Origin of the sequence: Emcibacter nanhaiensis (genome assembly GCF_006385175.1) — a bacterium.
Taxonomy (GTDB): Bacteria; Pseudomonadota; Alphaproteobacteria; order Sphingomonadales; family Emcibacteraceae; genus Emcibacter; species Emcibacter nanhaiensis.
Map to the genome: position 1 here is coordinate 741,232 of NZ_VFIY01000018.1, position 41,010 is coordinate 782,241.

The window sequence follows — 41,010 nt, forward strand, 5'->3', positions numbered from 1 at the left end:
TTTATCTTGTCAAGCTATCGTTCGCTCACAGACAAAAAGAATTTCGCTCTCAGTCGGGACAGGCTTTCCCGGAATGAGATATGCTGATACACTAACAATTCCGGCATCCATCTAACCGGCATTCAGAAGACCGGCAGATAATCCGCGAACCATAATTGGGAGACTTCACAATGACTGTGCCTTTGCCTGCTGGCGTAAGCCTGGAAGACATGACTGCCGCGCTGGAAAAATTCCGGCGGATAGCCGGCGATGAATGGGTCCTCACCGGCCCGGATGCCGGCCCCTATGACGACCCCTACCCCATTACAGACCCGGAAACAGACCACCGGCCCTATGCGGCCGTGGCGCCGGCGACCACTGCCCAGGTACAGGAGATCGTCAAGGTCGCCAACGAGCATGGCATTCCGCTCTGGCCCGTCTCCCGGGGCAAGAATTTCGCTTATGGCGGCGCGGCGCCGGTGCTGACCGGCACCGTTGTGCTCGACCTCAAACGTCTCAATCGCATCCTGGAGGTCAATGAAGAATTCGGTTATGCCCTGGTGGAGCCGGGCGTCAGCTATTTCGACCTTTATGACTATATCCAGGAAAAGGGCCTCAAGCTGTGGCTCGATGTGCCCGATCCCGGCTGGGGCAGTGTGGTCGGCAACGCCCTTGACCATGGCATCGGCTATACCCCTTACGGCGACCATTTCGCCATGCAGTGCGGCATGGAGGTGGTGCTGCCGACCGGCGACATCGTGCGCACCGGCATGGGGGCCATGCCCGGCAACAACAGCTGGCAGCTGTTCAAATATGGCTTTGGCCCCTATGTGGACGGCATGTTCTCCCAGTCCAATTTCGGCATCGTCACCAAGATGGGCATCTGGCTGATGCCGGAACCGCCCTACTATGAACCCTATATGATCAGCTTTGAGCGGGAAGAGGATATCGAACAGGTGATCGAAATCCTGCGCCCGCTTAAAGTCGGCAGCATCATCCAGAATGCGGCAACGGTGCGCAGTCTGATCCTGGACGCCTCGATCACCTCCACCAAAGCCCAGTATTATGACGGCGCCGGGCCACTGCCGCCGAGCGCCGCCCGCAAGATCATGGACGACCAAAAGCTTGGCATGTGGAACTTCTGCGGCGCGCTCTATGGCCCGCCACCGGTCGCCGAAACCCTGTGGACAGTGATCCGCGATTCCTTCGCCGCCGTCCCGGGGGTCAAATTCTACAAGGTCGACGACCGGCCGCAGGGTTTTGACCTGCTGCGCCACCGGGCGGACACCATGCGCGGCATCCCGAAAATGACCGAATTCAATCTCTGCAACTGGACCGGCGGCGGCGGTCATACCGGTTTCTCCCCGGTCTCGCCGATCACCGGCCGGGATGCGGTCAAGCAATATGAAATGGTCAAAAAACGCATGCATGAATATGGCTATGACTATATGGGCCTGCTGGCCATCGGCTGGCGGGAAATGCATCATGTCTCGCTGATTGTTTATGACCAGAATGATGCCGATGAGCGCAAAAAGGTCGATGAGCTGTTTAACATCCTGATCGATGAGGCCGCCGCCGAAGGCTACGGCGAATATCGCACCCACATTAACTTTATGGACCGCATCGCCGGCACCTACAGCTGGAACAACAATGCCCTGTGGCGCATGCATGAAACCATCAAGGATGCGCTCGATCCCAACGGCATCCTGGCCCCGGGCAAGTCCGGCATTTGGCCACAGAACAGGAGGGGGTAAGACCATGAGACTCAGAAGACTTCATCTAACCCTTGCCCTTGTTGCCACTGCCGGCCTGGCCGGCTGTACGCCGGAGGAAGAGACCGAAGTAAAATCCGCCGAAATCTCGACCCCGACTTCCATCGCACTGGAAGGCGCCGCGCCGCGCCCCACACTCACCGGCACCGAGGTCTTCGCCCGCCAGTGCGCCAACTGCCATGCCGCCGGTGACGACCATACCGGCAGCTTCCAGCTCGCCCGCAGCCGGGGCGAAGAGTATGCGGTGCTGGAAGAGCGCACGGACCTCAGCGCCGACTATATCAGGCAGGTAGTCCGCACCGGCATCAACACCATGCCCGGGTTTTCGAAAGTAGACATTACCGAGCAGGAGATGTCTGCGCTGACAGACTATCTGGTCAAAACGGAGTAATATGCCTTCCGGCCCGCCTACCTGAGGGGACGCAACATGTTGATTCCGCCCCAGTTAAATATCTGGGTGACCCAAAGCTTGTCATCGGTGTCAACATAAATGCCGTGCACCGCGCTAAACTGTCCCGGGTTGCGACCTGCAGGCCCCTGGAAACTCTTGAGCAGGCGGCCGTTCAAATCGAACTTCCGCACTGTTTCGGCCCGGGCGTCAGTGACCCATAGTTTGTCTCCGGCAAGAGTCATCACATAGGGATATCCGACGTCTGTCCATTCATCCAGATACTTGCCCTCCAGGTCAAACCGCTGAATACGCCTGTTTTCCCGGTCCGCAACATACACCCTGTCCTCATCGTCAATAACGATGGAATGGGCGAATTTAAATTCACCGGCAGCAGAACCTTTCCCGCCCCACGCCTTGATCAGAAAACCGTTGGGATCCATCTTGACGATACGCTCATTGCCCTTGTCGACCACATAGATATTTTTATGACGGTCCAGAGCCACATCCATCGGCTGGTCGAACAGGACAAGATGATAGTCCCTGTCAAACCATCCGGTTCCGGCCAGATTGTTTTTACCCAGCACCATTGTGACCGCCCCTGAAGGAGAAAACCTGAGAACAATATGCGTCCCGCTGTCAGTGGTCCAGATATTCCCGTCATCGTCAATTCTCAGGCCGTGTGGATTCTTGAACAGCCCCGGGCCGATTTCCCGTATAAATTTTTGGTCCTGGTCAAATTCAAGAAGCTGGTGCCGGCCGCGATGAAATATGATGAAATTGCCGTTATCGCGCCTGGCGATCGCGGCAACCTCCCCCAATATCCACCCCTCCGGCAGGGAAACTTCGATGGCTTTATTCTCAAACCGGGCAGCGGCAGCAACCGCCGTCCCGCCGCTGACTGGTAAAAAAAGACAGGCCAAAAGCGCAATTGTCCCGAGTTTCATGTGTCGCACCTTTCGTTAGACATAAATTTAAGTTCGCCAGCCTTTTAATTTATTTCTATAAAACTATTAATAGTGTTTAATAGATAATATCTTTTTCTTTATTGGATATAATAATGAAGCGGGATACAGATAAATTTCACCTGATGAAGGTTTTTCATATGGTGGCCACCAAAGGGTCTTTCACCGACGGGGCAAAGGAACTCGGCATGACGGTTTCTTCGGTCAGCAAGGCCGTGCAGCAACTGGAAAGCAACCTGCGGACCAAACTGTTATATCGCACAACCCGAAGTCAGAGCCTGACGGACAGCGGGAAAATCTATCTGGCCCAGGCCCGACTTATTCTTGCCGACATCAAGGCGCTGGAAGAACAATTGCTGCAACAGGCGCAACACCCCTCCGGCACCCTCAGGGTCACGGCGCCCATAGCCATCGGGCAGTTCTTCCTGTCTCCCAAAATTCACGAATTCATGCGCCTTTACCCACAGATCCGCATTGAACTCTTCCTCAGCGACAGGGTCGTGGACGTCACTGAGGAAGGTTTTGATCTGGCCATCCGCTCCCGCAACGTCCCGGAAACATCCCCGCTCTTTTGCAAGAAGCTGGGCTCCCATAGCCGCAAACTGGTTGCCGCCCCCGATTATCTTGCCGGCGTGGAGTTGCCGAAGACACCGGCGCGCCTCCCGGACCTGAAGCTGCTGAATTATTCCGGATCGCAGGCTTTGGCGGCCTGGTCATTCTCGCACGCGGGACAGGAGATCGCTTTTGAACCGGAAGCCGCTTTGTCCTGTAATAATTATTATGCTCTGCTTCAGGCCGCCTGCAGCGGCTGCGGTGTGGCAAACCTCTATCAATATCTGGTGGATGAAAAGATTGAGGAAGGTACGCTGATTCATCTTCTTCCCGAGTGGAAGCAAAGCGGCCGGGAACTCTACGCCATCTATCATCAGCGGCGGGATATCTCTCCCAAACTTGATAAATTTATTTCCTTCCTGTCTCGCTCAATTACCTAGACCTGTCCACCAGGTTCTGCGCAAACCGGCGGTCACTGCAACACTCTGGACGGTGGTCTGCAATCCCTTCACCATCTGCAAAAAGGGGGTTGGCTTTTTTAACAGTTTGTAAAATACTGGAACGCCTGGAAAGCGAATAAGAATAATTCAGGAGAGGAAGCATGTCATACAGGGTTATTCAATGGGCCACCGGCTCGGTCGGCAGCGCCGCCATCGGCGCCATCACCCACCACCGGGATCTGGAGCTTGCGGGCCTGTGGGTCCATTCGGAAGACAAGGAAGGCCGGGACGCCGGCGAGCTGGGCGGCCTGCCGCCGCTCGGGATCAAAGCCACCCGCGACAAGGAAAAACTGCTCAACATGGACGCCGACGTTGTCTGCTATTCGGTCGGCCGGGCGTGGATGAAACAGGGCAAGGATGCCCTGATCGACGAGCTGTGCCACATCCTGCGCTCCGGCAAGAATGTGGTCAACACCACCTGGCCGTCGCTGGTCAATCCGAAAGCCGTCGGCGGCGATGTCTACGACAAACTGCAGGCGGCCTGCCTGGACGGCGGCACCTCCTTTTACACCAACGGCATCGACCCCGGCTTCGGCAGTTTCGGCATCGCGCTCTCCGCCTTGGCGCTGAGCAGCAATGCGCGCTGCGTACATATGTATGAGGTGTTGAATTACGGCCCCTGGGACGATCCGATCATGCACAGCTTCTTCGGCTTTGGCGAGAAAAGCAACGATCACTGCATGCTGAAACAGCCGGGCTTCCTGACCGATATTTTTGCCTCGACCCTGCAAATGGTGGCGGAACCGATGGGCCTCGAGCTTGACGAAATCCTGGAAGAGCATGAGTCCCTCTATGCCGAGGAAGCGCTCGACCTGCCGTCCGGCCGCATTGAGCCGGGCACCATCTCCGGCACCCGCTTCAAGGTCAAGGGCATGGTGCGCGGCGAAGCCCGGGTCATTGTCGATCATGTGACCAAACTCAGGGATGAGGATTTTCCCGAGGTGCCGTTCAACAGCGGCGGCGGCTACCGCGCCGAGGTCGAAGGTGAACCCAATGTCCGCCTTGACCTGGAACTGTCCTCGGGCGCACAGGAGAATGCCCATGCGGCGCTGGCGTCGGTGGCCATGGCCGTGGTCAATGCCATCCCGCAGGTGTGCGACGCGCTGCCGGGGGTGATGACCTACCTGGACCTGCTACCCCATCCGTGCCGGCCGAAAGACTGACATGTCCAGCCACCGCACCGGCCACATAAAACAAAAGGGCCCAAAAGGGCCCTTTAACTGAAGTGCTGCGGAGCGTTACTCAGAGATAGAGCTCTTCATTGATGGGAATATTATGCTCTTTGCAGTAGCTTTCATAGTGATCCATGTACCACCAGACATCGGCGGTCATCACAAATTTCCCATTCTCGTCGTAAAATTCATTGGCTCCCTGCATCCAGCCGAACAGCTTTACCCCGTCCGGATGTTCGGTGACCAGGGTATGGGCTTCACCGGGCACTTCGTAAATGAAAGAACCGGGGGTCGCGACCCAGGGATATTCGAGATACCGCACGCTGCCTTCGAGGCACATCATGACCACATAGCCGCGGTGTTTGTGGGTTCCGACTACACCGGGACCTTTCATCCACAGGATGTTGGAATAGATATTCTGGCGAACATCGAATGCCAGGTGTTTGATCGCTGCATTTTCGCCAAACGGCACCCAGGGGCTGTCTTTCTCTTCAGCGCCGACAAACCGGCCTTTGGTCCCTCGTTTATCGATCAGGTCCTGGAAAAGTTCTGGAACTTCAACAATTTTCTTTAACGTCGACGGCGGTGCAGTCATCTTGGTTTCTGACATCTCTGATACCCTTTAAAAATAGTTTGCAGAAGGTTAGTCAACCAACCCCCACAAGTTCAGCAATGATAGATTTTTATTTTTAATGATGAGAAGCGAGGGGAAAATTCCCCTCGCTTCTTTAGTTGGATCAGAAGTTCCGTTTGACAGTCAGCGCCCAGGTGCGCGGCAGACCCGGCGCACCGGAAATTGTCTGCGGGCTGGCGTACTGCTCATACAGGGACGTGAAGTAATATTTGTCGAACAGGTTTCTTACTTCGAGAGCAACCTGCCAGTCTTCTTCAGCATCCCTCCAGGTAAAGCGGAGATTACCGAGGAAATAACCGTCGATCTTGTTGCTGGCCACAAGATTATCCAGTCCAAGTTCCGGATTGTTTGCGGGCACGACAACATTATCAACGTTAATGGCCTCGGTGTAGACTTTGGACTGATATGTCCCGTCAAACCGGGCAGACAGGGACCCACCGAACACATCCTCGATATCGTACTGGACACCGAAGCTGAACGCAGTTTCAGGTGTGTAAGGTGTAATCATGTCCAGGGTCAGACCACCCAGGGCTTCTTCGGTCGCATTCAGCTCGGTGTACTGGAAATCCAGGTAGCTGAAGGAGCCGTCGATGCTCAGGGCTTCCGTCGGACGGATCGTCACTTCAAATTCCACACCCTTCACTTCGGCAGTACCGACGTTGTTGGGCTGCAGACACGGTGAAATCGGACAGGCCGCCAGGGTCAGGATGATGTCCTGATAGTCGTTATAGAAGGCGGCACCGTTCAGGCGAACTGTATTATCCAGCAGGTCTGCCTTGAACCCGATCTCGTAAGCGGTGATGTTTTCCGGATCAAACTGTTTGATCTGGTTGAACGGAGACGTGGATCCGAAGAACGGACGCGGGTTGAAGCCGCCGGCGCGATAGCCGGTCGCGACCTGACCATAAACCATGAAGTCGTCATTCAGGCGATAGTCGAGAGCGATACGCCAGTCCGTGCTGCTGCCATCAAACGGCGGCGGAGCGTCACCGTTCAGGCCGAGCAGCAGACAGTTCGGATCGTTACCGATACCGGTCGGGCCGGCAACAGGTGCACCCAGGAAGTAGGCACAGGGTGCGCTCGGCACTGTCAGATCCGGGTTGCGGCGATAGAAGACATATTCCTTGTGGTCTTCGGAATAACGGATACCGCCGGTAACGTTGAAATCATCTGTCACATGGTAGATGAAGTTACCGAATACCGCCTTGTTGGTGGCCGGGGTCGGATCGGGACCGTGAATGAAATCAATACCGGCGTAGTTCAGATCCACACGGGCGTTGAGCGAACCGTCACGATCGAAGTAGAAACCGCCAACCGTCAGTTCCAGGGCATCATCCATAAGGGCAGCGTTCAAACGCAATTCCTGGCTCCACTGGGTGTTGTCCAGGCGTTGACGCAGTTGCTGGTTGGCCAGCGGGCTGTTGTCCACATCCTGGGTCCAGTCGGACTGGAATTCGCGCCATGCGGTGATGGACGTCAGCTGCAGGTTGTCGGAAATATCATAGACGATATTGGCGACAATACCATAGTTGTCCAGATAACTGTGCGGGTCCAGCGCCAGAGGTTTATACGGCGACTGGCTGGTGGCCGGAGTCTGGTCCAGGAAGGTGCCGTAACTGACATAACGTCCGTCATAGCCGGTCAGTGTATCACAGGAATTTACCCCATTGGGCACCATGTTACATCCGAGCGGAATGACGCTGCCGTCAATGGTGCTCGGCAGCCACGGTTGACCGTCCGCATTGGTGCCGGGATGGTTGCCGTACAGCAACACGGATTCAATGCCTTCGGACCGTTCACGGGTATAATCGCCGGCGATATTGATCTCCAGCTTTTCAGACGGTGTCCAGCGCAGGGCGATACGGCCGCCGACATAGGATTTTCCACCCAGGGTGCCCAGCACAGGGTCTGCGCCCTGCCCCATGACCGGCACACCGGAGCCGGGGTGTGTCTGGCCATAGTCGAGGCGTTTCACATGACCGTCGGCACTTTTGGAGACGGCAGAGACGCGGGCAAACAGATCGTCACTGATCGCAAAATCGAACATGCCGCGCGTTTCAATCCGGTCAAAGGATCCGTAAGTCACCTGCAGGTAACCGCTGCCGTCGCCCTGGGGCTTGGCAGAGAACAGCTTGATGGCGCCGCCGATGGCGTTGCGACCGGACAGGGTGCCCTGCGGGCCGCGCAGGACTTCGACCCGGTCAAGGTCCATCAGGTCCATCAGGGAGCCGGTCAGGGACGGAATGTAGACATCGTCTACATAAATGGCCACCCCGGGCTCAAGAGCATAGTTAAAGTCGGTTTGTCCGACCCCGCGGATAAAGGCAATCATACCGGAACCGTTTTGCTGGCCCTGCGGGGTAAGTGTTACGTTCGGGGCCTGTGCGGCCACTTCATGGATGCTGGTCTGACTGCGTGCTTCCATCATATCCGAATTGACGGCAGTAATGGCCAGCGGCGTATCCTGAAGATTCTGTTCACGGAACTGGGCCGTAACCACAATCTCCTCCAGCATCATGGTGCCCTCTTCCTGGGCCTCCTGTGCTACGGCGGGGGGCGCTGCCAGCATAACGCCGACAATTCCTGCCCATCCGAGCATTGCTGACATGAATTTATTCATAGACATATGTCCTCCCTAGATTGTTCAGCAATTCAACAATTATGCGGGAAGGATCTCTTGAACAGGACGACACGGCCAAGAGCACAACGCCCCGGGCAACATGTCCGCAATCTCTCCCACATCAGTATGGTCTCCCATGCGTCCGGGTGTTGCCCGGACCTTCATCATTTTGATATTTCTTGCTGCAACATAAAATATCATATATATGAATATTTCAAGAATACGAATTTTGCAAGAAAAGATTAGGGTAGCATACAAACTTTATTTCATAAAGGGGGGCTGGTTTTAGTGGAAAATTTCATGCGCTCTATGGGGGTCGCAGCTAAATGGCCATTTTTGTCCTTCTGGTGTCAGGGCCCTCAATTGAATTTAAATTAACGTCGAGAACAATGGATTTTTTCTCAAAATCCTGTTAGATCGCTGGATTTGAACATGGGATCAAACCAACAGAGCGAGCGGATTCACGGTACGCAAAAGACCAGTACGACAGTAAAGTCGGCGATGCGTACGCTGGATATTATCGAATTCATTGTGGCCCGGAATAGCCCGTCGGTCGCACAGGAGATCGCCAGTGCATTGAATATTCCGGTCAGCAGTCTTTCCTATTTGCTCAGTACTCTGGTGGAACGCGGCTATCTGATCCGCGAGGGAAGAAGCTACAGTCCCGGTCCCGGCCTCGAGCGCCTGCAGGCCCCGAACAAGAATTTCACCCTGGTCGACCGGATTGCCCCGCTTGTACGCATGCTGCGCGTCGAACTAAATGAGACCACCTCTTTTTTCGTCAGGCGCGGCTGGCAGATCGAGTCTCTGATTACGGAATTAAGCGACCATGCCCTCAGATATGCCGTGCAGGCAGGCTCACTGCTTCCGATGCACAGCATCTCCTCGGGAAAGGCTCTTTTGGCCAGTCTGCCCGATGACGAACTGGACCTCTATTTCAGGGAAGTGCCGCGCGAAGCCATGACGGAAAATACCGCCGTCTCAGAAGCAAGACTGCGCGCAGAAATAGAGGAGATTCGACGCACCGGCATTGCCTATACAAAGGAAGAACATACCCCGGGGATCTTTGGCCTGGGCCGGGCTATTCACCTCAACGGCCAGGTGTGCGGGGCCATCAGCGTCGCCATTCCCCAGGTGCGCTATAACGCCACCATTGAACAAAAGGCCATAGAAATGCTCAATCGGACGGTGGAACTGCTTAATATCGGCTGAACAGTGCCGACGACGGTGCGCCGATAAGCTTTCCGCCGCCCCAGTCTCCCGGCTAAACAAAACGCCCCATCCGGGGACGGGGCGTTTATCTACAGGCGGACCTTTGCAGATCCTTTTTCCAGGACTATTCGTAGCGCAAAGCCTTGGCAGGGTTTGCCCTTGCCACCCGAATGGCATGGATCGACACAATAACCCAGGAGAAGATCACGGCGACCAGCCCGGCCATCAGGATGATCCCCACCGGCAGGTCAATGCGGTCGGCAAAGAAGTTCAGATAAAAACCCGACGCCCAGTAGGACAGGGGCAACGCCACCAGCAAGGCCCAGACCACCGGCCTGGAGAACTGCCAGACCAGGAGGGTGACGATCTGGCGGATACTTGCCCCCAGCACCTTACGGATACCGATTTCCTTGGTCCGCTGTGTAGCCATAAAGGCGGCCAGACCGAACAGGCCGAACATGGCAAGCATCAATGCGACGATGGCAAAGCCGGCCAGGGCGGCATTCAGCCCCTGATAGATGGAATAGACATCCCGGAAAATCTCGTCCACGAACTGGGTCTGGATCGGATAGTCAGGCAGGACGCGCTTCCAGGCGGCTTCGATATCGCGCAGCGTAGCCGGGATATTACCAGCTTTCATGCGGACAGAGCCAATTCTCAGCTCATCTTCCACATGGCGGAAGACAATCGGTTTGATCGCATTATGCAGACCGAGGAAATTCTGGTCCGGCACCACGCCGACAATCACACAGGCATAGGGTATTCCGTCGCTGTCCGGACCCCGATAGCGGTAAAAGCTTTTTCCGATGGCATCCTGAGCTGATGAAAATCCCAGTTTCTTCAGAGCCAACTCATTAACCACCACATTAAGCATTTCAGTGTCTTCAACATAGGTGTCATTGGCGACCTCGCGCGACAGGGCGCGGCCGGTGAGCAGGGGAATATCATAGACGTCAAAAAATTCCGGAGTGATCGAGATGATATTCATGCCCAGCTTTGTCGCCTCGTCTCCACGAACCGGTGTAAACTCGCTTCCGGAGTTATTCTGTTCAAAAGGCACCTGGTTGGAGAACGCGACCTCTTCCACCCCGGGAATTTTATTGAGTTCGGTGCGCAGCGTATCCAGCTGAGAGCGAATATCGTCCACCTGCAGGCGCTGCAGGGCCAAAACCTGATCCTTGGGATAGATGTGACTGCCCTCCTCCACCTTTTTGTTCTGGAAGAAGATCACAGCCACCAGCGCCAGCATGAAGATGGAAATGGCAAACTGTGTGCCGATCATCAAGCTGCGGAAAAAGGTTCCTTTGGCCCCCTTGCCCATGGTATTGCGCAGGGCATCGACCGGACTGGTCCGGGTGATCACATAGGCAGGATAGGCGCCCGCCAGAAGGCCGACCAGAACCGTGGTCAGCACCAACCAGGGCAGGATGGACAGATAATGAAGACCCATCACCTTGCCGAGGCTGTCGTTGAACAGGGGAATTACCATCTCCAGAAGAGCAAGGGCGACCAGCATGGCCAGCGAGGCAATGGTCAGGCTTTCCACCAGGAACTGCACCAATAGCTGTCGCAGGGTGGCCCCCATGGTTTTCCGGAGCCCCACTTCCCGGACGCGGCCCATGGACTGGGCGGTGGCCAGATTGGTATAGTTGACACAGGCAACAATCAAAACCATGAAGCCGAGCAGCTGGATGGCTTGGATCGCCGGCATGCCGACCATGTCCCAGATCACCGTATTCATTTTTGCAAGCGGCCGGACAGCCAGGCTAACGATGAATTTTTTTGTGTCCTCACTGGCATGGCGCTGATAGAGCTCCTGAACCTGGGCATCCAGCCAGTCACGGGACAGGTTTTGCGGCAGCAGTACAAAGGTATCGTCTCCGCCGGAAAGGTTATTCCAGTTCCCCTCGAGGTCATATCCGGAAAGCTTGTTGAGGGCTTTGATCGGCGCCATTACCTCGAACTTTGAATCGTCCATTAAAGAAGCATTGAAGTGACTGTTCGCGGGCAGGTCCCTGACCACGGCGGTCACATGCAGGTCAACATTATGATCGAAACTGATCACCCGGTTCAGTACATCTGTCGTACCGAAATATTTCATGGCCATGGACTCCGTGAGCAACAGGCCGTTCGGGTCCTCGAGCGCTGTTTCGTCTCCCGCGATATAATCAAGGGTGAAGATTTTCAAAAAATCAGGATCCGTGAAGCGGACCACCTGATAATAGCTGTCCTGGTCTATGGACATAAGATACTGCCGGCGCAACGTGCGGGCCACTGCTTTGACGTCCGTCAGTTCCGCCTTGATAAGGGGGCCGATGGCAGAATAGATCCCTGTGGTCTGGCTCACCCCGATGTCTGCAGTCGGCGAGACGACGCTGCCCAGAGCAAAAATCTTGTCGGAGTTGGCAAAAAACTTGTCGTGGCTGTTTTCGTAATCCGCCAGCACACTGCCAAACAGATAGATTGCCATGCCGAGTGCAAGGCCGCCGATGTTAATGGCGCTATAGAGTTTGTTGCGCATCAGGTTGCGCAGGGCGATGATGATATAATTCTTGAGCATGACAATTCCTCTCTATCAGGCGAGACCAGACCTTCAGGATGCTTCGCGGAACATTTCAGTGACAACCTGGCCGTCAAACAGGTTGACGGTGCGGCGGGCATAGTCGGCATGGGCCGGACTGTGGGTCACCATGATGATGGTCGAGCCTTCCTCGTTCAGCTGTTTCAGCATCTCCATCACTTCTTCGCCGTGGGCGCTGTCCAGGTTTCCAGTCGGCTCGTCAGCCAGGATCAGGGCCGGCTGGGTCACCAGCGCGCGGGCCACGGCGACCCTTTGCTGCTGACCGCCGGACAACTGGCTGGGGCGATGCTTGGCGCGGTGGGCGATGCCGACCCGATCCAACACTTCGGCAACCCGTTCCTTGCGTTCCTTGGACGGCACATTGTTGTAAAGCAGGGCCAGTTCCACATTTTCCGACACCGTCAGTTCATCAATCAGGTTGAAGGACTGGAAGATGAAGCCGATGTTTTTCTTGCGCACGGCAGCCAGCTGGTTCTCGGAGGCCCCAACCACGTCTTCGCCGAGAAAACGGTAGCTTCCGGAGCTTGCGCCATCGAGCATGCCGATGATGTTGAGCAGCGTTGACTTGCCGCAGCCCGACGGCCCCATGATGGCGACAAATTCGCCTGTCTCGATCTCAATATTGATATTATCCAGGGCAACGGTTTCCACGTCTTCGGTGCGATAAACTTTGGAGAGATTGTGTATTTTCAGCATCTTCTGTTTCCTTGTTTTATGTCTGCGTTCAGTTTTCTGTAGAGCCGTCCAGATCGAGGCGGTCCATTTCCAGAAAATTGGTGTAGGGAGAGGTGATGACTTTCTCGCCGGGTTCGAGCCCGTCCAGAACCTCAATCACCCGGGTGTTGCGCCGGCCCAGCCGCACGTCGCGGCGGACCGCGACATCACCGGCCGGGTTGACCACGAAAATCCAGGCGCCGCCGGTGTCGGAATAAAAGCTGCCGTTGGGAATAACGACAGCCTTGTCGGTGTCGCCCAGGTAAAGTTTGGTTTGGATGGTCTGGCCGCGACGGATATTCTGCGGCCGGTCACCGGCAAAGATCATATCGACCTCGAACTGGCCGTTGCGCACCCGGGGATAGACTTTCTGGATCGTCAGGCTGTATTCCCGGCCGCCGACCTCGATAAGGGCGCGCTGGCCGATATCCACCCGGCCCAGATAAAATTCATCAATCTGGGTATTCAGTTTGAAATGTTCAGGATCGTCAATCTGGCCGAGACGCTCGCCGCGGGCGACACTCTGGCCGATTTCCGCATTCAGAGCGGTAAGCTTGCCCGCAACCGGCGCCCGCACCAGCAGGTTCTCCAGATTCTTGCGGGCAATCACCAGGTTCTTTTCCAGCTGTTCGGTGGACGCGGTGAGCTGTTTCATCTGTTGCTTCTGCAACCGTTCATCGGAGGCCTGGCTTTCCAGCGTGACTTGCCGGCGCTTTTGATAATACTCCAGTTCGTCCTGGGTATTTTCATATTCGGCTTGGGACACATTGCCTTTTTTGACCAGTTCCTGCCGGCGGTCCAGTTGCCGGGTCAGCCGGGTAATCTGGTAATCAATTTCCACCAGGTTCCGTTTATGCTCGAGACGGTTTTGTTCCAGCGACAATTCAATGGTGCGGAGATTATTGAGCTGTTCGGTAACCTCCGCTTCGCGGGAAATCACATCCAGCTGCAGGGCGGTATTGGAGAGTTCCACCAGCGGCTGCTCCTGTTCCACCCGGGCGCCGTCTTCCACAAATATCTTTTCCACCCGGCCCCCTTCGATGGAGTCCAGGAAGACAGTCCGGGCCGGGATAACCCGGCTGCGGACGGGAATGAAGTCTTCAAAATTTCCCCGCACCACTTCGGCGACCGCGACCCGGCTGCCGTCAATCCGGTAGCTGCGTCCACTCGAAGAGTAAAGAAAGTAAAATGCCAGCGCACAAAGGAGGACGAAAGCGGCAATAGATAGGTTGCGACGGGTAAACGGCGTCTTTTTGCGCTCGATCCGTCGATCCATCCCGCTGCCCGACTTCTGTCCTCCTGTTCCCCCCTTGGTCCGGGTGGCAGACGGGCCCGCGTCCGACAGGTCGACGACTTTTTGTGTTTTCTTTTGGTCCGGTTGTTCCATCTTAAATATCCCACATTCAATTTCCCTGTTGTAATAAGCAACAAGCATGCCAAACTTTTTATTATTAAAAATCAACAGGTTATGAATTTCCCCTGGAGAGGAAGGGAAAATATCTGTACAAATCCGGACACCAGATGTACGGTTTCGGACAGTTGGCCAAACACTAATGTCGAGGGGAAATTCCGGAATGTCCGAAAAGGAAGGCCGGATACTGGTAGTAGATGACGATCAGGATGTCCTGACCGCGGCCCGACTTCTCCTGAAAAGATCTTTCGCGGTCATCGCGACCGCAAATCGTCCGGATGCCATACCTGACATGTTGAGCCAGAATAGCTTTGACGCGGTTCTGCTGGATATGAATTTTTCCCTGGGTGACAATCGTGGCGAGGAAGGACTGCGCTGGATTGATGAAATCCTGTCCCTGGATCCGCATCTTGTCGTCATTGTCATTACCGCCCATGGCGGCATCGAACTTGCCGTGGAAGCGATGAAGCGGGGTGCTACCGATTTCATCATGAAGCCCTGGCAGAATGAAAAGCTGGTCTCAACCCTGAAAACGGCCGTCAGCCTGTCACGGTCCCGAAGCGAAGCAGACGCCTACCGCGGCCGGGCAAAGGAGCTGGAAAAGAGCATTCATGCCGATGAGGTCATGATCGGCGAGTCTCCGGCCATGCAGCAGCTGCGGGACATGATCCACAGGGCCGCGCCGACCGACGCCAATATCATGATCCTGGGGGAAAACGGATCCGGCAAGGAACTTGTGGCTCGGGAGATCCATCGCCACTCCCTGCGTTCGGGCAATGTCTTCCTGTCCGTGGACCTGGGCGCCATCAGCGACAATCTGTTCGAGAGCGAGCTGTTCGGCCACAAAAAGGGCGCCTTCACCGATGCCCGCGAAGACCGCATCGGCCGGATGCAGGCGGCAAACGGCGGCACCCTGTTCCTCGATGAAATCGGCAACCTGTCCCTCGCCCTGCAAACCAAGCTGCTCACCGTGCTCGAACGCCGCCAGGTCACCCCGGTCGGCAGCAACCGGCCGGTGGATATTGATGTGCGGCTGATCAGCGCCACAAACATGCCGCCTTCCGAACTGGCGCAGGAAAGTAAATTCAGGCCGGATTTGCGCTATCGGCTGAATACGGTGGAGATCAACGTGCCGCCGCTCAGGAACAGGACCGAGGACATCCCCCTGCTGGTGGATCATTTTGTCCGGATCTATTCACAGAAATACGGCAAGGGAAAACGGCGGCTTGACCGGGCAACACTGGATGCGCTCTGCGCCTATGACTGGCCCGGCAACGTGCGCGAGCTGCGCCACGCCATCGAACGGGCCGTGATCCTGGCCCCCGAAGAGGAATTCAGGCCCGGGGATTTTGCCCTTTCCGCAACGGCTCCCGCCCCCAGGCAGTCGGTACAGGAGGAACTTCCCACTAACCTTAATCTCGAGGAAGTGGAAAAAGCCACCCTGGAGCGGGCCCTGAGACTGCACAAGGGGAATATTTCCCACGCGGCAAAGGAACTGGGCATTACCCGCGCGTCCCTGTACCGGAGGATGGAAAAGCATGGGCTTTAGCAACAGCTTGTCGGCACTGAACATCCTGCTGCGCCTGCTCGCCATCCTGGTCACCTGCCTGCTTGCTTTTTATGCCCTCCGGGACGGCGGCTATTACGTCCTCGCCTTGTTGCTGGCGGCTTTCGCCGTGGCGCAACTGGTCGCCCTGATGCGAAAACTGTCGGCAACAGACCGGGAGCTGACCAGATTCCTGGATGCGGTGAAATATTCCGACTTCTCGCAGAAGTTTTCGAAAAAAGGGCAAAACAGATCCCAGAGGGAACTGGCCAATGCGTTTGATGAGGTAATCGACAAATTCAAGGCGACACGATCGCAGAAGGAACAGCAGACAAGATACCTCAACGCCCTGGTGGATCACATTCCGGTTGCCCTGCTGTCGGTCGGCAAAGACGGCCAGGCCACCCTGGTCAACAATGCGGCCAAGCGGCTGTTCGGCCTTGGGCATATTTCGCACATTACTCAGTTAAAGGCATTCGGTCCGGGGCTGGCGAAAGAGCTCTCCTCGCTGCGGGCCGGAAAGAAACGGATTATCCGCATTATTGTTGACGACGTCGAAGTAAAACTGTTCCTGTCCACAACGGAGATCGTGACCGGCGGAAAAACGCAGTTCCTGGTCTCCCTGCAGAACATCCAGAGCGAATTGGACACCACCCAGCTGGAAGCCTGGCAGGACCTTGTCCACGTCCTGACGCACGAACTGATGAACAGCCTGACACCGGTCGCCTCGCTGGCCGGCACCATGAACAGCGTGATGGAGGAATTGTGCCGCAAGGCAGAAAGCGAGGAGCTCTCGGAAGACTTCCGCGAATTACTGGAGGACGCCTGTGACGGCATTGCCGCCATTTCCCGCCGCAGCGACCGGCTGAGCGGTTTTGTGTCCAGCTATCGCAAAATGACAAAACTGCCGCCGCCGCAGCCAGAGAAATTGCCGCTCAGGACTGTTCTGGAGAACATCCGGACACTTTTCGCCTCGACCGCGGAAAATGAAGGCCTTGGCGTCGAGGTGGAGGTCAGCCCGGACAGCCTGACCGTCTATGCGGATCCTCAACTGCTGGACCAGGCGCTCATCAACCTGGTGAAAAATGCCGCAGAGGCGACCAGGGGACAACAGGCCCGGCTGGTCCGTCTAAAAGGCGGCCTCGATAAATCCGGCTCCATCATCATTGAAGTTGCCGACAATGGTCCCGGCATCAATCCCCAGTCCGCCCAGCAGATTTTCGTGCCCTTCTATACAACCCGGCCGGAGGGCACCGGAATCGGGCTCAGTCTCGCCCGGCAGGTCATGGTTGCCCATCGCGGCAGCATAAATTTCTTTGCCAATGAAACCGGCGGCACCACTTTCCGCCTGTCCCTTCCGGTCTAGTCCCGCTTCGCCTGCCCGATCTGATCGAGGTAAGACTCCGGGAAACCCAGCCTGGTGGCGACCTCCAACAGCGCGGCTGCATAATCCCTGTTGGCGCCGGTGACTTTATCGCGGGGCAGATTGTAACAGGTGGCCTCCACCTCAGTGCCGTCCATCAGGATAACCTTCACCGGCTCCGGTATATAGTCGGCAACGCTGTCCTCGGCGTAGAGTTGGGTAGCTTCGTCCGGCGTGATCTCCATCACCACCCCGTAGGCCCGGCCGCCCGGCTGGCGCAGCAATGTCGCCCGCGCGCCGATGCGCAAGGCAAACCCGTCCACATAGCCGACCTTTGCCCCGGAAGGCCTTATGCCTTTCGCAATCAGCAATTTCTCGTCCATAAAGAGGCCATAAAAGAAAACTTTCATTTCCTGTTTCTCCTCTATTGCTGCAATCCCCGCGCCCTGTGCAGTTTTTTATAGCTTTCAATCAATTTCAGATGTTTGTCCAGCCCTTCGAGTTTCAGGCTCGTTTTTGTCAGGCCGGGGAACCTGATCTCCCCCGTCACAGCTCCCAGCACACTGTCCATGACGTCAGCGCCATACATCCGGGTGAGGTTCGCCACATAGTCGTCGACAGCCAGTTCATCAGCAATGGTAATATCAAGCACCGCGCCCATTGCCTGGTAAAATAAAACACGCTCCACGGTATTATCATTATAGTTCAGGAAATCGCTGACGAGTTCCCGCGCGTCCTCATACTGTTGCAGGGCCAGGTAAATCATGATTTTCAGTTCACCGATATCCAGCCGGCCCCATACCGTATTTTCATCAAAGACGATGCCGATCAGGTCTGATATCAGAGTATAATGGTCCAGTTCCGACTCTTCCAGACGGTCAAGCAACTCTTCAAGCTCCCCGTCCGTCAGGGAATGGATGTTGAGAATATCTTCCCGGAACATCAGCGCTTTATTGGTATTGTCCCAGATCAGGTCCTCAACCGGATAAACTTCCGAATAACCGGGCACCAGGATCCGGCAGGCCGGTGCGCCAAAGTCCGCGTAAGTCGCGACATAGACTTCTTTGCCGAGGCCCGCGAGGATCTCCATCAGGCGCTCGCTTTCCTGCTCAGTGGTGCCGCTGAAATCCCAGTCGCAAAAGTCATAGTCATGTTTCGCGCTGAAAAACTTCCAGGAGATGACGCCGGTTGAATCAATGAAATGCTCGACAAAATTATTGGGCTCGCTCACCGCATGGCTGTTAAAGGTCGGCGGCGGCACGTCATTCAGGCCTTCAAAACTCCGCCCCTGCAAGAGTTCGGTGAGGGAGCGTTCCAGCGCCACTTCAAAGCTCGGGTGGGCCCCGAAGGAGGCGAATACACCGCCCGTTTTCGGGTTCATCAGGGTCACGCACATGACCGGGAACCTGCCCCCCAGGGACGCATCCTTGACCAGAACAGGGAAGCCCTTGTTTTCCAGCTCCTCAATGCCGGCCAGAATGCCGGGGTATCTTGCCAGAACCTCTTTCGGCACATCGGGCAGGATGATCTCTTCCTCGATGATGTGCCGTTTGACGGCGCGCTCGAATATTTCCGACAGGCATTGCACCTTGGCTTCATTGAGCGTGTTGCCGGCACTCATGCCGTTGCTGACAAACAGGTTTTCGAGCAGGTTGGACGGGAAATAGACTGTTTCCTGGTCCGACTGGCGGGTGAAGGGCAAGGCGCAAATCCCGCGCTCTCGACGTCCGGAATTGGTATCAATCAGGTGGGAGGCCCTGAGCTCGCCCTCCGGATTATAGAGCTCAAGGCAGTGTTCATCCAGCAGCCCCTCCGGCAAGGCATCGTCGGCGCCGGGCTTAAACCATTTCTCATTGGGGTAATGGACAAATGCGCTGTTGGCGATCTCTTCCCCGAAATAATGATCATTATAGAAGAAATTGCAGCTCATCCGTTCGATATATTCGCCGAGCGCCGAGCAAAGCGCACTTTCCTTGGTCGCGCCTTTGCCGTTGGTAAAACACATGGGCGACGCCGCGTCGCGGATATGCAGCGACCAGACATTCGGCACAATGTTGCGCCAGGACGCCACTTCTATTTTGATGCCGAGATCGGCGAGGATCGACGTCATATTGGCAATGGTCTGCTCCAGCGGCAGGTCTTTGCCCAGGATCATCGTCTCGCCGTCGCCGCCGTAAGCTTCCAGCAACGGCTTGTCGTCCAGATTGTCTACAGGTTCAATGTTGAAATCCGGACCCTGCTGGATCACTCTTTTCACCGTACAGCGATCCGCCGACCTTAAAATCCCCAGCCGGTCACGCTCCGAGATACCGGTCGGCAATTCGACCTGGATCTGGAAGGTCTGGTTATACCGGTTTTCCGGATCGATGATATTGTTCTGCGACACCCGGATGTCCTCTGTCGGGATGTCGCGCGACAGGCAATAGACCTTGATGAAATAGGCCGCGCACAGGGCAGAGGAGGCCAGGAAATAATCAAACGGGCTTGGCGCGGTGCCATCGCCCTTATAGCGGACAGGCTGATCGGTCGTGATCGTGAAATCATCAAACTTGGCCTCAAGCCGCAGGTTGTCCAGAAAATTTACCGTGATTTCCATTTGCCTGTTCTTTCCTGTAAAGGGGACACCCGTTCCCTTTACCTGAAGTGTCCCTGGTTTTCCAGTCACCTTGCACAGTAATTATGACTCAGGGAGTTTAAATTGGTTGCGGGGGCCTGCAACTACGGGTACAGTCACCAATTATTGGCAGCTTGAATTTAACGACTACGGTTTAAATCAAGGTCAAAATTTGTACGGTAATTGTCATGACCTTTCCTCACTAAAAGAGAAAAAAGTTATATTCAGTTACCGTTACAGGTTTTCCCCATATTCACAAAAGCCATTAACAGTAATATTCAATCAAATCCGGTATATTAGTTTGACGTGCTAAATCTACGACACCCTCCTGATCAAACTCCCTATCCGCCACTTCTAGTACAAAATACTTTTCAAGCTCAGTACCAGACGTTGCCATATCTACACCTCTACCATCAAGCCCACGTTTTTTTGATTGCTCATGTAAAAGCATAAGTCCACTCTTGAGACCTTCTGGCGCCATCCGTCAATCATCCGAAAAGTATTTATAGAACCTATTAATATCCTTTCCAGACAATCTAGTCAGCCACAAATATACCCGCCATCTCACATCTTTGGATTTATCCCTAAGTTTATGTGCGTAAGATAATAAATTGCTCTGGACTGATATTACAATACTCAAAACAGCCAACTACTTCATACCTTACTTCACTCTATGGAGCAGCAAGAAGACTAAAGACATAGGGAAATATCTGCTGAGATTTGGCTCCCTGCTCTTGTGCAATATATACACGTGCATACACACTACTCCTGTTTCTTGACAAATCTATTGTGTTCCCTGGCGGGGTGATCGCTTTCGACGGTGGCACTGGATGCTGGACGGCACGGAACTTCCCCAAGATACTTGGCCGCTTCCGGAGAAAGCCTGGAGCCAACCGCGAAGTGCCGGCACTTTTTCAAAATTCCTGTGCGAATATCTGCAGGAGAAAAAGGCCGTGGCATTGCTTGAAGTCATTGAGCGCGCGAGCTACGGCCCGGCGCGTATACTGGAGGACAAAATTCCCCAGTTGAGGAAAAAAAGCCGTCTGCAGTCCGACACCGATGCGGACGTAGTGATTTTCGATCCTGAAACGATCACTGATAATGCAACTTATAGTGACCCGGCCCAGCCTTTCTCTGGCTTCGAGTAGGTCTATGTCAACGGGTGGTGTTTGTAGATTAAGGCAAGATTGATACCACCGTATTACCGGGTAGACCGGTCCGTAATTTCAAAGGCTAAATTCTTGCTGCAAAATAGCAGGTGGTTCAAGCGAAAGAGATCGACGGGCACCCTCTGCGGTTTCTTATGGGGGCGGGGTGAGTTCTTGATCTGGATTGCTATCTATAGCGGCTATCAAGATTAGCTACGGCGGTCTGGCAAAATCTTCTAGGATATTTGAGAAACTAGAAAAGTGCGGCATTCACCGTGGTGGATCCGACGATGGCCAGGGTCTCGGCCTTTCAAGCGTCAGGGAGAATATCAAACTATACGATGTCGATAGAAGCTTTTACCATGCCGAAGATCTTGGCGTTTTCATTGTTCGGGCTTTATTTTCCTGATGGTTCTGCTTTGCTTAACTCGGAATTTGAATCTTTCCATGTGGGTCAGACTTTAAGATCCTGTGTATTGAATTGTTCCTGGGAGAAGATACTGTTCAGGATACGGTCCTCCGTCTGGGTGAGGATGTCGTGCAGTACTTTGCGGGTACGCCCCGGTTCGTCATTTTTCATGACTGAAAAGGTCATTTCCATCTGTTCGCGGGAATAGAAAAAGGACTTGTTGATCTTGGTGTAAAGCCAATAAATACGCATGGCTGTATCTTCAAGTTGTTCTATCCAGTCGATGACTAAGGGATAGCTCGTCTTTTCCACTGCGAGCAAGTTAAGGCATTTGTTGGTTTTTAGAACCTTTAGAGCGGTTTCATCATCTTCGATGGGAAGCATGTTTTCGATTTCTTCAGCGAGTCGGGAAAGAGCATTGAAGTCGACCTTCGGCGCTGCCAGAGAAAAGGCCTCGGGTAGAAGTATCTTGCGTAGCATGAAATTTTGTTTGATTTCCAGAAGGGTCAGCGGCGCGACCTGAGTCACCCTGGGGGAAACAGAAATAAGAAATTGCTTCGCTATCAATCGTTCAATCAGATTGCGGGAGATGGAACGGCTTATGCCGAACATATCTGCAAAGATATTTTCAGACACTTTTTGGCTGGGTGTTAGCTTCTGAGTGACGATGGCGTCCATGATCTGATGATAGGCCTCCTGTGTGTCGTCCCATCTGTCCCCGTTTCTGTAGAATTCGGTCATTGATTTCTTTCCCCGCCGATTTTCCAAGAAATAATAACGTCCGAACCGGGATTTATCAAGCTTTACAATGGCTGAAGGTGGATGTTAACTCAGTCATAATCACAAATATTGTTTACAAATAACAAAAAAGATCTACTCTTGTGCTGCTTTATTGAGCTATATTTTATATTAAAGCAGCACTATTGGCGAACTATACGTAAACAAGGAGGGATGCAGATTGTCTGTGTATCTGTGATTTTCAGCGGCGTCTTTGAGCGTCCCCAGACATCGGATGTAAATATAGAAGCCGATTTCAAGCCGCTTTTAATTTTACAGTTTGAGAAGTCGTGGCTTTGTTTTCCTTGAGGAGCCGGTTTTCTTCGAGGGTCGAGGTTGTCTATCCAGAACGAGAGCAATTTGTGAAAATAATGCAGAAATTAAACAGAATAGGGATTACACCGCCTTTTCTTGTATTTCTAGGGGCGGAAACCCGATCTGCCATGGTGAAGACAGGTCGTGGCCTTTTAGAATGGCGGCGTGAGCTATGCAGGGGGCAGCTTCGATTGAGTCAGGATGCGGTGGATCTGGGTTTGCCCGACCTGACTGCGGCCGAAGCTGTCGGACAGGGGGTTAAGTCTCTGGTGATCGGCACAGCAGGGATTGGCGGAGGGATACCTGCAGAGTGGCATGAAACACTTCTCGATGCGGTCCAGCAGGGAATGGACATCGTGGCCGGGGTTCATACCAAACTTTCCGAACTGCCTTTCCTTTGTGAAGCGGCTGAAAAATCCGGTGCCCGCCTTGTTGATATCCGGACTCCTCCGGCGTCTCTTCCGGTCGCCAGCGGCCGGAAGAGAAGTGGTAGGCGCCTGCTAACGGTAGGTACTGACTGTGCCATTGGTAAAAAATACACCGCTCTTGTCCTTGAGCGGGAGATGAAGAAAAAGGGCCTAAATGCGGATTTTCGCGCCAGTGGTCAGACCGGCATCATGATTGCCGGGCAGGGAATTCCGATCGATGCAGTCATTTCTGACTTCATAACCGGAGCAGCGGAATTACTGTCGCCTGACAATGAACCGAATCACTGGGACATTGTTGAGGGTCAGGGCGGGATATTCCACCCCGGCTACGCGGCGGTCAGTCACGGACTGCTTATCGGGTCCCAGCCGGATGCTTTTGTTGTTTGTCATGATCCTTCCCGTGACTTTATCTCCGGATGGGACGATTTCAGGCTGCCCACCATTGAGCAGGTGATTGAGCAAACCGTAGTCATTGGCTCCCTGACCAATCCTGAAATCCGATGTGTCGGGATCAGCCTCAACACTTCCAGGCTTTCCGATAGTGCCCGTCAGAAGGCGACGGAAGATATCGCGGGGCGCGTTGGACTTCCCTGTGTCGACCCCCTGAAAGAAAGCATTGATCCCATTATTGAAAAACTAATATCCGAATTTCCTGCCGCACCGTGCCGGTAAAAGAGAGCAGTTATGAAATTGAATATTGAAAAAATCTCCTTTCCCCTCAAAATGCCGCTTGTCATTACAGGGTATGTTTTTACCGCCGCTGATACCGTGCGGGTCACTCTTGAAGACAACGGGGTGACCGCCTGGGGCGAAGGGATGGGCGTCTATTACACCAATGATTTGACGGACGGCATCGTCAGCCAGTTGGAAGCGATTGCGGGCCGTATCGAGGCAGGCCTCACCAGGGCCGAACTGCAGGAGCTGCTGCCGCCCGGTGGGGCGAGGAATGCCCTGGACTGCGCGCTCTGGGACCTTGACGCCAAGAAAAGCGGCAAGAGCATCTGGCAGCTGCTCGGCATGACGCCGAAGGCACTGACTACTGTGTGCACGATCGGCATCGATACGCCGGGGAAAATGGCGGAAGCCGCAAAAAATCTTGCGGCTTATCCTCATCTCAAAATTAAACTGAGCGGTGACGACCCGATCGGGAAGCTTGAGGCGATCCGGGCCGCGCGTCCGGACGCCGCCCTGATCATCGACGTCAACCAGGGCTGGACCTTTGACGAACTTAAAGAATATATCCCGCAGGCGGAGAGGCTCGGGGTTGATATGATTGAGCAGCCCCTGAAGCGGGGCGGAGATGCGGAACTTGAAGGGTTCACATCCGTGGTGCCGCTCGGCGCTGATGAATCCTGCCTCAGTCTCGAGGAATATGAAACGGCCAAACGGCGCTATGATGCCATAAACATCAAACTGGATAAATGCGGCGGTCTGACCGAAGGTCTGGAGATTGTCCGCCGCGCGCAGCAGGACGGTAAAGGGCTGATGATCGGCAATATGGTCGGGACCTCCCTTTCCATGGCGCCCTCCTATGTGATCGGCCAGTTTTGCCGTTTTGTCGACATTGATGGGCCGTTGTTTCTGAAGCATGACGTAGAAAACGCATTGAATTACGGGGATGGAGGAGTCGTAGACATTCCCGATGCAGCGCTATGGGGGTAATAAATTTACAAAACATCAAGCCACAGGAAAAAAGAAACAATAGTGGAATCAAAGAATAGAAATATGGAGAAACATATTTTCGTCGATCTGAGTACCAGAATATTCCGGTCTGGCTCTATTTCTACCGGAATCTTTATTGGTTTCAATTGGTTCGGCAAAAACTCCGGCGGCGTTCTAGTTAGTCTTTCTTTGTGAGATTTAATATGTTTGATCAAAGCCTTATATCTCCTGTTTCTAACCTTCTTCTTCTTGGGGGGCTTTGCCTTTCCGCTGCCTTCGGCCTATGGGTTGACACAACGCGCATCGGTCGCAATGTTTCCGGCGCGGCGGGCATCCTTACCCTGTCTATGGCGCTCTCCAACCTTGGTGTGATGCCGAGGGCGGCGGAAGTTTACGGCGTGGTCTGGGGTTATCTGGTGCCGCTTTCCATTCCGCTGCTACTGCTCAAGGCTGACCTGCGCCGGATCCTTGCTGAAACACAGGGTATGCTGGGGGCCTTTATCCTCGGGACCATCGGGACCACCATAGGGGTCGTGTTCGGTTTCTTTTTGTTACCGCTGGGGGAGGAAGCCGCAAAACTCGCGGGAGTATTTAGCGCTACTTATATTGGTGGCTCGATGAATATGGCGGCGGTGACCCAAGCCGTGAACCTGACCCCCGACCTGGCAGCGGCAAGCATAGCAGCGGACAATGTGATCGGGGTGATTTATCTTTCTCTGCTAGCACTAATGCCGTCTCTGCTGTTTATGCGCCGTTTTTTCCGGGAGGAAGCGGTTGAGGAAATTGCGACGACCGACGGCGGAGGGGCAGCAGAGAAGCCGAAGCTTCCCGAAATTGATCTCAGCCATATAGGTCTCGCCCTCGGTCTCGCTTTTGTCATCTGTGCGACGGGGGAATTCCTGGCAGGCCTAGTCGGCCTTTCCGGCTACAGTATAATGTTTGTCACCGGTCTCACGCTTCTGGTGGCCAATCTATTTCCGCACCGGCTTACACATCTCAAGGGCGATTACGAGGTTGGCCTGCTGTTCATGTATATCTTTTTTGCAACAATAGGCCTCAGCGCAGATATCGCGGCACTTCTCGACAAAGCTGTTGTCGTCGCCCTTTATGCTAGCGTGATTGTCGCCTTCCATGCGGTCGTGATTTTTGTTGGTAGCCGTTCTTTTGGCTTGCCGTTGATGGAGGTGGTGATCGCCTCCAATGCTTGTGCCTCCGGTCCAGCGAGTGCCGCGGCTTTGGCGGCCGGCAAAGGTAGGGTGGATCTAGTTGGTCCCGGCGTCCTGTTAGGGGTTTTTGGTTACGCCGTAGCCAATTTTATCGGGCTATCGCTTGCAGTCTTGTTCGGTTCATAGGGGAGGAGAAGGAAATGATCAGCGTCAAAAATATGCAGAAAAGACTTCTGCTTTGCTTGTTTTATAGCGTCACTTTACTGGCCGTCGGTACGGTTCATTCTGAAGAAAGGGGTATGACGCCTGCGGAGGTGGATGCGCTAATAGAACTGGCCATGGAAAAATTCCAGGTACCTGGTGTATCCTTCGGCCTGATCAAGGACGGTAAAATTATCATATCTAAAGGATATGGAGTTCTGGAGGTTGGGAAGAAGGCGAGAGTGGACGATGAAACCCTCTTTGCGATAGCCTCGAATAGCAAAGCGTTTACGGCTGCATCCCTTGCCATACTGGTGGACGAGAAAAAACTCAACTGGGACGATAAAGTCACGGACTATATCCCTACATTTCAAATGTATGATCCTTGGGTCACCAGGGAGTTCAAGATACGGGATCTGCTTGTGCACAACAGCGGGCTAGGACTCGGAGCCGGCGACCTGATGTTCTGGCCGTCTTCAGGTTTCAGCAGGAAAGAGATAGTCCATGGGCTGCGGTATCTGAAACCCATTTCCAGCTTTCGGTCTGAATATGCTTATGACAATCTGATGTATATCTTGGCTGGCGAAGTGGTCGAAGCCATATCTGGCGTTCCATACGAGAGATTCGTTGAAACCCGTATCCTGAAGCCTCTTGACATGAAGAATTGTGCAGCGGACCGAGTTCGGCTCAAGGGATACAAAAATATTGCGGAACCACATGTTCTCTCGGAGAGGAAATTGGTCCGGACCAAAAGAATAGAGAAGCCCTATGAGAAAGCCGTTTCTGCAGCGGCAGGCGGCATCCTGTGCAGCACCAAGAGCATGCTGAAATGGGTAAATATGCATTTGCATAACGGAAAATTGCCTAACGGTACAACTCTACTCAGCCAAGAGCAGCATGAGATCATGATTGCACCCCACACTCCTATGTCGGTGCCAAAGGAGTTCCGGGAAAAGTTCCAGTCCAACTTCAAGGCTTACGGACTTGGGTTTCGTGTACAGGACATCAATGGACATAAGTGGGTAGCCCATACGGGCGGCCTTCAGGGCATGGTTTCTTATGTCAATATGATCCCGGATATTGACTTGGGTTTTGTAATGTTCACGAACCAACATTCCGGTGCCTTTCTGAGTGCTGTTGCCAACACTCTGCTGGAAGCATATACCTCTGAGAGATCCACCGACTGGATTACCTATTATGAGGCAAAACGAAAAGAGCAAGTTGCTGAGGCCGCAAAGTTGGTTCCCGTTCTTGAGGACTCGGCTTACTCTCCGGAGCAGCTATTGGATTATTACATCGGAACTTATCGAGATCCTTGGTTCGGCAAAGTGACAATAAGTGAAAAGAACGGTGGGCTATATTTCGCGTCTGAGAAATCAGAACGGCTGAGGGGTAGGATGTTGCCCTACAAAGAAGACTTGTTCATTGTCTATTGGGATGAACGTGAACTGGAGGCGGATGCTTATGTGAAGTTTGAGAGGAGCTTTAATCGCACGCTCAGTGGATTTGTCATGAAAGCCGTCTCGCCGCTCACTGATTTCAGCTTCGATTTTCAGGATCTCGACTTTCGCTTGGTCGAATAAATCTCGTCATGTGTTGAAAACCTGATAACCCGTCCTATCAGAATGACTTTCAATGTATAGGAAACAGTTGTGTCCAGGCTCTAACATCGTTTGCCTGCTATAATGACACAGGAAATTTTAGTGATCCTATGTGGTGTGTCCGTTTTCATAGAGGTTTAGACCGTTCCTGTCTTTTTTGATGGCTCTGATCTTTGGGTGTATCATTTCCAGTTTTTCAAATAACTGGCTGAACACGCAGACCCGAAGCTCTAAAATCGCTTCTTTCCAAGGATGATACAAGGCGACTTTGCTATTGACTATTCCTACGTGACTACTCTGGATGCTTTTGTCAGAAACGGAGGCAACCGGCCTGCTTGTGTTTGCTGCAGTGGGGCCCGCATGTGATGTGGCTGGTTTGCTGGCGCAGATTGAGCGTCCGGGAGAACGCGCTTCAGCTTGTCCTTCATGTTGCCTGTGGTTGGAGCCGTCGGACTGATCCTGTTAGTGCCGCTTTTCAGGGGGTTTTATGAGCAGCTTTTAATGTAACCCGAGGGCTTATGAATGCTACAATTTTGAATTTTTATCCCACTCTTTGAATAACTGCCGCAGCTGCCTAGAAAATGAGCTGAATCCCTCAGGGAACGCCTTCTTTATGGGGGAAGTACTTTATAAGTTGCTAACTGAAAAGCGTCCACATATATATGTTGGTGTTGGATCCCGCTATCCAACCAACAAAAGGCGCCTTTCATTTTGCCAGCTGCCCGTCTTCAAAGAAAGGTAGACTTTTTTTGGTCTGTCTCAAGGTGACGTTTCGGTCCTTTGTTGAATTTTACCGGCTTAGGCTTTGCGATGCACGTTTTTGCGCATGACCCGTATTTTCTGTTTAATTTCTTCTCGCATTTCCAGGATTTCGGTCCCACGTCCCAGCCAGACATCTTCCGGCGTCTGATTGTTCAAATTTTCGTGATACATCCTTATATTATGTTGGGTGATAAGTTCGCGGATCAGGCTTCTGATCTCGCCGGGCAGATGACAATTTTCCAACAGGATACGGCTATTGAGCAACCAACTCCGACATCTGATATTATTGGCCGACACACATTGGACTTGTCTCAAAAAAGTAGACAAACCCAACTCTATTTTGAGTTGAATTCAGCAAACAACAGGTTCGAAAAATCGACGCAAAACCAATGCCCCGATGAATAACTGAAAAACGGTCTATCTTATTGATAAACGCGTTTTCTCTACAAATGTCGACCTAGCAATCTGGATACCTATCAGCTGCCGATTGGTCCACATTAATAGAAGTCAGGTTTAGATTTCAAGCACACCTCCTCGGATGTGGTATAGTCTCGCAAGCTACATCAATTTGACAACTACAATATAAATCAATAGCGTGTTTTCTACTGAACCAAGACTCCTGTTTCCTGCAATGTCGCCACATGAATCTGCACCCCAAATCAACTCAAGTTCACATCGGCCGATGTGTAAGCGATGGATACATCATCGTAGGGAACCTGAATTCTCACTTCGGTCCCCTTCCCGATCTCGCTATCAACAACCAATATTCCCCCATGCATCTCAACCAGATGCTTGCACAGCGGCAATCCAAGGCCAACTCCTTCATGACTGCGTGATTGGGCGGGCTCCACCTGCCCAAAGGGAAGTAGAGCCAATTCAACATGCTCCCGGCTCATGCCAATCCCCTTATCCCGGATATTAAACACAAGGCATCCGGAGGAATCACTGGTCAGAAGAAGGGAAACATAGCCGCCATCAAGGGAGAATTTGATGGCATTGGACAGGAGATTGGACAAAATTTGCCGAACGGCTACCTCATCTATGCAAACCTCGTCAATCTGTTCTGGGTTTTCAACAGCGAGTTTTATGCCTCTGGCCGCGGCCATAGGAGCAAATTTATCATATTTATCCTGAAGGATTCTTCCGAGACGGACATGTGCCGGCGCAATTTCATATTTCCCGGTCTCAAGCTGGGAAATTTCCAGAACATTGTTAACAAGGTCAAGAAGCTTTTCGCCACTGCTATGAATGTCCTGGATGTACTCCATATATTTTTCATGCCCCAGACTGCCAAAATATTCTTCGATGATCATTTCAGAATATCCGATGATCGCATTCAGGGGCGTATGCAACTCATGGCTCATATTGGCGAGAAAATCATTTTTTACTCGGCTGAGTTCCAGCGCCTGCCTCATCAGTTCATCCTGTCGCTGCTTGCATTTCTTTTGTTCGGTAATATCGGTTCTGACCGACACATAGTGAGTTGGTGTAGCGGAATTTTCATCCAGAAAGGGAACGATTGTTGAATACACCCAATAATCTCTTCCCGTCTTGTTCAGATTACAGATTTCCCCTTGCCACACTTCCCCCGAGGAAATGCACTTCCAAATCTCTCCATAAAATCCCGGGTTGTGTTTTCCAGATTTGAGAATGCGGTGATTTCGCCCCATTAATTCTGAGGCGGAATATCCGGAAGTATCGCAGAACTTTTGGTTCACAAATATAATATTACCAGACGTATCCGTGATCGAAACCAGGGCATGATAGTCGAGAGTCCTTTCCAGATTCTTCATATAATTTTCTACCAGCGATAATTTTTCTCTGGCATCCGCGTACTTGACTTCCATTTCGGTCTCGCGGGTTTTTTCCCGAACAGTCCCCGACACGGCTTTCACGTGCCCCCTGACACCGATCTCAGGCCCCCCTTTGATTTCTATATGTTTGCCGCCGCCTCCCAGACCGTTTATGGAAAAAGCGTGAACAAAGGGTTTGCCTTTTCCAAATGCCTCGTGAATGCTGTTTTCGAGTTCCCGCCAATCAGCTTCACCGAGAAGTCCACTGATATTTTCCTTGGTAGGATTAAATTCCTGTGCAAGAACTTGGTGAATTTCATATACTTCGGGTGACCAGTACACCTTCCTCGCATTTTTTTCCAGACGCCAGAAACCTACCCCAGCACCCTCCCCCGACTTCTGCAACCCCTGACGGAGAACTTCTATTGCCGGCACGTTGGCACCGACTTTTACTAAATACTTCTGCCCTCTCAGCGCAAAACTGAAGCTTTGCCATTGAACTGAAATTACAACTCCATCCTGATTTTTCTGTTCTGACACCTTCTCTTCAGGAGTGCCGCCCAAAAGCTGATTCTTTACACTCACGACTTCCTCAGCAGTCAGGTTGGGCAAAACTTCCTTCTCCGGTTCACTGGGCGGATCGGAGTATTTTGCGGAAAAAGTATCTGTGTAGCGCGGATTGGAGGCAAGAAGATTACCATCAATATCCGTCAAAACCAGAAATTTATACTCGATAACATAATATCCAAAGAAATCCTTCAGGACTGGAAAAAATACATTGCACTTGATACTCTCCACACTAGACACTTAATACTCTCCACGCTAGAATTCCGCCTACAGTACCAGACCAACAGCGTCTGCAGTGCGGATGTTATCTGCCTGAGTTGAGACGCCCATATCTTCTACCTAAATAGCCCTACTCGGTTCCTTCGACTGATTTTTTGGGGATATTTTGAGAAACGGACTTTTGCAGCTGTTCTTGGCACATAAATAAACCAGCATCGGAGAACAATTGAGCTAAAGCATGGAACGGTAAAACAAGACAAAGTACAACCGCATCCCCTTAAGTCCGCTTTCCAAATAGCCGTTATATTAAACTTGGGCTCTATCAACGCCCCCCTCGACTACTTAAATTTTTAATAAAGATTAAACCAACACCGAAATTATTCGCCATATCTCGTAGCTACGATTTGTTGAATATTTTCTACGGAATCACGCGAACACCTTCCCCAGGCAGGCATCTCTGCCATACATTCCTCGCGCTCTGGCTAGCAACTTTGACAATCAACATCAAAGAACCAATGGAGCGTAGCAGGGCTAATCTGTAAGATATTGTCAGGCTCAAGCTTAGAAGTCGCCAATTTTTGAGAATATAGCCGAAGCATTGTGATAGGCTCATATCCTAGGCAAGAATTGATCGGGAACTATCAATCTGGATCGATTCTTCAACGCATTTTCACGGTTCAATTCCCGTCGCGCCTTCCTGTGTTGCAGAAAAACCAATACTAGCTGAACATTTTTATGGAGCTTTTTATATCGTTTGCCACATTAGAGATGTGAAGGGCATGCTTGTCGGCACCAAATGCAACCTATCGAGTACCTACTCCCAAAAAGGAATTTGACTACCAGTTATTAATGAATATGATATCATTTTTATATTTATACTACGTTCACCAGTAAAACGGTGAAAGAATCGCTCTCACAGCTCTTTCACACTTTAGCGGCGCTACACGGGTTTCAGCCCTCATTGCCTGCGAGAATACCGAGAACAGCGACACGTAAAATCAAGGCTACTTATTATGACCATCTTTACCTACTCGCATCCTTTTTATAATATGAGAAACTATATTTCACAGAGATACAAATCACCGATATTCTCGTCTCTGTCTGTACTACCCACAGACCCGATACTGGGGCTAGCGACTCTCTATGAAGCTGATCAGAAGGTCGAAAAGGTTGACCTGGGGGTCGGCGTGTATCGACAAGCTGATGGCCGGACCCCAATCATGGAGGCGGTCCAAGAAGCCTACATTCGCCTCGCTCAACAGGAAGCCAGCAAATCCTATATTTCACACGCCGGTTGGCCCGGCTTTACCAGGGCGTGTAGGAATCTGGCACTTGGCACCGATCTTTCCAATCAACTGGAAGGAAAGCTGTCGGTCCTGCAGACGCCCGGCGGATGCGGCGCCCTGCGGTTGGGTTTTGATCTGATCGCGACTAGCACTCCCGGCGCCACAGTATGGGTCAGCAATCCAACCTGGGCCAATCATGTGCCGATCCTGGAAGCAGCCGGGCTACACGCACAGAGCTATAACTATTATTGCCCCAAAACTGGACAGGTGGACACCACTGCCATGCTGCAGTCCCTTGAGCAGGCCGAAGCAGGCGACATTGTCCTGCTCCATGCCTGCTGCCACAATCCCACGGGTGCTGACATTCCAGCCGAAGCCTGGGAGGCGTTGATCTCCCTCATCGAACAGAAAGGCCTGCTACCGTTTATTGACATGGCCTATCAGGGTTTTGGCGACGGCCTCGAAGAGGATGCTGGTCTGACACGCAAGCTTTTTGCCAGCCTTCCCGAAGTCCTGCTGTCCTATTCATGCTCTAAAAACTTCGGCCTTTACCGGGAACGCGTGGGCGCCCTGATCATCAAATCCCCCACTGTTAAACAGGCAGAAGCTGTCGAATCCAACATGGCTAGAATTGCGCGGCAGAGTTACTCCATGCCGCCAGCTCACGGCGCCGCCCTTGTAACAACGGTACTTGAGGACCAGACCCTGCGCACATCTTGGCAAAGGGAACTTGATGAGATGCGTTCCCGCATTACTTTTCTTCGCAAAGACCTGGACACCGCTCTTGCCCATTATGGAACCAACGACGGTCTTGGAAACATCACCGGACAAAACGGCATGTTCTCCCGTTTGAACTTATCCGAAGACCAGGTTTCTGTTTTGCAACGCAGTTACTCAATCTACATGCCAGCCAATGGCCGGATCAACGTTGCCGGCCTAAACCGTGAAAATATACCTTATGTCGCCAGAGCGCTGACATCTGTATCCGGTTGACAGCGCCTCCAGAAACACATGTTACAGCGTTAAAAACGTCTGGACAGAAAAGGAGGTTAGATTTTCTGAAGATATTTAAATCTGATGTCATTTTTATATAATAACCACTGTCCTTAGGGAGTAAAATCATGAAGGAAAAACGCCTACACCTCTCAACTGCTATTTTATGGTCTCTGTCAATTTCCACAGCCCTGTCGTGCTCGACGGCACTGGCCGATATAAACACTTCGGACAATGTCGCTACTGAGCTGGAAGAGATTGTGGTGACCGCAACGAAAAAATCCACGTCCTTGCAGGATGTCGCCATGAGTATCTCGGCTATCGGAACTCAGGAACTAGACAGGATGGGTGCTCAGGGCTTTGAGGATTTTGCCACAGCGGTTCCCAGTCTTTCCTTCGGCTACGGTGGCGCCGGCGATGGACGCAACGCCCGCAGCTTTGCCATTCGCGGCATTTCCGGCAGCAATACAACCGGCTTTTATGTTAACGAAACCCCGATCCCCAACCGGGTTGACCCCCGTCTGGTGGATGTAAAAAGGATCGAGGTGCTTCGCGGCCCGCAGGGGACTTTGTATGGCGCCAGTTCCATGGGGGGAACGGTTCGGATCATCACCAACAAGCCCGACAGCACGCAATTTGAGGGCCTGCTGAACGCAACCCTCTCGAATACAAACCAGGGTGGCTGGAATTATAAACTTGAAGGGGTCGGCAACTTCCCCCTGAAAGAAGACAAGGTTGCCCTCAGGATCGCCGGCTATGTCGAAGATGAATCCGGCGTATTCGACCAGGTCTTCCCCAACAACGCAAACCCCTCCGTTATGAACCGGGTGGAAAATGTCGACAATAAACTAATCAAGGGCATTCAGGCATCGCTCGGATTAACACCTAATGACGACCTGGAAATCATTGTCAAGGCCGCCGTTCAGGACACCAGCTCCGATGGAGCGTCCTGGTCCAGTGAACTGGGGCAATATGATCAGGTCAAAACCTATACTATTCCCGAATTTCTCGACGATGAATGGACCCACCTTTCCCTGACCGCGGAGTATGACCTTGGTTGGACGAGCCTGACTTCAATAACCTCTTATTTTGATCAGGACTATAATGAAAATGAGGAGTTCTCCGACCAGATTGGGGCCTTCTTTGGCGGTTTTGTCTACCCGACTGAGATCAATCAGGCCATCAACCTGAAAAAATGGACCCAGGAAATACGACTTGCTTCTTCGCTGGACGGACCTTTCAATTTCATTATCGGCGGATACTACAACAACGCGAAGCAAAACAGTTTCTCCGAAGCGCTGCCCGAAGGTTTCAACGCCGGTTTCGCTGACTATATCGGCCTCCCGGGCGTGGACATCTTCGGCACCGATCTCATCTACAGAGGAACTTCCAGGGCGAAGTCACGGGAGGTCGCCCTGTTTGGCGAGCTTTATGTGGATATCACCGATGACCTGACCGTCACCGTAGGCGGGCGCTGGTTCGATGTCTCCATTGATCTTTATTCCCTGAGCGAAGGCATCGCGGCGGATTTGTCAGGCGCCGTCACCGAAGGAACCACTACGGAACAGGGGTTCAACCCGAAGTTTCTCGTAGAATACCGGATAAGTGATGATGTCCTGCTTTACGCCACTGCCGCAAAGGGTTACCGGCTCGGCGGCATCTCCAGCTTTATTCCGGACTTCTGCGGCGCGGAAGTAGCCGCGCCCTCCTCTGCCTATGATTCAGATTCCTTATGGAACTACGAAGCTGGCGCCAAGACAAGCTGGGCAGATAACAGGGTCAAGGTGAACGGTGCCCTTTACCAGATCGACTGGCAGGATATTCAGCTCTCCGAGAGTTTCACCTGTGGCTTCGGTCGTGTTGTAAATGGCGGCAAGGCGAGAAGCCGCGGCTTTGAACTTGAGCTTTCCGCGCTGATCACGTCCGGCCTGCAACTCTCAGCGGGGATCGGCTATGCCGATGCAAAATTCACTTCACATGTGCCCGGCACTGTCCCGGTGCCCGGCGACCGCCTGCGCCACACACCGAAATGGACGGCCAATGTTGCGCTCGACTATAGCTTCGACGTTTCATTTGCCGACGAGGCTTATATCGGCATCAACTATACTTACACGGGCGAAAGTTTTTCCAAATACCAGAACGACCCGACTTTCACCCCTGAGAGTGCCGTTCGGGATGCCTATAGTCTGGCTCATGCAAGGCTTGGCGCCAGGTTTGGGGAATGGGATATCGCCCTTTTTGTCCGTAATCTGTTCGACAAGCAGGCGAACCTGTCCGAGGTTATTTCCCTTGGTGCGGAAGTCCCCGGCCTAGAGAGATATGCCACCAACCGGCCCCGTACTATCGGTTTGAACGTAAAAGGCGCATTCTAATTGTAAAAGCCCACCGGTTGAGGAGCCAGTCCTCCTCAACCGGTTAAACACCCTAAGGAGACATCAGCCATGAAACACATCCTCCACCAAACTATTCTCATCAAGCTGACCATATTGGCTGCTTTCTTTTCATGGTCGCCCGTCCTTGCTCAAGAGGCGCATCTCAACCGGCCGCTTCGACCGACCAACACCTTCTCAATCATCGCCCGTGATCCAGAAAGCGGGGAACTTGGCGCCGCCGTCCAGACGCACTGGTTCGCCGTCGGGGTACGTGTCATCAGGACGGAACCCGGTGTCGGAGTGGTAGCCACCCAATCCTTTACCGATCCGTCCTATGCACCGCTCGGGCTCGAGATGATGAAGGCCGGAAAGACAGCGCCCCAGGCCCTCAAGGGCCTTCTTGCCGCTGACAGCAATGCCTCGGTACGTCAGGTCGCCATGCTGGATGCCAGTGGCAACGTAGCGTCTCATACCGGAAGCAAAAACATTCAGAATGCCTGCAACATCTCTGGCGAGAATTACTCCGTTCAGGCAAACATGATGAAAAACTCGACTGTTTGTTCCGCCATGGCGCAGGCTTTCGAAGCCACTTCCGGCGAGCTTGCCGATCGCATGTACGCGGCCCTTGAGGCGGCCCAAAAAGAAGGGGGCGACATCCGGGGACGACAATCCGCGTCCCTCCAGGTGGTAAAAGGCGATAAAGGCGTACCCCTCTGGCAGGGCTGGGTATACAGCCTTCGGGTTGATGACCACAAAACACCGCTCAAGGAACTCGGACGCCTTCTTTCGGTCGCAAAGACCTACCGGCTTCTCAATGAGGGAGACAGGTATGTAGTGGAAGGGCGCATCGAGGAAGGGCTTGAGGCCTACCGAACAGCCGAAAAAATGGACCCGGGCAACCATGAAGCTCTTTTCTGGCATGCGGTAACCCTGGCAGAACTTAACAGGGTTGAGGAGAGCCTGCCGCTGTTCCGGAAAGCCTTCAGGCTATGGCCTGACTGGAAGGAGATGGTGACCAGGCTTCCAAAGGCGGGCTTACTGCCCGAAGACCCGAAAATCCTTGCCCAAATCCTGGAACAGGGGAACTGAAAATGACCGGGTTTCGATCTTTCTTTGTCGCTTTTGTGTTCTTCCTCCCGGCTTTTGCGGCCAACTGCGCCGAAGACCTGCAGGAGAAAGACCAGGTCCTCAGCTATATTGATCGTCATTTTGAAGAACAAATCAGTTTTCTGGAAAAAGTCGTCAATATCAACAGCGGCACCCGCAATATTTCCGGGGTAAGAAAAGTGGGAGAGGAGTTTGCCGCTGAATTCGAAAAACTCGGGTTTAAGAATTTCTGGATAAAAATGCCATTCGAAATGAAGCGGGCCGGCCATCTTTATTCCCAACGGGAAGGAGAAGACGGACCGCATATTCTGCTGATCGGCCATCTGGATACAGTCTTTTCAAAGGACAGCGATTTCCAGAAATTCACCCATCAGGGGAACCACATCACCGGTCCGGGTGTAGTTGACATGAAAGGCGGCGACGTTGTCATGCTCTATGCTCTCAAAGCCCTTCACGCCTGCGGCATACTGGATGGAAAATCCATAAAAATATTTTTGACCGGCGATGAAGAAAATGTGGGTCCCCCCCTCTCTCTCAGTCGTCGGGAGCTTATTGACGCCGCAAAACAATCCGACATGGCGCTCAGCTTTGAATCGGGACAGCAGGACCAGGCCGTGATCGCCCGGCGCGGAGCAAGCCTGTGGTCCCTGGGAGTGTCCGCCAAACGGGCGCATTCCAGCACAATTTTCTCCGAAGATTCCGGTGACGGCGCCATATATGAAACCGCCAGGATCCTGAAAAAATTTCATAAATTCGCCCAAAACATGCCAAACCTGACTCTGAACCCGGCAGTGATTGCCGGCGGGACATCAGCGGGATTTGATGCCGGATCCGCGACCTGGACGTCGGCCGGTAAAGACAACATCATTCCGCAGGTTGTCGAGAGCCGGGGCGATCTCAGATTCATCTCCCGTGAGCAGCTGGATGACGCCCGGGCGGAAATGCGGAAAATTATTGAAGAAAATTTGCCTCATACATCGGCCGAAATCACCTTTACCGATCTTTACCCGGCCATGTCGATTACACCAGAAAACAAGCGACTTCTTGGAGTTCTTGACGAGGTGAGCCAGGAACTGGGGTACGGGCCGGTCGGACCGAACCAGCCGGGTGACCGGGGAGCAGGTGATATCTCCTTTGTCGCGCCTCATGTGGCCTCCATCGATGCACTGGGCCCCTGGGGAGGAGGTTCTCATACCACCCAGGAGTGGCTCGATACTGAAGGTTTCAGAAAGGCAACAAAGCGTACCGCGCTGCTTCTCTATCAGATCTTTCAGTCACACCAACGTCATCCCGACGGCTCATAGCCGTCGGGCCCTGTAATTTTGAAAGAAATTGCATTCCCTTCTCCTCCCTTCGCCTCAAACGCGGTCAAGATAGGCGACCGCTTCAATCTCAATAAGAGCGCCGGGAACCATCAGCTCGGAACAAACCGTAGAACGCGTCGGAGGACAATCGGCGAAAAACTCGCTGTAGACCGCATTAAACGCCCTGAAGTCTTCCCGCCGCACCAGCCAGACCGTGACCTTGACCACATCCTCGAGACCTGCGCCAGCCGCCTTGAGCACAGCTTCCATATTTCCAAGGCACTGTCGCGTCTGGGCCGAAATATCATCTTCGGCGAAACTTCCATCCGCGCGAAAGGGCAAAACGCCGGATAGATACAGATTGTTTCCCGCCTTTATGGCCGGCGACAGAGGAACAACGGTGCCATCAGCCAGTACCGGCGGCCGCCCTAGTCTTTCAATAGTCATTAAAACAAACTCCTGTAAGTTTTACTGATCGATATGATCGGAATTGTGAACCTGCAACGTGGCCGGCCGGAATATTTTTCGCACCCCCACGGTCATGACCGGCACCAGGTAAAAAGCGATGAAGCCGTATGTGAGCAAACCGTATCCCTGGGCGATCAGGGAAATGATCCCCACCTTTGCCGCAACGAATACCGCCGCGGCAGTGACAACCACTGCGATGGCGGGCCGGAAACTTTTTGGCATGGTTCTTTGTTGTTCCTGCAGGGTATGATCAATCCGCTCGTTCAGCATGTGAATGAGGGCTGTTCCGGTTTCAATAAACGTCCCGAAGATGACAATCTGAAAAAAGATACTGAACCAGGGGGCGTCAAGAACATCCAGGATATACTTCAGGGGAACCGCCACGCCGTTGATTTGTGGATAGAATCCCACCATCACCACATAGAGGAAAAACGCTGGCAAAATAGCCAGGGGACCGCCCAGAAATCCTGCCGTGAAAGCCTCGCGCCGACTGCCAAGATGGCCAAGGGCGAAAAGAATGGCCGGAATGGCGGCGATATTATAGGTCGCATATTTAAACCCGTCCTCAAACCACTCCCCAGTCTCGCTGACAGCAGTGAAATTTTCGACAATACGATCCTGGAAGATCATGGCTCCCCACAAGATCAGGACACCGTAAGCCACATATAATACGATCGCCCAACTGGCCATCACTTTTTCGATGACATCGCTTTTCTGGAACGCGAGGACGGCAATGGCGGCCATCAGACCGATGCTGCCGTATAGTTCATTGATTCCGAAGTTTTCCGCAAAAATATTGCCGGAGGCCGAACCCAGCACCGCAAGCACCAGAAACGCCAACAGAAAGAAGGGGATTTCATATAAAAACCAGAAACGGCCGAGCAAAACCTTGAAAAATGACCTGTAGTCGAATGAACCGGTAAGGCGAGCCAGTTCAAAGGTCAGCATCAGGACAATGCTCCAAATTGCTGAGGTTACCAGAAGGCCCCACAACCCGCCCAAGGGACCGTTGGACAGGAAAAACTCCACCAGTTCACGTCCGGTGGCATAGCCGCCACCGATGACCACCGACTGAAAGACCAGTCCCGGTATCAGATAATGATAAAATACTCTTCTCACCTGGCGCCCTCCTGGCTAGTAAATGATTTTGCCGATCTCTAAAATCGGCCCGGCCTGTACGCCTGGCTGTCTATCTCCGGCTCCTGCCCGGTCATGATGTCTGCCAGAAGACGGGCGGATCCCGCCGCCATGGTCCAGCCCAGATGCCCGTGTCCGGCATTGATAAACAGATTTTCAGCACCAAGCCTGCCAATCAGAGGGACACCATCCGGAGAAACAGGTCTGAACCCGGTCCAGGCCTCACCAGTCTTGTCCTGCAAATTATCCAGCAAGGAAGGATAAACCCTGGCAATTACATCCCGCAGGTTGTCCACCCTCCCCTTTGACAGGGTCCGGTCAAACCCGGCAAACTCAGCTGTGCCGGCAATCCTGAACCGCTTGCCGAGGGGCACCAGGGCGGCATGAAGTTCATCATCCACCACCGGGATACGGGGCATATCTTTAACACCATCTCCGGCAAACGTCAGGGAGTAGCCCTTGACGGGCTGTATGGGGACACGCGCACGGATTTTCCCGAGCAAACCACTTGAGTAACATCCCGCAGCCAGCACAAAAAGATCTGCCTGATGTATCGCGCTTCCGCAACAGACTGCACTTATCCTGCCATTCTGTTGCTCCAAGGAGGTGACCGCGGAATTGAAATGATAGCGCACACCGCGTTGCTTCGTCTCCGCCATTAACGCCTGGCAGAATTTATGTGCATCCCCGCTTTCGTCATCAGGGAAATATACGCCTCCGGCGATCCGGTCGATACCTTGCGCCAGCATGGGTTCCAGTTTGGCAATCTGGGCAGGCGTCATGGGCTTAAATTTCAACCCTTGCGCCGCAAGCGGCGCGAGTTGAACCAACTTTTTGGCAAATATAACTTCATCGGAAAAAAGCTTGAGTGTACCGCTCGGCATAAAGTCGTAGGAGATATCAGATTCCCGGCGGATCTCCTTCATCATCTGCACCGAGTAATGGGACAGCATGAAGTTATTCAGGGTATTGCGGTGAAAAATCGCCGGACTACTGTTTCGCAGAAATCCTATTCCCCATCCGATCATTCCAGGCAGGGCTCTGGGTCGGATCAGCAACGGGCTGTCCTCCTGTCCCATGGTCAGGAGCATTTCCCGCCATGATCCCGGCGCATTCCATGGATCGGACATACTTGGGGTCAGGATGCCGCCATTGGCAAAGCTGGTTTCCATACCCGCCGTTGCCTGCTGCTCCAGAACAGTGACCTCCAGACCCGCTTTACTCAGGTAATAGGCCGTCGAGACCCCCTGAAGACCGGCCCCAATTACAACT

The 41,010-nt window shown here is 53.1% G+C and carries 31 protein-coding genes; 17 read left to right on the forward strand and 14 right to left on the reverse strand.

What is annotated here, in order from left to right:
• Positions 1 to 170 precede the first annotated feature (170 nt).
• Together FIV46_RS17645 and FIV46_RS17650 are read left to right on the forward strand one after the other, a co-directional pair.
• The gene (locus tag FIV46_RS17645; protein ID WP_139942235.1) at positions 171 to 1,733 is read left to right on the forward strand and encodes an FAD-binding oxidoreductase; all 1,563 of its coding nucleotides are present in this window, start codon (positions 171 to 173) and stop codon (positions 1,731 to 1,733) included.
• Between the two features lie 4 nt (positions 1,734 to 1,737).
• Positions 1,738 to 2,142 (forward strand): c-type cytochrome, encoded by a 405-nt coding sequence (locus tag FIV46_RS17650; RefSeq protein WP_181163298.1) that lies wholly within the window; start codon positions 1,738 to 1,740, stop codon positions 2,140 to 2,142.
• Positions 2,143 to 2,159: 17 nt separating this feature from the next.
• Here FIV46_RS17650 and FIV46_RS17655 read toward each other — a convergent pair whose 3' ends face one another.
• On the reverse strand, positions 2,160 to 3,086 hold the full coding sequence (locus FIV46_RS17655; protein ID WP_139942237.1) for a peptidyl-alpha-hydroxyglycine alpha-amidating lyase family protein: 927 nt from the start codon (positions 3,084 to 3,086) through the stop codon (positions 2,160 to 2,162).
• A 113-nt stretch (positions 3,087 to 3,199) separates the two neighbouring features.
• On the opposite strand from FIV46_RS17655, the gene FIV46_RS17660 reads away from it, so the two are divergent.
• Both FIV46_RS17660 and FIV46_RS17665 read left to right on the forward strand, forming a co-directional pair.
• A complete protein-coding gene (locus tag FIV46_RS17660) occupies positions 3,200 to 4,096 on the forward strand; it encodes a LysR family transcriptional regulator (protein ID WP_139942238.1) in 897 nt (298 codons plus the stop codon).
• 161 nt (positions 4,097 to 4,257) lie between these two features.
• Positions 4,258 to 5,319 (forward strand): NAD(P)H-dependent amine dehydrogenase family protein, encoded by a 1,062-nt coding sequence (locus FIV46_RS17665; RefSeq protein WP_139942239.1) that lies wholly within the window; start codon positions 4,258 to 4,260, stop codon positions 5,317 to 5,319.
• A gap of 79 nt (positions 5,320 to 5,398) precedes the next feature.
• Here FIV46_RS17665 and FIV46_RS17670 read toward each other — a convergent pair whose 3' ends face one another.
• Together FIV46_RS17670 and FIV46_RS17675 are read right to left on the reverse strand one after the other, a co-directional pair.
• The gene (locus FIV46_RS17670) at positions 5,399 to 5,938 is read right to left on the reverse strand and encodes a 2,4'-dihydroxyacetophenone dioxygenase family protein (RefSeq protein ID WP_139942240.1); all 540 of its coding nucleotides are present in this window, start codon (positions 5,936 to 5,938) and stop codon (positions 5,399 to 5,401) included.
• 127 nt (positions 5,939 to 6,065) lie between these two features.
• Positions 6,066 to 8,588 carry a TonB-dependent receptor gene (locus FIV46_RS17675; RefSeq protein ID WP_219846184.1) on the reverse strand — a complete coding sequence of 841 codons (2,523 nt, stop codon included), beginning with the start codon at positions 8,586 to 8,588 and terminating at the stop codon, positions 6,066 to 6,068.
• Positions 8,589 to 9,014: 426 nt separating this feature from the next.
• Between FIV46_RS17675 and FIV46_RS17680 the strand changes: the two genes are divergently transcribed.
• Positions 9,015 to 9,794 carry an IclR family transcriptional regulator gene (locus FIV46_RS17680; protein ID WP_219846185.1) on the forward strand — a complete coding sequence of 260 codons (780 nt, stop codon included), beginning with the start codon at positions 9,015 to 9,017 and terminating at the stop codon, positions 9,792 to 9,794.
• Between the two features lie 124 nt (positions 9,795 to 9,918).
• Here the strand turns inward: FIV46_RS17680 and FIV46_RS17685 are convergent, their stop codons facing one another.
• The 3 genes from FIV46_RS17685 to FIV46_RS17695 are packed head-to-tail and all read right to left on the reverse strand — an operon-like array spanning position 9,919 to position 14,476.
• Positions 9,919 to 12,354, reverse strand: coding sequence for an ABC transporter permease (locus tag FIV46_RS17685; RefSeq protein ID WP_139942241.1), 2,436 nt, complete (start codon positions 12,352 to 12,354; stop codon positions 9,919 to 9,921).
• A gap of 33 nt (positions 12,355 to 12,387) precedes the next feature.
• Complete coding sequence (locus tag FIV46_RS17690; RefSeq protein WP_139942242.1) at positions 12,388 to 13,071, reverse strand: ABC transporter ATP-binding protein; 684 nt, start codon at positions 13,069 to 13,071, stop codon at positions 12,388 to 12,390.
• A 28-nt stretch (positions 13,072 to 13,099) separates the two neighbouring features.
• The gene (locus FIV46_RS17695; protein ID WP_139942243.1) at positions 13,100 to 14,476 is read right to left on the reverse strand and encodes an efflux RND transporter periplasmic adaptor subunit; all 1,377 of its coding nucleotides are present in this window, start codon (positions 14,474 to 14,476) and stop codon (positions 13,100 to 13,102) included.
• Positions 14,477 to 14,663: 187 nt separating this feature from the next.
• Between FIV46_RS17695 and FIV46_RS17700 the strand changes: the two genes are divergently transcribed.
• The gene (locus FIV46_RS17700; RefSeq protein WP_139942244.1) at positions 14,664 to 16,049 is read left to right on the forward strand and encodes a sigma-54-dependent transcriptional regulator; all 1,386 of its coding nucleotides are present in this window, start codon (positions 14,664 to 14,666) and stop codon (positions 16,047 to 16,049) included.
• Positions 16,039 to 17,412 (forward strand): sensor histidine kinase, encoded by a 1,374-nt coding sequence (locus FIV46_RS17705; RefSeq protein WP_139942245.1) that lies wholly within the window; start codon positions 16,039 to 16,041, stop codon positions 17,410 to 17,412. The genes FIV46_RS17700 and FIV46_RS17705 overlap by 11 nt, the downstream gene beginning before the upstream one ends.
• Here FIV46_RS17705 and FIV46_RS17710 read toward each other — a convergent pair.
• From FIV46_RS17710 to FIV46_RS17720, 3 genes are all read right to left on the reverse strand, one after another.
• Entirely contained in the window at positions 17,409 to 17,819 is a 411-nt protein-coding gene (locus tag FIV46_RS17710) for a gamma-glutamylcyclotransferase family protein (protein ID WP_139942246.1), read from the reverse strand. The two genes, FIV46_RS17705 and FIV46_RS17710, sit on opposite strands and share 4 nt — an antisense overlap.
• Positions 17,820 to 17,833: 14 nt before the next feature.
• Positions 17,834 to 20,005, reverse strand: coding sequence for an OsmC domain/YcaO domain-containing protein (locus FIV46_RS17715; RefSeq protein ID WP_139942247.1), 2,172 nt, complete (start codon positions 20,003 to 20,005; stop codon positions 17,834 to 17,836).
• 283 nt (positions 20,006 to 20,288) lie between these two features.
• Complete coding sequence (locus FIV46_RS17720) at positions 20,289 to 20,504, reverse strand: hypothetical protein (RefSeq protein WP_139942248.1); 216 nt, start codon at positions 20,502 to 20,504, stop codon at positions 20,289 to 20,291.
• Positions 20,505 to 20,853: 349 nt separating this feature from the next.
• Here FIV46_RS17720 and FIV46_RS17725 point away from each other — a divergent pair, with 349 nt between their 5' ends.
• Positions 20,854 to 21,171 carry an amidohydrolase family protein gene (locus tag FIV46_RS17725; RefSeq protein WP_139942249.1) on the forward strand — a complete coding sequence of 106 codons (318 nt, stop codon included), beginning with the start codon at positions 20,854 to 20,856 and terminating at the stop codon, positions 21,169 to 21,171.
• A 454-nt stretch (positions 21,172 to 21,625) separates the two neighbouring features.
• On the opposite strand, the gene FIV46_RS17730 is transcribed toward FIV46_RS17725, so the two are convergent.
• Positions 21,626 to 22,321 (reverse strand): GntR family transcriptional regulator, encoded by a 696-nt coding sequence (locus tag FIV46_RS17730; protein ID WP_139942250.1) that lies wholly within the window; start codon positions 22,319 to 22,321, stop codon positions 21,626 to 21,628.
• Positions 22,322 to 22,800: 479 nt separating this feature from the next.
• Here FIV46_RS17730 and FIV46_RS17735 point away from each other — a divergent pair, with 479 nt between their 5' ends.
• The 5 genes from FIV46_RS17735 (at position 22,801) to FIV46_RS18155 (ending at position 28,897) form a co-directional block, all read left to right on the forward strand.
• Positions 22,801 to 23,772 (forward strand): N-acetyltransferase DgcN family protein, encoded by a 972-nt coding sequence (locus tag FIV46_RS17735; RefSeq protein WP_219846186.1) that lies wholly within the window; start codon positions 22,801 to 22,803, stop codon positions 23,770 to 23,772.
• A 12-nt stretch (positions 23,773 to 23,784) separates the two neighbouring features.
• Positions 23,785 to 24,762: a dipeptide epimerase gene (locus FIV46_RS17740; protein ID WP_139942252.1), complete on the forward strand. Its 978-nt coding sequence runs from the start codon at positions 23,785 to 23,787 to the stop codon at positions 24,760 to 24,762.
• A 203-nt stretch (positions 24,763 to 24,965) separates the two neighbouring features.
• Positions 24,966 to 26,114, forward strand: a complete 1,149-nt coding sequence (locus FIV46_RS17745; RefSeq protein WP_139942253.1) for a DUF819 family protein — start codon at positions 24,966 to 24,968, stop codon at positions 26,112 to 26,114.
• Positions 26,115 to 26,128: 14 nt separating this feature from the next.
• Positions 26,129 to 27,712: a serine hydrolase gene (locus tag FIV46_RS17750; protein WP_139942254.1), complete on the forward strand. Its 1,584-nt coding sequence runs from the start codon at positions 26,129 to 26,131 to the stop codon at positions 27,710 to 27,712.
• A gap of 798 nt (positions 27,713 to 28,510) precedes the next feature.
• Complete coding sequence (locus FIV46_RS18155) at positions 28,511 to 28,897, forward strand: hypothetical protein (protein ID WP_181163299.1); 387 nt, start codon at positions 28,511 to 28,513, stop codon at positions 28,895 to 28,897.
• A 254-nt stretch (positions 28,898 to 29,151) separates the two neighbouring features.
• Here FIV46_RS18155 and FIV46_RS17760 read toward each other — a convergent pair whose 3' ends face one another.
• Complete coding sequence (locus FIV46_RS17760) at positions 29,152 to 31,092, reverse strand: PAS domain-containing sensor histidine kinase (protein ID WP_139942256.1); 1,941 nt, start codon at positions 31,090 to 31,092, stop codon at positions 29,152 to 29,154.
• 992 nt (positions 31,093 to 32,084) lie between these two features.
• On the opposite strand from FIV46_RS17760, the gene FIV46_RS17765 reads away from it, so the two are divergent.
• From FIV46_RS17765 to FIV46_RS17780, 4 genes are all read left to right on the forward strand, one after another.
• Positions 32,085 to 33,350, forward strand: a complete 1,266-nt coding sequence (locus tag FIV46_RS17765) for an amino acid aminotransferase (RefSeq protein ID WP_219846187.1) — start codon at positions 32,085 to 32,087, stop codon at positions 33,348 to 33,350.
• Positions 33,351 to 33,478: 128 nt separating this feature from the next.
• Positions 33,479 to 35,722, forward strand: coding sequence for a TonB-dependent receptor (locus FIV46_RS17770; RefSeq protein WP_139942257.1), 2,244 nt, complete (start codon positions 33,479 to 33,481; stop codon positions 35,720 to 35,722).
• A 69-nt stretch (positions 35,723 to 35,791) separates the two neighbouring features.
• Positions 35,792 to 36,811, forward strand: coding sequence for a DUF1028 domain-containing protein (locus tag FIV46_RS17775; protein ID WP_139940897.1), 1,020 nt, complete (start codon positions 35,792 to 35,794; stop codon positions 36,809 to 36,811).
• Between the two features lie 2 nt (positions 36,812 to 36,813).
• The gene (locus FIV46_RS17780; protein ID WP_219846080.1) at positions 36,814 to 38,133 is read left to right on the forward strand and encodes a M20/M25/M40 family metallo-hydrolase; all 1,320 of its coding nucleotides are present in this window, start codon (positions 36,814 to 36,816) and stop codon (positions 38,131 to 38,133) included.
• A gap of 54 nt (positions 38,134 to 38,187) precedes the next feature.
• Here the strand turns inward: FIV46_RS17780 and FIV46_RS17785 are convergent, their stop codons facing one another.
• The 3 genes from FIV46_RS17785 to FIV46_RS17795 all read right to left on the reverse strand — a co-directional run.
• On the reverse strand, positions 38,188 to 38,580 hold the full coding sequence (locus FIV46_RS17785) for a RidA family protein (RefSeq protein ID WP_139940898.1): 393 nt from the start codon (positions 38,578 to 38,580) through the stop codon (positions 38,188 to 38,190).
• Positions 38,581 to 38,601: 21 nt separating this feature from the next.
• The gene (locus FIV46_RS17790) at positions 38,602 to 39,720 is read right to left on the reverse strand and encodes a hypothetical protein (protein ID WP_139940899.1); all 1,119 of its coding nucleotides are present in this window, start codon (positions 39,718 to 39,720) and stop codon (positions 38,602 to 38,604) included.
• A gap of 38 nt (positions 39,721 to 39,758) precedes the next feature.
• Positions 39,759 to 41,010, reverse strand: a 1,252-nt coding sequence (locus FIV46_RS17795; RefSeq protein WP_139941545.1) for a D-amino acid dehydrogenase, incomplete at its 5' end; no start/stop codon positions are given.

Coding starts and splice junctions, on each gene's coding strand:
- FIV46_RS17770 (WP_139942257.1), top strand. CDS start 33,479: ATGAAGGAAAAACGCCTACACCTCTCAACTGCTATTTTATGGTCTCTG.
- FIV46_RS17675 (WP_219846184.1), bottom strand. CDS start 8,588: ATGTCTATGAATAAATTCATGTCAGCAATGCTCGGATGGGCAGGAATT.
- FIV46_RS17780 (WP_219846080.1), top strand. CDS start 36,814: ATGACCGGGTTTCGATCTTTCTTTGTCGCTTTTGTGTTCTTCCTCCCG.
- FIV46_RS17735 (WP_219846186.1), top strand. CDS start 22,801: ATGGTGAAGACAGGTCGTGGCCTTTTAGAATGGCGGCGTGAGCTATGC.
- FIV46_RS17740 (WP_139942252.1), top strand. CDS start 23,785: ATGAAATTGAATATTGAAAAAATCTCCTTTCCCCTCAAAATGCCGCTT.
- FIV46_RS17645 (WP_139942235.1), top strand. CDS start 171: ATGACTGTGCCTTTGCCTGCTGGCGTAAGCCTGGAAGACATGACTGCC.
- FIV46_RS17765 (WP_219846187.1), top strand. CDS start 32,085: ATGACCATCTTTACCTACTCGCATCCTTTTTATAATATGAGAAACTAT.
- FIV46_RS17750 (WP_139942254.1), top strand. CDS start 26,129: ATGATCAGCGTCAAAAATATGCAGAAAAGACTTCTGCTTTGCTTGTTT.
- FIV46_RS17695 (WP_139942243.1), bottom strand. CDS start 14,476: ATGGAACAACCGGACCAAAAGAAAACACAAAAAGTCGTCGACCTGTCG.
- FIV46_RS17785 (WP_139940898.1), bottom strand. CDS start 38,580: ATGACTATTGAAAGACTAGGGCGGCCGCCGGTACTGGCTGATGGCACC.
- FIV46_RS17650 (WP_181163298.1), top strand. CDS start 1,738: ATGAGACTCAGAAGACTTCATCTAACCCTTGCCCTTGTTGCCACTGCC.
- FIV46_RS17745 (WP_139942253.1), top strand. CDS start 24,966: ATGTTTGATCAAAGCCTTATATCTCCTGTTTCTAACCTTCTTCTTCTT.
- FIV46_RS17725 (WP_139942249.1), top strand. CDS start 20,854: ATGCTGGACGGCACGGAACTTCCCCAAGATACTTGGCCGCTTCCGGAG.
- FIV46_RS17665 (WP_139942239.1), top strand. CDS start 4,258: ATGTCATACAGGGTTATTCAATGGGCCACCGGCTCGGTCGGCAGCGCC.
- FIV46_RS17715 (WP_139942247.1), bottom strand. CDS start 20,005: ATGGAAATCACGGTAAATTTTCTGGACAACCTGCGGCTTGAGGCCAAG.
- FIV46_RS17685 (WP_139942241.1), bottom strand. CDS start 12,354: ATGCTCAAGAATTATATCATCATCGCCCTGCGCAACCTGATGCGCAAC.
- FIV46_RS17730 (WP_139942250.1), bottom strand. CDS start 22,321: ATGACCGAATTCTACAGAAACGGGGACAGATGGGACGACACACAGGAG.
- FIV46_RS17655 (WP_139942237.1), bottom strand. CDS start 3,086: ATGAAACTCGGGACAATTGCGCTTTTGGCCTGTCTTTTTTTACCAGTC.
- FIV46_RS17680 (WP_219846185.1), top strand. CDS start 9,015: ATGGGATCAAACCAACAGAGCGAGCGGATTCACGGTACGCAAAAGACC.
- FIV46_RS17775 (WP_139940897.1), top strand. CDS start 35,792: ATGAAACACATCCTCCACCAAACTATTCTCATCAAGCTGACCATATTG.
- FIV46_RS17710 (WP_139942246.1), bottom strand. CDS start 17,819: ATGAAAGTTTTCTTTTATGGCCTCTTTATGGACGAGAAATTGCTGATT.
- FIV46_RS17660 (WP_139942238.1), top strand. CDS start 3,200: ATGAAGCGGGATACAGATAAATTTCACCTGATGAAGGTTTTTCATATG.
- FIV46_RS17700 (WP_139942244.1), top strand. CDS start 14,664: ATGTCCGAAAAGGAAGGCCGGATACTGGTAGTAGATGACGATCAGGAT.
- FIV46_RS17670 (WP_139942240.1), bottom strand. CDS start 5,938: ATGTCAGAAACCAAGATGACTGCACCGCCGTCGACGTTAAAGAAAATT.
- FIV46_RS17690 (WP_139942242.1), bottom strand. CDS start 13,071: ATGCTGAAAATACACAATCTCTCCAAAGTTTATCGCACCGAAGACGTG.
- FIV46_RS17720 (WP_139942248.1), bottom strand. CDS start 20,504: ATGGCGCCAGAAGGTCTCAAGAGTGGACTTATGCTTTTACATGAGCAA.
- FIV46_RS17705 (WP_139942245.1), top strand. CDS start 16,039: ATGGGCTTTAGCAACAGCTTGTCGGCACTGAACATCCTGCTGCGCCTG.